This is a genomic window from Flammeovirga sp. EKP202 (genome assembly GCF_014534745.1).
GTDB lineage: Bacteria > Bacteroidota > Bacteroidia > Cytophagales > Flammeovirgaceae > Flammeovirga.
Genome location: NZ_JACVVP010000003.1, coordinates 173,014 through 230,684 on the forward strand (window position 1 = coordinate 173,014; position 57,671 = coordinate 230,684).

Consider the following 57,671-nt stretch of genomic DNA (forward strand, 5'->3'; position numbering starts at 1 on the left):
CTGATAAATGATCTTTTTCGAAGTCAGTACCAGAGTTGGCACTTGGCGTATAGCCTTCAGAACCTGTTGTGACCATATGATTTTGATCCAAAGACTTAATAAACTTAGCCGTAGCGTTGATCCATGTGACTAATTGAGTTCCTCTAAGGATATTTTCTGGTTCATTGGCAAGCTGCCAAGACATGATTGTAGGATCGTTTTTGTAGGCCTTTTGAGTGATTGAATTTGTTCTATTTACTACTTTTTGAATGGCGTTTTGAAAGAGTTTTTGTGCTTCTACGTTTTCATAAAAGTGGCTAGCATATTTGCCATACGTATGCCAATCACCGTTTTCAGCCGGAGGAGGGAATGGAATGCTACCACCCTTAGTCCATTTGATGTATTGAGAAAAACCACCAGACCAAGGCCAGAAATTATTCAAGCAAACCACAGCTTTCATTTCTCTTTTCTGCATTTCAACCAAAAGAAAATCAAGCCCTTTCAACAATTCTTCATTGAACTCTCCAGGAGCTGATTGTACAGTAGGTTGCATGCACCAAGGTGTATCTTTATCACCTTCAGAAAGAGCCATAATACGCAGGTTTTTTACACCAATTTTTTCCAATCGATCAAGCTCACGTATTAAACGAGGCTTATCAAAAGCACCTAAGTTCATGCCATACCAAAAGTTGGTGCCAATATAATGATAGGCTTTTTGGTTGATCACAAATTGACCGTTTTTCACCTTTACAAAATCATCTTGAGCATGAATTTGCAAAGCAAAAAATGACAGTAATAGCGTTAATATTTTCTTCATATAGTTTCGTAATTATAATAGAGGAATAGATCGTGTAGTGTTGTATGCACCATAGTTAAAACTATAGGCAGGTGATCAACTAACCTTTCCAATACTGAAGTCTTGAAGGTTAAAAGCGGAAACATCACTTTAGTGTTGTTGGAGTTGGTATCACTAGCCCAAGACTTTAGCCATGGTGCACGTTGTATCAGTATTTTTAAAAACTACTCAATACAATCACTGAGTGAGCAGGAAGCTGAACCACACCACCTTCTTTCAAATCAAAGTTGATGTCTTCCAATACAGGTCTGCCCATTTCTGTATTCAGTTTATATTGATCTGCAGTGTATTTTAATTGCTTTAAAACAGTAGATTTTTTGATTGGAGCATTCACAAATACCTCTTGAGGAGTTGCTGAGTTGTTGACCATCATAATGGTATAGTTATCTTTCATTTTACCCGTTGTCATACGCACTCCTTCCGGCAGGTTGCTATCCATGTTTAAGATATCCATGCCTTTTGGGAAGAACTTACACAACCACGACCAAGGGTAGAACCAAGGACGGATATTTTCATCTTCCGGTCTGTCGATTAACTCACTACCAAGAATATTCCAGCATCCCCAACGCTTCAGTTGATTGATCTTGCCTAGGTCATCTTTAGTATGCATTGCATCATCCAAATCCCAAGCAATCATCCCTTGAGCACCGGCGTTCATTAATTGAATAACTGCATCTGTCATATCAACGCCGTACTGATAAGTATATACGGCCATTTGAGAATCATAAATAGAAGCATAACCGTCTTTCTTTGCCGCTTCTACATTCAGTTCTTGTTGTTTTGTACCCCAATCGTCTTTCACACCGATTTCCCCCACAAAGAAACGTTTCCCTGTTTTTTGTACCTCAGGCATATCTTTGAGCATGTGCATAGATTCCGCCGCTTTGCCATTTCTTGTATTTTCAGTGCCTAAATAAGTGTGGATTTCATAAGCACCGATGATAGTATCAATGTCGGCAATGGTTTTTGTAACCCAATCTTCACCCGTATACTCAAATCCTTTCTTAGTGTATTGCGGTACAGTACCAGGGCCTGTTATCGTCAAATATTGATCTAAACCTCTTTTTTCAAATTCTTTCTGTAAATCAATCACACCTTGTTTCCATTCCGAATAGTTACCATCTGTAGAAGCCCAATCGCCATTAGGTTCGTTGATATGATTATAATACTTGATGCAAGTGTACCCTTTCTCTTTAATAAGGTGCTCTACATATTTCCCGATCATCTCAATCCACTGCGGATCATAAGCATTTTCAAGTTTATTGATTTTGGCATTTTTGGTTTCTAAATCATGTACATGAAACGGTGTGCCCCATTCTCCAAAAACAACATCTACATTTCTCGATTGACAATAATCCAATACCTTATATAAAGTTTTCATTTCAGGATTATCCACCTCAAAAATCGGATTCCCTTTTTTATCTCTTCCTTTATAATACCTCCAATTGGCTTGGTCCAATACCCTCATCGTTTGAGGTTGCATGTAGTCCAAACGTTGATAAAGTGTATCCCATTTTGCAGGAGTGATGATGTCTCCCCATTCAGCATTAGGACCGTCCGCATGAGGGTAAGCAGCCCACTGGATTCCGTTCCCTATAAAATTTTGGCTAATAAAATTGTCGGTTTCAACTTCTGCATAATACTGATGTTGCTCTTTGGGAGTACACCCCCAAAAGCTACTAGCTATTAATCCAGAAAAAATAAGTTGCGATAATAGTTTCATTTAGAATATAAGTCGGTTGCTATCAAAAAATTTCATTTCAAAAAGGTTTACAATGTTATTCATATTGTGTTGTAAAACTTTCACCTGTGCAATATCTTTAACCCGTAATTAAAGTTATAATTTACTTCAAAAAAGTATAATACATAAACAGAAATGTATTATAAAAATCTAGAGGTAAATTAATTTGAAAATGAAAAAAAGTGGAATGTTCACATGTGTTTGCAATGATTTTTGTTTATAAATCACTGTTTTTTAGATGTTTGAGTGTTTTTTAAGCGCTGTTTTTAATTTTTTAGGTTCATAATTGTCATTTAGCGATAAATAAAATTCTGATACTTTATTATCTATTAGTTGTACTATTATGAATGTGATTTTTTGAAAAGTGTATCGTCTACTATTATTGCTATTGTATTGACGACGACAACAGAATTTTTTATTAAATGTCTCAAGTGAAAGCTCTCACTTGTTGATAGAACACATTTATTACTATTCAATGAAATGAAAGGCATACTCTATTCAAGACAAAAACTACAAGTAGTTCTGTCGATCATTCTGACATTCACCTCGCTGACACTTTTTGCTCAGGAGAGGGTAGTAAAAGGTAATGTAACCTCAGAGGACCAACCGCTAATTGGTGCCAATGTATTGATCAAAGGTACGTCAATAGGAACTTTGACAGATTTTGATGGCAACTTTACATTGACAGTTCCTGATGATAATACCACACTAATCTTTTCTTATATCGGTTTTTTAACTGAAGAAGTTTACGTTGGAACAAAATCAACAATAAACATAGGTTTAAAAGAAGATGCTGAACAATTAGAAGAAATTGTGGTAGTGGGTTACGGTACCATGAAGAAAAGTGATTTAACAGGTGCAGTTAACAAGGTACAGATGGATGATATTCCTCAGCGACCAGCAGCCAATGTAGAACAATTATTACAAGGTCAAGCAGCAGGTTTACAAATCACAAATTCTTCAGGACAACCCGGAAGTGATGTATCTGTAAGATTAAGAGGTTTAAATTCTTTTAGTGTAGAAAGTAGTCCTCTTTTGGTTGTAGATGGTTTCCCTATTGGCAATGCAGGTAACCTAAAACAAATTAACCCTAATGATATTAAGTCGATTGAAGTGCTGAAAGATGCATCTGCGGCAGCGATCTATGGTTCAAGAGGTGCCAATGGTGTGATCATGATTACAACCAAAAAAGGTACTGGGGGAAAAATGAAGGTCGATGTAAATTCTAGAGTATCAGTAGCAACACCTCCAAGTAATTATAATGTGATTACAAATCCAGCACAATTTGCCCTGATTGAAAATGAGGGAAGAGTAAATGCGGGGTTACAACCGTTTTATGTAGGAGAAACATTCCAAGGAACTTATTACCCTTCGGTAGGTGAAATAGCAAGTGGTGCTTGGGGATCATCAACAGATTGGGCAGATTTAGTATACCGCAATGCGTTGGCACAAGACCATAACGTATCGGCGAGTGGTGGTAGTGAAAACACCAAATACTATTTCTCTTTAGGGTACTTGGCACAAGATGGTATCAATATCGGAGATGATTATAGAAGATATAATATGAGAGTATCTTTGGATCAAAAAATCTATAGAAATTTAACAGCTGGTGTGAATGTTATTTATAACTACACTAACCGTAATGCAAATTCAACAGCAGGAATTGGTAGATCACCAGTATTCCCAGCTTACAATGAGGACGGTTCTTACTTCTTTATCGGTGCTCAAGATTTCTATCACCCTATGGTGTGGGCCAACGAGGTATTGAACAACAGTCACGGACAAGATTTCATCACCAACATGTATTTGAATTTGAAAATCATGGAAGGTTTGGAATTAAAAACAACAATGAACGTGAAGTCAGGGAATAGCATTACAGACCAGTATGAACCAATAGGGAAAACATGGAATGGTGCTGAGTTTGTTGGATATGGATCACTTTCAAATTACAACGATCTTGATTTATTATCTGAAACGTATTTCAATTACTCTAAGAGTATCAACGATAAACATCGTATCAGTGCTATGGCAGGCTGGAGTGCTCAACGTTTTACAAGTAAAACAAGTGCATTGACTGGTAGAGGTTTTGTGAATGATAACTTAGCAAATCAGGATTTAAATTCGGCTGAAAGCAGTGCAGTCTCTAATGGTTACTCATCAAGTCTTTTATTATCAGGTATTGGTCGTTTGAATTATGTTTACGATGACCGCTTCTTGATTACTGCAACAATGCGTGCGGATGGTTCTTCAAAATTTGGAGCCAATAATAAATGGGGATACTTCCCGTCAGTAGCTGTAGGTTGGAATGTGCAGAATGAGGCTTTCTTGAAAAACTCAGAGGTTGTTTCTCAATTAAAGCTTAGAGCCTCATGGGGACAAGCCGGAAACCAAGGTTTACCAGCATATAGAGTCAATGAACGTTATGGAACAGGTCGTTACCCTACAGCAGCAGGCGATGGGACATTCTCTACAGGTTTTGGTCCGGGTCAGTATTCTTATTCGTCAGATGGTGTATACAAAACATGGCAAGGTATGGCGAATCAGGATTTGAAATGGGAAACAACGACTACAGCCAATGTAGGTGTAGATTTGGGATTATTCCAATCAAAAGTAATGTTGACAGCTGAAGTATACCATAAATTAACAAGTGATCTTTTAAGAACAGAATTTATTGCTCCAAGTGCAGGCTATGATTTAATATGGGTCAATAACGGTGAGATCAAAAACACGGGTGTTGAGTTGACTTTAGATTTAGCTGTAATAGAAAAGAAAGATTGGGATTGGAGTGTGAAAGGTATGATTTCGCATAACAAAAATGAAGTGGTAGATACTGGTGGAACGTCAGATTTTGAATGGTTGGGAGGTACTGTAGAACAATTCAGAACACCGATTACTACAATTCAAAAAGGACAACCTATCGGAGCGTTCTATGGCTACAAAACAGACGGTATTATTCAAACTTTTGAGGAAGGATTAGAAGCAGGTCTTACAGGTTCAAGAGCAAGGCCAGGTGAAATCAAATATGTAGATATTAACGGTGATGGTGTAGTAGATACTAAAGATAGAACGGTGATTGGAGATCCAAACCCTACATTTATCTATAGTTTCAGTACGAAGTTAAGATATAAAAATGTTGATTTTTCTGTATTGTTTACCGGTGTACAAGGCAACCAAGTATTCAATAATACGAAGTTTAGTGGAGCTGCTTATTTACAACGTTGGACACCTGACAACCCTAGTAATGAGTACCCAAGCATGAACAGTTCAAGAGCGTATGAGGCTTCAGATTATTGGATTGAAGATGGTTCTTATTTAAGAATACAAAACATCAATATCGGTTATAATTTCAATAGTGAAAATATTAAATGGATGGACAGATTAAGAGTCTATACATCTATTGATAATCCTATTGTATTCTCAGATTTCCAATATGGATATGATCCAGAAGTTGGCGCAGATGGTATTCACTGGGGTAACTACCCAATGCCAACTACTTACTCTTTAGGTTTGAACGTGTCATTTAAATAGTAGAGTGAAATGAAATTAACAATCAAAAATATAATACTATCGGCTGCTGCTACATTGGCATTTACAGGTTGTAGCCTTACCGAAGAACCAAAAGGGTTCTTATCCAATGAAAACTTTTATAAGTCAGCCGCTGATGGAGAGTCGGCACTTGCTTATGTTTATTCAGTTAATACAGATATTGAATATTACTCTCGACACTTCATTATTGCCACAGAAGTACCAACAGAAACACTCACCATCAAACCTGATGCAGGGGCCGATCAACATGCTTTGGATCGTTTAGAAGTGTTGAATAACAATCAGATTGTAGAAGATATGTGGCGTTATCCTTATTTGGGGATTAACAGAGCCAATGCCGTGATTCAGAACGTGCCAGATATACCGGATATGGATGAAACACGAAGAGCAGAAGTAATTGGTGAAGCCAAATTTTTAAGAGCATTACACTACTTTAACCTTGTACGTTTTTTTGGTGATGTTGTCATTAGAGAAGAGCAAGTGTCATCAAAAGACCAGGTAAATAAAGGTATTTCTTCGATGGAAGAAGTATATGATTTTCTTCTTAAAGATTTAACAGAAGCAGAAGCAGTACTTTCAACACAAAGAGCATACGGCCGAGCGAATAAAACAGCAGTTTGGGCGCTCTTATCTAAAGTGTATTTACAATTAGCCTCAGCTAAAAATACAGGCGTGACAGGGTACGAATGGGTAAGCAATGCAGATGAAAATTATACAATGGCTGCTGATTATGCCAAGAAAGTCCTTCAAGAACAATCAGAGTTTACGTTCGAAAATGACTTAATGGAAACATGGAATGTCAGCAATAGAACGACAGCTAAAGAGCAGATTTTCGTTGCAGCATCGGATAGAAATGGATTGATTGAGGGAGAATATACAAAACTTCCAATGCTATTTATGCCTTGGGCTGAAGGTGTACCTGAAATTATACTACCTAATGGTACTTCAATACCTGGTGGTGGTTGGGAACACCTTTGGATTGAAGATGATTTTGTGGCAAACTATGATGAAAATGATCGTAGAGGAAGCTTAGAAATGATTGTCAATAAAGTCACGCTTCCAGGAGCTGGAGATAATGGTGAAGATAGAGAATTGGTTTACCCAGGCGGAGGACTTCAATCCACTTTCCCTATGAAATTCTTAGACCCAGATATGGTTGGTCAGCAAGCTACTTGTGATACACCAATCCTAAGATATACAGATATCATGATGGTGTATTGTGAAGCCTTAGGACCTAATGCAGAAACGTATGCATTGATGGATCAAATCAGAGGAAGAGCAGGTTTATCTCCACTAGCAGGAGGAATGAGTCTTCAGGAATTCAGAGAGTATATCCTAGAAGAAAGAGGTAGAGAGTTGGCATTTGAAGGAAAACGTTTATTCGACCTAAGACGAACAAACAGTATGGAAAGAGTATTGGGAGGTGAATACGGAAAGCCAATGACTTCAGGTGTATATTATTTTGATATTCCATTGATTGAAGTGGATACAAACCCTGAGATCAACTAGATATACTGTTATTTAAGTGTCTTGCTGATCATTAAAAAATTAGTAATACACAAATGACGCAATCGCTTAACATTAGTGCCATTGGAATACTTCTCTCTTAGTTGAGTAGTATTCCCCTTGGCCTTGAAGGGAAAAGCGTTAAGAACTTCATGAAATGAGCCGTTAAAAATGATTTTGCTGTTTGAGCGCAGCGAGTTTAAAATCATTTAGGCGAGAGGAATGGAATTTAGCTTTTGACTTCTAAGCCTTGAATTTTTTGCTTCGTTTTTGTTTCAAGACAAAAATGAAGAGGAAAGATGCATGAAAGTAGTCCCTTTAAAAGTTGATGAGAAGCGTCATTTAATAGTTTACGATTGATTAAACACATAATCTATTCGACAAAATTTCAAGCTTTATGAAAAATATTAAAAACTTCATTCTATTCGCTTGCTTAATGGGGGTATTGAGTTGTCAACCCAACAACCCCAATGAGATTTTGACAAGTGAAAGAGCTATTATTTCTTACTTTATTGATGGTATTCAAATTGGTCCAGCAGAGATCAATAGAACACCCAATGAAAGTGACTTTACCATCTTTGTAATTGATGGAATGGATCTTACAAGTGTTACTCCAGTGATTGAAGTTTCTTATGGAGCCACTATTTATCCGGCTTCGGGTGAAGCAGTGGACTTATCATCTGGAACGTTTACTTATCAAGTCACTTCAGAAACAGGGTCCGTTAGAGATTGGGTATTGACTGTAGAGTCATTTGATAATAAACTACAAGGTAAGTGGAAAGTAGGTAAACCTATGGAATTCCATTACTTTATCGGTGAAGGCGAAAGCTGGGGCTGGGAAGGTGTAAAGGATGTAGAGTGGACACTACCAGGAGCAGGAGCTGCGACAGACAATGAGTTAGAGTTTATGACTGTTGGGGTAGATGAAGTAGGTAACCTTTATGGTACAGGTAGTTATACTTCAGGAACTGATGGCCAATTCGAAACATTTGTTTTAGAAGCAGCATGTTTAGGACCAGACCTTGATTATGCACCATATTATGGAAGAATGCCTCAAGGTGAATTTGATTGGGTATTGAATTTAGCGAACAATACAATCGTATTAACTCAAGATGGAGTGACAGACACAACACTTCCAATTGAATGGGAAGACACTGAAGATTACTCCATATTCCAATTGGCATTTGAACCTCAAGCTTACGAGTTAGGTTGGCAAGATTGTAATTACAATGAGTTAGAATTAAACTTCGGTAAAAAAGTTTGGTATACAATCGTACGTGAAGGTACAGAACTTCCTGATGAGGAAGAGGAAGAAGATAAAGATCCGGTGATTCCAGAGTACTCGCCAATTTCATTAAATGGTGATTGGGGAATTGAAGACATTGGTTTCTGGCCAGGTGGAGACGCTGGTATCTGCGATGATTATGATAATATTTTACGTTTCAGCAATGAATCATTCGATACCTCAACAGGTATTTTATCAGGTGATTTCCAATACTTGGCAGGGGCTGACGGCATCCTCACCAACGGAAACGGTACTGATTGGGTAGTTTTCCCTGAAAGCGGAACATTCGAATTGAAGATTCTTCAAAACCCAGATAATACAGATAGTAGAGAATTCTGGACAATGAAATTTATTGCTACTGACGGTACTGAACTTGAAGTGCCAAATGCTGTAGAGGGCAGTGGAGCGGATAACTTTACTTTAAAATTCAACGGCGGTTTTGCAGGAAGTGACCAAGAAGCACACTGGTACAAATTCGCAAGAAACTTTGTAGGAACTAAACCATGCGATGGTGAAACTCCTGTTGATCCAGAACCAGATCCAGACGGTATTTTCCCTGAGGGAACATGGACTGCACGAGAAGGTGTATTATTAAACAATTATTATTGGAACAGTGATGAAGATCAAGGGCACCAACGTTATGGTGATTCTCAAGCTGCCGATAATGATGTAATCACTTTCTCTGAAGTAGTACAAAATGATCAGGTATACACTGGTAAAATCACTGTAAACTACGGAGCAGATGGGACTTTTGATGTAGGTGAATATACCATCAAATCAGGTACTTTTACTTACACTGTAACAGGTGAAGAATGGGGTGCTCCTGTAGGAAATATGGTGATTAACACTGAAGAAGGTGGAACTATCACTTATTCTAAAACAAACCTTTGGAACTCTAAAGGAGACTTCGATTTCCAACTCAAATTCAATGTTGATGGAGTAGGAGAGGTTTACTATAGAATTACAGACAAGTAATTTCAATAAAGAGTTAAAGAGAGATTAGGGAAGTAAATCTAGTCTCTCTTAACTAAACATTTCATACTATCGGGCGCTATCCAATGTTTTGGGTAGTGCCTTTTTGTGTTTCAAAAAAGTATTGATTATCAATGAGATAGTATGTGATTAAAGCACTAAATTCTAAGATCTTGTGACTAGGAACATTGAACCGTATAAATGGTTCATCACTGAAATAAATTATTACTTAAGGATTTGGATGAATGCAGATAATGTAATTGGTACTTTTATGAAGAATGATATTGGTTATAAAAGTGGTCCGTGTAGTGGTTCGTGAGACGCAAAGCATTGCGTCTCTACAGGAGGATACTCCCACTTGATATGGATTGCTAAATTGAAAAGATATTGTTATGTAGAACCACAATGCCTTGTGGCTCACGAACCACCATAAAAACCACTTTAGGAACTCAATTCTTAAATACCTTATTTACACTGTCAACTAATTTACTTATACTTTTTGTTGTAGAAATCAGGAGATTTCTGATGATCTGTAGGACACGAATGACGCTTTCGCTTAACATTCGCGCCAGTGGGTTGGAAGTAGAACCTCGAAAGATGATGATAAATTAGTTTTCAAAAAAACCTTCACCAACTCCTTCTTAAATCAACTAGCACATGAAATGTATTACTACTAAGGTTCAATTTTTATTGATGACCTCTCTTCTTCTTGCACTTTGCAATATAGAAATCAACGCTCACCAAAGAGTATTTCTTTCCGATTGGGAACAAAGCACCTTAAACTTTCAAGCCAGTAACAATGCAAGTTACACCACCGTCAATAATCCCAGTCAAGATGCAGTCAACTCATCCTCACAAGTAGGAAAGTTTGTATCTACAGCTTACCAATGGGATTTTCTTTCATTAAATCTCTCAGAAAAAATTGATTTTGAAACCTATCCTGTTTACAAACTCAAAGTCAGAACATCGGCGGTTGGAACCATAATGATGAAGTTTGAAGATGGTCCTTCGGGAAGTTATGTAGCGAGGTATGCCACCCCATCAACCACTAATCAATGGGAAGAGCTGACGTTTGACTTCTCTGGAATAGCCAATGGAAACTATGGAAAAATGATCATTACTTTTGATTATACTTCCACTACGGCTGGAGTGGAATGGTATTTAGATGACTTTGTAAAAGCAAAACAGAACATTGATACCACTCGTCCAACACAACCACAAAGTTTATCCGTTACTAACATTTCCTCCAAAAGTGTTTCTCTACAGTGGAATGCTTCCTCTGATAATGTGGGAGTGATAGGTTATGTGATATATAAGGACAATATAGAAATTGGTCGTTCTAACACCACTTCCTTTGAGGCAGCACAACTCAATGCGAATAGCAATTATACTTTTACCGTTAGTGCTTATGATTTGGTGGGCAATGAATCAGGGAAAAGCAATACTGTCAATGCTACAACCCAAAACATGGGTAATGGGAACTTTATCTCCTCTGTCAGTTTGCAGAAAACAAGTATGAACCTCTATGATGATTTAGAAGTGGACATTCAATTGACTGCAAGATATTCAGACCCTTACAATCCCAACAACATCAAAACGGATATGGTTCTGATCACTCCTAGCGGAAAAGAGTTGGTAGTCCCTTGTTTTTATTACTCAGGTGTTTCTAGAAATTCTCTTTGGAAAGGAAGGTTTACACCTCAGGAAACAGGACAATATCAGTTGATGGTCGATGTGGAAAAAATACAAAATTCACAACGTTCAGGTGTTTATACTTTCACGGTCAACAATTCTTACAACGATGGTTTTTTACATACCAATCCTGCTTCTTGTTATAATCTTAAGTTTGATTCAGACCGAAAGTTTAGAGGAATAGGAGAGAATTTCGCATGGGAAGCCCGTTTGGATTTAGGAGATGACCAAACTTTCACCTACGATTATTTCTTTCAGCAGATGAAAAGCAAAAATGCCAATTTCATCAGAACATGGATGTGTCCTTGGAACCTTCCTTTGGAATGGAAAAAGACAGACTTTGGAAGGTATACCGATGGAAATGAAACTTACAATATATCTGCAATTGCTCGAATGGATTGGATGTTGGATCAAGCTTCTCAAAACGGAATTTACATCATGCTGACTTTGGATTATCACGGAGCACTATTAGAAGAGCCTGACTATTGGGGAGGAAATAATTATTGGGAGGATCATAATTATTACTCCGGAAATGGCGGTCCAATCTCTGATCATAAAGCATTTTTTACGAATGAAAGTGCCAAGCAACTTTATAAAAACAGATTAAGATACATTATAGCAAGATGGGGTTATCATACAAATATTGGAGCCATTGAATTATTCAATGAGGTAGACAATTTGATACGTGATGAAAACTTCAATGCCAATGACATCGAAGCTTGGCACAATGAAATGAGTACTTATTTAAAATCCATTGATCCTTACAATCATATTGTAACCACAAGTATCACAGGAGCGGAAATCAATAATATGTTTCATCAACCCAACTTGGACTTGATACAAAGCCATCCTTATGGGCCAGTAGAAGGAGTGATTTCAGCTATTCAAACCTTTACAGATCGTTACAATAAACCTTATGTAGCAGGAGAATTTGCAGAGGATTGGGTAGCACCGACATCTCAAACGATGGCTGACTACCAAAAGTCATTTCATAGAGGATTATGGACCGCATTATTTCAGCCAACACCCATTTTACCTATGACATGGTGGTGGGAAGATTTTACCTATGAAGGTTTTAATGATGAATTAACTTCTGTATCAGCTTATTCTGACATAATGCTTCAGGCCATGAATGATCAAGAGCAGACATTGATTCTCACAGGTAATGATAATATAGATAAAATGGGAGTGAAAGCAGGAGATAAATTATTCGCTTATTTTTACAATAAATCAACCACAACACGATCTCCAAACATGACTATAAGCGGGGTGGACAATGAACTTTATTACGTGACTTCTTTTAATACGACCACAGGAATAATGCAAAATGAAACCTCTGTATTGGGAAGTAACCGACAGCTTGTGATTGGCCTTCAAAGTTTACAAGCAGGTAAGGACATCGCTTACATTATTCAAAAAGGGAGCTATTATTTATCACAAAGCAACCAAAGAAAACAGTTTTTAGAACAGGCTGATCAGCTCAAAATATACCCCAATCCAAGTACAGGGATTATCAACCTAGAAAAGCCAGAAGATTACCATCATTTGACCATTTACACGGCATTAGGAAGAGAAATTTTATCGGTTGATTTAGATAGTGCTCGTGAAAAAATATCACTCAACGATCAAGAAAAAGGAGTGTATTTATTGAAGTTCTTTGATGTTAATGGCAATGCAACAGTGCGTAAAATACTACTCAATAAGTAAATAGATAGTAGATTAGTAAACTAAGCTTTCGAATATTTATGGCATTTAGAAATCGGGAGATTTCTGATGATCTGTAGGACACGAATGCCGCTAACGCTTAACATTCGCGCCAGTGAACTTTCTACCAAGTTTGTTTGGTAGTACTCCCCCGGCCTTGAAGGGAAAAGCGTTAAGAATTTCATGAATCGAGCCGTAAAAAATGATTTTCTTGTTCGAGCAAAGCGAGTTTAAAATCATTTAGGCGAGAGGAATGAAATTTAGCTTTTGACTTCTAAGCCTAGATTTTTTGCTTCGTTTTTCATCAATGGAAAAATGAAGAAGAAGGAAGCTTGAAAGTGGAACATAAAAGCTTGCAGAAATGTTGAATAAAATTTAATGAAAACTTAGTTTACAGATTAGTATAATAATATAAAAAAGCCTTCAAGTATGTACTTGAAGGCTTCATCTATTGCTCGTGTCTAGTATTAGTATGTGATATTGTTGGTTGTGCTTAGCGGCGAGACATTTTCAATACTTTCTTTTGTACTTTAGAAATATCTTCACCAGCAAGCATTCCAGCTAAAATAGCCTTATTGTAAATTTCGATAGCCATGTCCGTAGCACCGTTTAGTGCTAAATAATCTCCTTTGATCTCTAAGTTTTCAGCATTTTCGTTAATCGCAATTGATTTTTCAATCCAAACATAAGCTTCACTTAAGTTGGCTTTCAATTCGATACATCTGTCAGCTGCATCAGCATAAGCTTCCCAGTCAGTAGCTGTTGCATTTTCAACTGCAGCACGTAATTTGTCAATCTCGTTATCTTCGTTATCAGTAGGATTAGCGAAAGAAGGATTTACAGTGATGATTGCAAATAACGCTAGAACTAAAAGTTGTTTTAAAGATTTCATGACTATATATATTTTGTGTTTTCTTGTATCATTTAATTACATTTTACTTAATACTAAAGGCTTGCCAATTTAAGTTAAGTAGCTGATATTTAAGTTTTTGTATTGTATTTTTCATCTTTTAAGTGTAATTGTAACATAAATATTATTGCGTATTTGAACAATCTGTTCGCAACCGATCACTTTTTCATGTTTTGTTTGAAATATTATTCTGTTTTAGTCTTGTTGTTTACACTTATTTAAAATAATATTCTATTATTTATGTAATTAACCTTGTTTTTATTTTGTTTTAGGTTTTAATGTTTTTCCGTTTTATTGAAATGTATTGAAAGAGATGGATTGTTATTATTAAAATTGTAATTTATAAGGTGTATTTTTGTGAATAGTGAAAAAATATAATTTATATGAGCTGTATTTTATCAAATCATTTAATTATTATCTTTTTTGAGTTGTATTAATATAATGTGTACGCTTTTGAAATATGCTCATTAAAAGTATATGATAGATTAATTTTTTTGTGTCAAAAATCAAAATTGGAGGGATCATTCTTATAGAATAATTTGAGCATTTTTCCCTTTTTTTTACTATATTCTAAACAAGTAATACTACATACAGTTTTAGCTGTTATAGGAAACAAAATTATTACCCTACCACTAACTCGACACATAAAATGAAAACTACTATCTATACTCTATTATCATTTTTTTTGGCTTCTTGTAGTTTGATTAACTTCAATGTAGCTCCCGAAGATTTAAACATTGACTACACAACCTCTGAGGCTCTTTTATTGAAGCCCTACGTAGATAAATATTTGAAGGAAGCATCAAAGAGGGATGTACGGTTTAACCATAAATCAATTGAGTTATCCGTTGAAATAGGAGATGAGAAAGATGTTTTAGCCAAAGCATGTTTTTATTGTAGGCAATTGGTAGTTTATAATAACACCAAAGTCTGGAATGAAATGCAAAGCCGAGATTTTGACGTGAATTATGGTGTAGGATTAAAACTGATTGCTCATGAATTAACTCATACGTTGCTCAACACAGATCATAGAGGCTATAAAGGTGAAACGATGAGAGTATTCCTAGACGATGAACATGAGGAGGCTCTACTTAGCGTGATGACACAAGGAGACAACGATGTTCCTGATTTGAGTAATGCGGAGTTATCAAACTTATGGGAGCAATATTATTGGGATGAGTTATTTGAGATTATTCCCACAAATAAGGAATTTGAGTTGAATTGATTTTAATTCGCTAATAAACACGTCTACTTATCTTTGAAAAGAATAAGTTCGATTGAAAAAAATCAATCGAACTTATTTAAACCTTATTGCATTGTAAACTAAGTTTCATTTGCCTAAATGATTTAAAACTTGTTAAAGCTCAAGCGGAAAACCATTTTAAAATGGGCTCTTCCCATGAGATCCAAAACGCTTTTTAATTTAAGGCTATGGTAGCAAAACCAAGCGAATTAGGTAAAATGTCCATTGGTACGAATGTTAATTATTCGAAAGCTTAGTTTACAATAATGGATTTCGAAATATTTCCTTTATTGGTATTTATCCTTAAAAAGTACAATCCTTTACTATAACCCCTTACATCTATGATAGAGCTACTGACAGTTTTTATCTTTGCTCCTTGGTTTGTAATCACTTCAACAGATGAAATAACAGTTCCAGAAGGTACCATTATTTTTACAAAATCAGAGGTGGGATTAGGGTAAGCAATGATTTGAGATTCTAATACGATATCATCAATACCTAAAGCTTTCTCTATTATAAAGCTTATATTCAACTCACGTGCTGTATAAGGAGTGCCATCAGAGGTAACACCTTCAGGAGTAGATATTACTAAATCCATCACACCACTTTCTTTGTACTTTAGTTTTAATACATTTATTTCTGCTGATTCAACAGAGGTTGTAATGTTTAGGCCTGGTGCGGTAGTTACTATATCAAATGTATAAGTAGGGTCTACTTCATTAAATGGTATAGATTCTGGAATATTGAAATTAATAACTGGCGAATAGAAATCTGATTTCCTTTCGTGGAGTTCCCATTGAAGGCTGTTATTATTCCACTTTTCAGTAATGTTAGAATTTTTATTTGATCTAACGCCAAGCCAATTATTCAATTGCTCATTCCATGTGTAAGAGTAATTAGTATCCATCTTGTAGGAAGGGACATATTCTTTTTCTTTAGGGTCAAATTTGAAAAAAGACAAAGCGAATTCAACTGATGAGCTCCAACTTTCAACAATCTGAAATTCTTGCCAATTTTGATTTACCCAATATAGCACCTCTTCTTTTCTTAACAGCCCTTTTATATGTGGTTCGTTGAAGTATATATCTTTAATATAGATTATTTTCTTGTAATTATTCCATTCACCATTAATCCCAATTTCTTGTTCTACTTCAGTGAAACCCTCTTCATTTTGATATGTAGTAGTCTTACTTTTTTTGTGCCATTTATTTTCTGCTTTTATCCAACTAAAGTCCTCTTGTATTTCGTAATCAACTGTTGTAGTAGTTATTCGTTTACTGTCAGGTATCCATTCATTATTAAACCAGCGATCAATTTCATAAATACTTTGATTTTTTAAATCAGTATCTTTTGTACGGTAGGTGAAAACCCAACTTTTTGTTGATATATCCCATTCAGTATATTCGGTTTTATCTTCCTTACTAATTATTTTAGATTCTCCTATCCATTCATCATTTGTATCATTCCAAATGTAAGTACCACCATTTTCATATTTTACATCTCCAACCCATTTTTCGAGTTCATTATTCCAGTAATATGTTGAACGGAAGATAAAATAATTTTCTTGATTTAGCTGATGCTCGTATTTGGTGTTTTTTTCAAAAGCTCCGTTTTTGTATACATATTTATAAAAGGAGTGAACCTCAGTTTCTTCAGAATAGAAATGACTGTATTTTATAGTAGGGTCAAATGTCTCTCCATTATAAATATATTGAGTAATTCCTGATTGAACCCCGTTAGCATTTTCATATTCATACTTTTCAATAGGAACCCAACTAGGAGAATCATATGAGCCGTGATTTGAATAATAGGTTCTAGAAGAAAGTTTATTATTTACAGAATCTTCCATAATGAGTAAAGAATTATCTTGTGTAGCATACCCATTAAATCTGTTTTTCAGATTATAAGAGCTTCTAAATGTTTCAAACCAATCATGAATTTCATGAATATCAGTTGAATTATTTGAAATATCCTTATAATCTTTATATGTCTCTTTTAATCTTGAGTTTTGTCTTGAAGAAGAAAAATAGATTTTTCTTTCACTCACTTTTTCTACCTCTTCAGATTCTATAGAGTAGTTAATTTGATATGCAGTTTCTGTTGAGATGAAATTTTCTTTATCATATCTATACTCAGAATATCCCTTTTTATACCAAGAATTAAAGTCATAACCTGAGGAATTATATTTTATTATATCATAACTATTTTTATCGATATAATTATACTCTTTCTTGTAATTGTTTTTCCATTCTCCATTAGTATAGAATTGACTTATAGATTCAATTATATCATTACTTTCATTGTATTTATTGATGGTTTGATAACCACGGGTGTAATCTTCTTTATTCTCATCCCAATCGTATAAATAAGAATTGAATAGCTCATTTCCATTCTCATTGTATGCATATTCTCTTAGTGAAGAATTGAACCACTCTTTGTTTCTGTACTTTTGGTTTAGGTGGTATATTTTTTTACCATTACTGTCATATTTGTAGAGGTCTTGAGTACCTGTTATTGCATTTTCATCATCAAAATTTTGAAGGTATTTTGATGATGACTTTAGCCCTAGATCATCGTAAGAATATTCGTATTTATAATTACCTTTCCAGCTATTTTCAATCCATATGTAGTTATTTATAAAAATGGGTTTTAGAAAAGGCTTATAAGACTCTTGTTCAGTTTTGACACCTGAGGTATAATTGCCCGGGAGTCCATACAAATGTATCTCAAGTGTTTTGTAATAACCTGAAATTGGATATTTATATTCAAATTTATAACTGTTATCGGCATTTGATGGAATAACCCTTTCTTCTAAAATAATTTTTCCTTTATAATCATATTGAAAAATATCTGTTGAATAAGCCTCTGTTGACCAATCATTGCCAAATGGTTTAAACTCTTGTTTTTTTATTATACTACCAAACTCATCGTATTCAATTGATGTATAACCATTTTTTACCCAAGTATCTATTGCTCCTGTATATGTTTTTTTAGAGGTTTCATAACCATCATTATTATAAGTTATGTCAATCCTATTATTAAATTCCCATTGCTTCTCTTCATTATTCCAGTCACTCTCCATCCATATTGAAGCATTATTTTCAGTTACAGTAGTATAGTAGTATTGTTGATAATTAATCCACTCTTCTTGAACAAGATCCCATTTTTGAATAGTTTCTTTAGTCATATTGTCATCAGTGTACTCATAGCTGATTTTATTCTGATAACCTGTACCTTCACGGAAATCTATTTTAGAAATTAATCGTCCTTGGTCATCATAAGCACTAGAATCAATGCTTACTAGCCTCCATTCATTATTACTGCTTCCAGTATAATATTCCATTTTAGTATTATACCCATCGTCATTAAATATGTAAACATATTTATAATTTTTATCCCACTGCTCTTGTACATCATCGTAGCTTTCATTTTCGACTAAAGTTTGAACTCCTTTGTCATAGCCATATGTATTCTTGCTATTGGGGATAAATTTATTCTCTTTTGATGACCAAGTATGTGAAATCTCTGAAATGATTTGGTTATGCTCATTATAGGAGGAGACTGTTTTATATTGACCAACCCAATCCTGTAAAGTTTCATTCCATCTATAGTATTCGTCAAGGATTAGATTTCCATTGTCATCATATTCTTTACTTTTCTTAATATAATTTTGAAGGGAGCCATAATGACCTCTTTTCCAACTTTCTATTATTGAAATTTGACGATCGTAATTGTCTAGTTCGTAATCTTTAGTATTTACGAGAAGCCAATCCGTGATTTGATGATTCCATTGATAATATTTATAAGAGGTTTGAACATTATTTTCATTATGAGTGTACTCATATTTATCAGATCCGAAATATTTTTGAAAATCTTTATTGTATTTATACCTTTCTGTGTACTCATACAATATGTCACTGTCGGTTGGACTGAAAGCATCTGTATATTTGAATTCCCATTTAATATCTTTTTCTAATTGTTGAGTACTAACATCATAATTATAAACTTCTAATATACCTTCTAACTCATTTAACCAAGTATACTCGTATATTGAATAGGTGGAGAATTCACCTTTTCTAGTATCTTTATAGTTAATTGATATCAACTGTCCATCTTCATTATATTCAGACACAGATTCATAATCAATATACCAATTACCTTCTTCATTAATTTCATGTCTTTGATAAGAGATTTGATCATTGTTACTATTAAATGTTCTATATATCTTCTTAGTTGGGATTGAATCCGTTGGTGAAATAATTTGATACCAAATCGTTGAATCAAGTTGAAGTATAATCTCATCATCTACCAGTAACCTTGAACCACTTTTTCCAATCACTTCATCTTGACCTATATCTTCATTTTCTTCCTGCAAAAATTCAAAAGATTCCTGCTCGTCATTTGGAATAGTGATATTGTGTAAAATATGTGCTTTAACCCATTCTTCTCTGTCTGTTAAAAGTTCTTCCTTACCAATTTTTACTTGCTCAATAAATGAACGAGTAAGATGAATTGGTAGTTCAGTTTCAGAAAAAGTGAGTGTACTTTGATTATTAGAGTTTATATCCCCTCTCTGATTGTGAAGATTAATGGAATCAATTCCATATTCTAATTGAAAATGATGCAATTGTTCTTTAGGCAAAAAATCATTCTGATAAGAGGAGATAATTTGATCATGTTTTTCATTAATAATGACCGATTTAATTTTCTCTGCCTTTAAAGCAATTTCTGTTGAGTCTTTTTGAAACCGAATATGGAAATTGTTTTCTTCAAATCCTTTATTTTCTTCTAGAATTTGGTTTGTAGAAATACTTCGATCAGTTTTTAGTTTAGTGGTTTCTTGAGCATAAATGAATTGAGACATTATGAAAAATCCCAAGAATAAAAAGTATTTTAATCTCATAATTAATAAAATAGATTGATACAGCCCTAGTCAATTAGTTTTAAATAGAGTGCTTTTTACTTTAAGTCTGTTTTTGAACACACAAAGTTAATTATAGATTGATGTTTTACAAACGAAAAAATGTATAACAAAAATGATAGAATGTTTATTGTTTTCATTCATAGCTAATCGTAATATTTATACAAAAAAAATGCTGTCGGAAAACTCCAACAGCATTTAATACTAGCTCAATTCAATTAATTATTTTATATCTTTTACTTTACAAGTTTCAATAATTTCTTTTGAACATTTTGGACGTCAAAAGAATCATCGTTCATACCTTTTAAAATGGCTTGTCTGTAGGCTTCCACCGCCATATCTTTAGCACCATTTAGTTTTAGATAATCTCCTTTTAACTCAAAGTTTCTAGCGTTAGGAGACATCTGAATTGCTGTTTCTAACCATACGTAAGCTTCGCTAAGGTTAGTCTTCAACTCTATACATCTTTCAGCTGCATCAGCATACGTTGACCAATTGTCAGCGTTTTCTACTGAAGCTCTTAGTTTCGTAATCTCGTCTTCGTTGTCTGCAAATGTTGTATTTAAAGAAACAAGTGCTACGAAGATAAATGCGAAGAAGTATTTTAAAGTTTTCATAACAGCTATATATTTTAAAGTGCAATTATTTTTTTGTCTTATGCTTAGAATAATACTAATCATGTGCCAAAAGAAGTTAACTCACTGTTATAGAGTTTGTTTGCTGTGGTCTTAGGTGTTTTAAGTGTAAATTTCATACTTAAAATAGTGCTTTTAATGAACAATGTGTTCATAAACGTACGAATTACCCTTTTTGAGACAGAATAATATTCTGAATGTTGATCTAGGTCAATAAAAAAACAGAATAAATGATCATGATCACCATTGTTTTTTATATGATTATTTCGATAAAGTAATAGAGGTGTCTGTTGATTGGTGTTGTTTGTTAGCAGAACTGTAAAAAAAGATCTAATTTTTGAATGAAGTGTAAATTTTAAGCATTTTAATTATTGATATTTTAATTTAATCGATTTTTAGGATAGTTATTTTATGGATTTCGTAAAAGTGTCCGTTTTTGGATATAGCTTTTCAGAGTGGTGTTCATAAATGAAAAAAGAGATGCTTTCTTGATCGAAAACATCTCTTTTGAAAAACTGAAACTTAGAATAATACTACTAAACTTCTTGGTTTAGATCCCAGCCTTCTAATATGTCTGCAACTTTTCTTACCATCATACCTCCAAGAGCACCATCAACTACACGGTGATCATAAGAGTGAGAGAAGTAAGCAAATTGACGAATACCGATTGTATCACCTTGTGGCGTCTCGATAACAGCAGGTTTCTTTCTGATTGTACCTATAGCCATAATAGCCACTTGTGGTTGAAGAATGATAGGCGTGCCTATTGTGTTACCAAATGAACCGATGTTAGATACTGTGTAAGTACCACCTTGTAATTCGTCGGGCTTCAATCTGTTTTCTCTAGCACGGATTGATAAGTCCTGAATCTTAATGGCCAATCCGCTTAAACTATAGCGATCCGCATTTTTGATAACAGGAACAATAAGGTTACCATTTGGCATTGCTACGGCCATACCAATATTGATATCCTTTTTCACTACGATATTACTACCATCCACTTGTACGTTGATCATTGGGAATTCTTTGATCGCCTTGGCAATCGCAGAGATAATGATCGGCATAAAAGTAAGGTTGGCACCTTCTTTCTTCTTGAAGCTTTCCTTGTGTTTGTTTCTCCAAAGCACAACATTCGTTAAGTCAGCTTCCACACAAGAAGTCACGTGAGGAGCAGTGTGTTTAGAGCTTACCATTCTATCGGCAATCATCTTACGCACTCGGTCCATTTCGATCACTTCATCTCCGTTGTCTAATGCAACAGCTGGAGGAGGCGTAACAGCTTTTGGAGCTGGTGCCGGCGCAGAAGTTTGAGCTACAGGAGCCGGAGCCACTGTTTTAGCAGGAGCAGATTGAGGTACTCCATCTTTAATGAATGACAAGATATCATCTTTAGTCACTCTTCCATCTTTTCCAGTACCAGGAATTGAATCTAAAACTTCTTGTGAAATACCTTCCGTCTTCGCAATATTTCTAACTAATGGAGAATAAAATCTATTTCCACTTTTTGCACTAATTTCAGTTGGGAAAGAAGCTGCTTGATTGATATCAGACATAATTGTCTGTGCCACTTCCTCAACATCTTTTAGGGGTTCTTCAGCAGGAGCATCGTCTCCGCCTTCAGTCTCAACAATAGCTATAGGAGAACCAATCTGAACGACATCGTCTTTCTGAACTAAGATTGATTTGATTACACCTTCCACTGTAGCTGGAACTTCTGTATCTACCTTATCAGTAGCTACTTCCACTACAGACTCATCCAATGTAATTGTGTCTCCTTCTTGTTTTAGCCATTCTAAAACTGTGGCTTCCATAACGCCTTCTCCCATTGCAGGAAGAACCATTTCTACTTGTGCCATATATATTTAGTTGATCTTGTGTCTTTCTTGAAAACATTGATTTTGTGCAAAGGTAATAAAAGTGTAGTTAAAAAATTAGTGTTCAAATAACACTAAAAGAAATTTAATTAGGTCATTTTAAATTTCTATTGTTAAAAATTCTTAGAAAACCCTCAAAATTGTCGTTAAACCAAACATTCTGAAATTCATTTCATAGATTAAAATCATCAAATTATTTAAGATATTTAATCGTAAAGTAGAACAAAACTGCATAATTAATGCTTTATTGAAAGTCTACACCTAAATATATAGCAATGAATAAAGAACAGATCAAACATATATTCTTCGATTTAGATCACACCCTTTGGGATTTTGAAAAGAACTCTGAAGAGACCTTAATCGCATTATTTGAAAAATATGAAATAGGAAAACTGGGTACTTCCATAGAAGAGTATTTAGTGGCTTATAAAACCACCAATCACGAATTATGGGCCCTTTATAATTTTGATAAAGTGACGAAAGAAGATATCCGATTGAGAAGATTCCCTATGGTCTTTGAGAAATTAGGTATTGATGTAAAGCACTGCCCACCCAATATCGGAGATGAATATTTAGAAACCTGCCCTACAAAACCTCATCTGATGGAAGGAACGATACCTTTATTAGATGCATTAAAAGAGAAATATACGTTACATATTATCACTAATGGTTTTGATAAAACACAAGCCGTCAAATTATCCTCAACAGGTTTGGGAGAATATTTTGAGGTAATCGTGACTTCAGAATCTTGCGGAGCCAAAAAGCCTTTCCCTGCGATTTTCCAATATGCCTTGGATCAAGCAGGTGCTTCAAAAGAAGAATCAGTAATGATAGGGGATAATCCGGTTACGGATATAAAAGGAGCGAAAGATTTCGGTCTGAAAACGATTTATTTTGGGGAAGAGGAATCAGAGGCAGATGTGGAGGTCAGGAAATTAAATGAAATATTGAATCACCTGTAGGGGCAGACCTGCGTGTCTGCCCGTGTATCAATACGGTTTATCCTCGAGGTATTTATGATTTACCTTTGCATCGTTGGTTCTACCTGCATTTAAACTGTTGGTAAAACCAATGATGTTTTTTTGTGGTTCAGCGGGCAGACACATAGGTCTGCCCCTACGTGCCCACCAAAAAAACACGCGGTTATTTACGAATAATGCACATCAATCGCTTCCAAAATCGTATCACATGCCTTATGAATTTCTTCATCGGTGATGGTCAATGGAGGGGCAATTCTAAAGGCATACGGAGTTGAAAGGAACCAATACGTAATCACACCCTTTTCGATACAAGTAGTGACTACATTATTGACTAACTCAAAACTTTCCATATCGATGGCAAACATCAATCCCTTACGGCGAATTTCTTTTACCGCAGGATGTGACTTTAATCGATCTTCGATGATCTGCCCTTTTCGATCAACGTCTTCAATGATCTTTTCATCCTTTAATATATTAATAACAGCATTCGATGCTGCACAACATACTGGATGACCTCCGAAAGTAGTAATGTGACCTAAGATGGGGTCATGCGATAGTACTTTCATTTTTTCGGCAGAAGAAACAAAACAGCCCATGGCCATTCCGCCAGCCATTCCTTTGGCGATCGTTAAAATATCAGGAACAACACCAAAATGTTCGAAGGCAAAGAATTTACCCGTTCGACCAAAGCCCGTTTGAATCTCATCAAAAATCAGTTGAGCACCCACTTCCGTACATCGATCACGAAGTGCTTGCATGTATTCTATATCAGGAATACGCACGCCGGCATCACCTTGGATAGGTTCCACGATCACACCCGCCGTTTTCTCTGTGATATATTGTAGGTCTTCTTTTACATTAAAATTGATAAAGCGAACATCCGGTAATAGCGGACGGAATGCATTTTTCTTTACTTCATTTCCGGAAACACTCAATGAACCGTGTGTATTGCCATGGTAAGATCTATTGAAACTCACTAACTCCGTTCTACCTGTATATCTCTTGGCTAACTTCAATGCCGCTTCATTGGCCTCCGTTCCCGAATTGACAAAATAAGTGCTATTCAATTGATCCGGTAATACAGATAAAAGACTTTTGGTCAATTCGATCTGAGGTTTCTGCACCATCTCGCCGTACACCATCACAAATAAGTATTTATCTACTTGTTCCTTGATCGCTTCAATCAATTTTGGGTGACCATGCCCAAGATTGTTGACCGCAATCCCCGAAATCAAGTCCATATACGATTTCCCTTCTTTATCATATAAATAAACACCCTTGGCGTAATCTACTTCTATCCCTAATGGATAAGGTGACGTCTGTGCTTGATGTTCAAAGAATATATCTTTATTCGATTTATTTGAAATATCCATGTAATTCTATTTTTCACAAAGATACACAACAGTGTAAATGCTTGAAACTAAATAGTTCTAAACGATAAATATTTGATTTAACTGCGAAAAGTCGATTTTCAGCCACTTTGGTCTTTTTACGGAAGTGTTTGGTCTTTTGGAAGAAATCGGAGTAGGTGAAAAGGCGTTTTAATATACTGTAACTACTTTACAATTCACTTAAAAAGAGAAAGTTACTACAAATTATTATTGTCTACATTAAAACAAATTTACTATTATGAAAAAGTTTATTTTGCCTGCAGTTTTAGCGATATTTATGTTCTCATGTTCAGAAAGTAACGATATTGAGCCAATTCCTGAAAATCCCATTTATGAGGAAGTAGATCCAGGGTTTGATAATCCAAATGATGTTGACCCAGGTTTTGATAATCCAGGTGACGATGTTGATCCGGGTTTTGATAACTAGTATAAATATTAAATGTAATTCATAAGTACTAAGCCAAAAATAAATCATAGTTAATTCTAATTTATTTTTTGTGAGTACAACGCTAAAAAACGTATAAATAGTGGTTCTATTTAAAGTTTTTTGAAGGCAGTAATCGCAAAACAATAAATGGAATTAGTGGTATATAATTTTGTCTTGGTACTTATATAAAAATATATAGCTTAGAAGAGCAATGATAAAGAGGATTTATTGTTGCTCTTTTTTTATTCTTAAAAAATACATTATCAATTCTTAATGATAAATCAGGACCTAACTGTTAGAAAATAATCTACCTGCAACTTTGGTCTTTTTTGGGAACACTTTGGTTTTATAATGGAAATCGAAGTGTGTGAAAAGGCGTTTTAATATACTGTAACTACTTTATAATACACTTAAAAAGAGAAAGTTACTACAAATTATTATTGTCTACATTAAAACAAATATACTATTATGAAAAAGTTTATTCTATCTGCAGTTTTAGCAATGTTTATGTTCTCTTGTTCTGAAAGTAATGATCCAGAACCAATAACGCCAGAGCACCCAATTTATGAAGAGGTAGATCCAGGTTTTGGTGTTCCAGTTCCTGATAATCCAATTGAAGAGGATAACAATTAATCTGTAAAACAGATATCGGTTATATAATTTATAAGAGCAATGATAAAGAGATTTATTGTTGCTCTTTTTTGTATTTAATAATGGATGTACCTTAATGCTGTAATGGATTTTATTATAAGATATGGAACAACTATTAAAACAATTAGAAGCATATACTTCACTCACTGAATCAGAACAAAAAGTTTTAGAAGATGCACTTTTTAAAAGAAATTACTCTAAAAATGAAATGATCTTTACAGAGGGTAAGATCTCCGATGAGATTTATTTTGTGACAAAAGGATGTGTAAGGCTCTTTTATAATGTTGATGGTAATGATAAAACAGCCTTCTTCTATACCGAAGGACAGTTTATTTGTGCTGGAGAAAGCTATACTTATAATGTTCCTGCTATAGAAAACTATCAAGCATTAGAGGAAACTGAGATTTATGTTTTCACAAAAACAATGATTGAAAATTTAATAGGAGGTTTTCCTAAACTGGAAATTATTGCCAGGGTGGCCACTGAAAATGAATTGATCACTTATCAAAAAGTATTAGCTTCTTTTATTACAAAAACAGCAGAAGAAAGGTATCAAGATCTATTAAAAACAAAAGGTGATTTAGTACAAAGAGTACCTCAACAATACATCGCCTCTTTTTTGGGTGTTTCGCCGGAAACATTAAGTAGAATCAAAGCAAGAATTTACAAAAAAGAGCATTCTTGACGATCGTCAAGAGCATTCATTTATCCCATGATTACCTTTGAAATATCACAAAATCAAAGAGAATCATGAATGTATTAGTAGCAGGAGCGACTGGGTACTTAGGACAGTATTTGGTAAAAGAGCTTCAAAAAAGAGGATTTAATGTTAGAGTTTTAATCCGAAAGGAAAGTCAAAAGGAAATGTTCAATGGGGTTGAGGATTTTTTTATTGGTGAAGTGACAAAACCTGAAACCTTAAAGGGTATTACAGAGAATATTGATTGGGTATTTTCGGCTATTGGCATTACTCGTCAGAAAGATGGTATGACATATATGGATGTAGATTTCCAGGGAAATATGAACTTATTAGAAGAGGCAAAGCAATCTAAAGTGAAGTCTTTTTTATATGTTTCGGCAATCGGAGGGGATCAGTTGCGTCATTTAAAAATCTTTGAGGCAAAAGAAAAATTTGTGGATGCCTTAAAAGTTTCTGGATTAGATTACACAGTCATGCGACCCAATGGCTTCTTCTCTGATATGACGGATTTCTTAGATATGGCCAAAAATGGAACAGTGTATTTATTTGGAAATGGAGAGTACAAACTAAACCCAATTCATGGTGAAGATCTGGCAAAAGTTTGTGTTGATAAAATAAGTACCTCTGAGTCAGAAGTAGTAGTTGGAGGACCTGATATTTTTACTCAAAATGAACTATCTGCTTTAGCTTTGGAAGCTTGGGATAAGAAAGTAAAAATTGTTCATATTCCTGATTGGGTAAGGAAAGTGATCATTTCAAGCCTAAGAATATTGACTTCTTCTAAGGTTTATGGTCCCCTAGAGTTTTTCCTTACATTGATGGCTTTTGATAATATTGCGGATCAATATGGGAGACATCATTTAGAGGAATTTTTCAATCAAAAAGTCAAAGAAAACGTTTAAATTTCACTTCAAAAAAGAGCTCTTTTTATCCGTCTTTAAAACTATATTCTAAACTACTAAAAATACAATATTGCAACTTATTATATTGTATTACTTATTTAAATGTATTGTGATGTGAGCGGAATATTCTACTTTCAATGAAGTGTGTTTTATTTTATCAAAAATTTCAAAAGACCACTACTTATATGAACAGTCGGTTCGAAATGCCTATTTGGCAAATATAGAACCTACAGTAAAAGCCGATACGATCTATTCTAATATTAAAAATGGGAAAGGTATTTTTACATTTTTAGCAAATGATACTATTAATATAAACTATTCGGTGAAGGATCTAAAAAATCATACTGTGATACATAATTAGGTTTAATTGCATCCACAGCTGTCATTTCCATTTCCACAGCAACTTTTTGAAGATTTGCAGCCAACTTTCATTACTCCCATCACAATACTAAGAAAAGCTCCGATTACTATGCCTACAATATCATTATCCATTAATGATGGGATGAGAATGGCAATGCCCAATACTAACCATAGTATCCTTGTGATAGGCCAATTGTGTTTCAAAGATTCAATATTCATTTTTCCTTTTTAAAAAAATCAGTAATTAATACTCCCATCACACTTCCATATAATGTGCTGTTGATGGGCTGAGAAGTGATAGCGCAAGTACCGGTTATACATCCAATTTGACTATAATAAAGATAACCTAAAACTGCACCGACTACTAAGCCGATCAAGTGAAATTTGTATGCTTGAAGTAATTTCATGTTGTTTTATTTTCTGTAAAGTTACGTTTTTGAATGGCAAATTATGTAACATGTGTTACGTAAGTCTTAAGTTAAAAGTTTTTGTTGATAAGAAATGAGATCTAAACCTTGAATAAGTGGTACAAGGTTGTTAATAAATGCAAGTAATTATTATCTATCAGTTTTTAATCAGTTTTTGATAGGGTGATGTGATCAATGTTATTACCTTTGTAAAGTAGTCAAGATAGTAGTAAGCAAATGTCTTTAATCCATTAAATTAAAGCATTGCGTAGTTTATTTCTATTGAAGATAGATATAGATTACAAACAATTAAAAATGAGGAAATGCAGCCCGCAATTTGTGGGCTGTTTTTTTTATATAAAAAATTAGGAAAGCAAGACTAATCTTACTTTCCTAAAATAGAGTTATTGATTAATGAGTAATGTAAAACACATTATTCATAATCTAAGATATTTACCAAACTTTAGCTCTTTCAGCTGGGGCAACATACATAGAATCACCTTCTACAATGTTGAATGCCGTATAGAAAGGATCAAAGTCCGATAAAGGACCAACAGCTCTGTATTGACCTGGAGAGTGAGGGTCTGTTTGAATCTGCGTTCTTAGCGCCTCTTCTCTAGATTTTGTTCTCCAGATAGTAGCCCATGAAAGGAAGAAACGTTGTTCAGGAGTGAAACCATCAATGTTACCTGGCTTTTCAGGTAATAATGATAAATAACGTTGTAAACCGTCATACGCTACAGCAACACCACCAAGGTCAGCAATGTTTTCTCCCAATGTTAACTCACCGTTGATATGTAAACCTTCAATTGGCTCATAACCATTGTATTGTTGAATTACCATTTCCGCTTTTCCTTTGAAAGCAGTATCATCGTTTTCAGTCCACCAGTCTTTCATTTCACCATGTGCATCAAAACGACGTCCTGAATCATCAAAACCGTGAGAAATTTCGTGACCAATAACAGCTCCAATACCACCGTAGTTTACAGCTTCATCTGCTTGGTAGTTATAGAAAGGAGGCTGTAAGATAGCGGCAGGGAATACAATCTCATTGTATAATGGATGGTAGTAAGCATTTACTGTTTGAGGAGTCATACCCCATTTAGTTTTGTCAACTGGTTTACCGTATTCCTTCATGTTTTTCACAAATTCTAATTTGCTACTGTTCACGATATTTTGGAAGTAAGTATCTTTTGAAACTTCAAGATCCTCATACGTTTCCCACTTGTCAGGGTAGCCAATTTTCACATTGAACGCCTCTAATTTAACAAGTGCTTTTTCTTTTGTTTCTGGAGTCATCCAATCCACTCCCTTAATACGCTTTGCAAAAGCTTCTTTGATATTCGCTACCATTTTATCTGCTTTTTGCTTTGCTTCCTCAGGGAATACCTCTTGAACATAAAGTTTACCCACTGCAAAACCAACAAGACCGTTTGTTGTACCTAATACACGCTTCCAACGAGGACGGTTTTCTTCTAAACCTCTCATTTTCTTACCGTAGAAGTCGAAACTTTCATCAACAAATTGACTACTTAAATAAGGAGCAGCTTCGTGAACTAGATGCCATTTTAAATACAATTGGATAGTTTCCAATGATGTATTCTTAATCATATTATCCAACTCTTCAAAGTAAGGAGGGTGGGTAACAATCACATTTTCAGTAGCAACATCAATATCTTTTAAGTACTGCGTCCAGTCAATAGTCTTACAGATTTTTTGAAGATCCGCTACTGTATAAGGGTTATACATTCTTCGAGGATCTCTTGCTTCAACTGGTGTAAGGTTGAATTCCGCTAAAGTATTTTCGAACTCAAATACTTGTTGTGCTGCCTTTTCTGCATTAGGAATAGTCAATAAGTCAAACATGTTAGCAATATGTTGTACATATTGTTCTCTTGTTGCTTGTGATGCAGAATCTTGTTTTGTATAATAATCTTTGTTAGGAAGACCTAGACCACTATAACCAATATAGAAAGATTGGATTTCACTGTTTTTTAAGTCTTGGAATACGCTTGGTCCAAAAATAACACCTGTTTGTGATTTGTGTAATTCCGTCAAGACTGCTTGAAGTCCCTCTTTAGATTTCAATCCATCGACAAGTGCCATGTATGGAGCAAGAGGTTGAGCACCCAATTTCTCAATTGTAGTAGAGTCCATACCACTTTTGTAAACATAAACAGCTTTCATTTCGTCACTGCCTTCATTTAGTTTACCTGAAGCGATAGCATTGTTTAGTACATCAAGTGTTGCTTTTTCATTGCGCTCACGTAATTCATCAAAGCTACCCCATCTTCCTCTGTCAGCAGGAATAGTCGCTTTTTTCATCCAACCACCGTTGGCATAAGTGTAGAAGTTTTGACCTGGTTTGATAGAAGTGTCCATGTTCGAAAGGTCAAGTGCTTTTTCAGCTGTTACTTCGTCTTTAGCAGTTTGATTACCACAAGAAGTATACAACAAAGAACTCACACCTAGCGTGACACTAAGAGCTTTTGTTAATAGAGTTTTCATTCTAATGATTTATATTTCAATGTTTGTTTAGCAAATGTATAATAAAATTTTATACGAAAAAGCTTAAAAACTAATACTGATAAACTATTTGTTTAAACAAATACATGAAAAAGTCGTATTTTTTGATAATATTGTTAAACAACACATATGTTTCTTCAACCAATAAACATTTGTATATAAATTGATTAAGTACTAAGTCAGAAATATCTCATAGTTAATTCTTATTTATTTTTTGTCGCAGTGCTTAAGTAACAGGATAAAGATGATCGGTTGTTTTAGATTTTATTTTTGAGCCGAATCATGAGTATTGAGAAGCACAACTATTCACTATAACCAAATAAAAAGGTAGGTACGAAACTTTAAGACGAAATAGCACAACTTTCTCCTGTTAATATTAGGTAGGTAGGCAAAATACTCGCTAAAAACGACGGATATTTTTGATCTGCCTGTTTTCACAATCCTTATACTAACATTATGAATCAATCATCAAATTTTTTTTCAAACTTAAGGTATGACCTTCCTGCAAGTATAGTGGTGTTCCTAGTTGCTATGCCGTTGTGTTTAGGGATTGCCTTGGCTTCAGGAGCTCCTCTTTTTTCAGGAATTATTGCCGGTATTGTTGGAGGTATCATTGTTTCATTGATAAGTGGCTCCTCATTGGGTGTAAGTGGTCCAGCAGCTGGTTTAGCCGTGATTGTTCTCAATGCGATTCACGATCTAGGTACATTCGAGACTTTTTTGTTGGCAGTAGTTTTTGCTGGTGTTTTTCAAATCATTTTGGGCTTACTCAAAGCTGGCGTCATTGGTTATTATTTTCCTTCTTCAGTAATCAAAGGGATGTTGAGTGGTATTGGTTTGATTATTTTCTTAAAACAGATACCACACGCTTTGGGATATGATGAAGATCCCGAAGGAGATTTCTCTTTCTTCCAAGTTGATGGGCATAACACTTTCAGTGAATTGTTTTATATGTTTGAGGCCATCACTCCAGGAGCAGTGATTATATCCATTGTCTCTCTCACAATTTTAATACTATGGGAAAGACCGATCATCAAAAAAACAGTATTGGCTAGAGTACCCGGTCCACTGATTGCCGTTGGTTTAGGAGTGGTTTTGAATGTGCTTTTCGATGATATTCCAGTATTGGATATTGAAAAAGAACATTTAGTAGCATTACCTGTAGCTGAAAGTTTAACAGATTTCTTTGGGCAGTTTACCACACCAGATTTTTCTCAATTAGCCAATACCCAAGTTTATATTGTAGCACTGACCCTCGCCATCGTTGGAAGTTTAGAAACACTACTTTCCGTAGAAGCGACAGATAAGCTGGATCCACAAAAAAGAGTTACACCAACCAATCGTGAATTAATCGCTCAAGGAACAGGTAATATTGTTTCAGGATTAATAGGAGGACTTCCAATCACTCAAGTAATTGTTCGAAGTTCGGCAAATATTCAAACAGGTGGTAGAACTAAAGCATCCGCCTTTCTACACGGTATTTTCTTATTGATTTGTGTGATGGGCATTCCAAAGATTTTAAACCTTATTCCTTTGGCTTGTTTGGCTTCTATACTTTTGGTGATTGGTTATAAGTTGACCAATCCTAAGCAATTTATAGAGCTCTATAGAAAGGATTTTTCTCTCTTCTTACCTTTTGTAGTGACGGTAGTCGGTATTGTCTTTACAGATTTATTGAAGGGGATCGGGCTAGGTATGGTGGTCGGCATCATTCATATATTATGGAATAACTTTAAAATCCCGTATCACTTGAATCCAAATTATTTGAATAGTGAAGAACCTATTCATATACAATTAGCAGAAGATGTAAGCTTCTTGAATAAAGCCAGTATTCTTAGAACTTTAAAGAATATGCCTAATGATAGCACAGTGATTATTGATGCCACAAAGAACCATTCTATGCATCCCGATGTCATGGAAATCATTGAAGACTTTAAGAAAAATGCACTCACTAGGAGTATAAAAGTGAAATTAATCGGCTTCGAAGATCAAAATAACTCTCATGAGACTAGAGAAGAAATCCATTAATTCATTTTTACTTCACTAAACACTAAAAAAAAGTACTGTTTTTAAATGATAATCGATCTTTTTTTTAGATGATAAAAGTGTGTTTATTTATCAATAGGGGCTATTGGTAGTGTTTATTTATAAAGTGGCACCTGAATAAACGTAAGTAGAACGATTAAAGTAAATTTAATGCTTAAGATTGTAATGTCTTGTAAATATGAAAATGAATAAATCAAATTAAGATAACTATTAGTAGGTGTAAAACTACTTTAAATAGTTATATCAATTCATTTTATTATTCGGTTAATTAGACACATTGTATTAACCGAACTTCCCTGGAAATATGAAAATGAAAATGGTTATAGATTGCTTCTCATAATTATTGTTTTGAATAATTATCTAGAAGCAGAACAGAACAGATACTTGGTAAAAAGAATGTAGAACAATGAAAAATTGTTAGAGGAAAAAAAGAGATCTCATAGGTCTCTTTTTTTGTGGATAAGTATTTAATTTGAAGTAAATATTTTACTGGTTTAGTTATTTTACCTTGATAATTGGATTAACTTTAGTCAGGTCATTGAATAAATTTACAATATGCGTTTAGCACAACTCCTTTTTGGAATACTGATTTTGTGTTCGTCATTTTCTTTAAAAACAGATGACGATCAACTGTTAAATAGGTTGGATGAATTGTTGGAACAGAGAGAATCTTATTTTGAGAAAAGAAAAAGTGATATAAGAACTATAAATCAACTATTAGTAATAGAAAAAGATCCAGTCAGAGAATACGAGTTAATTAAAAGAATTACCCAAAAATACCTTCCTTATAATGCAGATTCGGCACTTCTTTACTCAAGAAGAGGAGTCAGATTGGCATCCACTTTTAAAAATGAAAATACAACGATTGAATCTAATTTATTATTAGCCCAAGCGTATATTTTGGTAGGTTTATACCATGAGTCGGTGGCCATTTTAGATCAATATGAAGGTGTAGAATTACCTCCTCAGTTTCAAGCATATTTTTATTCCATCAATGCCGTCTTGTACAATACATTATCTTCTTTAAGAATTACGTCTTCTATCAGGATGAAATACAGACATAAATGGGAAGGGTATGAGCGAAATTTGATGGATGCACTGCCAGAAAACGATTTGGGACATCATTTAGCAAAGGCGGAATTATACAAAGAAATTGGGCGTTTAGATGAAGCGATTACCATTTTAGAAAATATTTTAGAGGGAGTGAAAATAGAAGATAGAGTGTACGCTTCAACTGCATATACTTTAGCAGACGCCTATGGTCGAAAAGGTTTAATTGATAAAAAGATCGATTTTCTCACATTATCATCTCAATCTGATATTCTAAATGGTGTAAAAGAACATACTTCTTTAAGGGAATTAGCTTTGGAACTTTATAAAAACAATGAATTGAGCAGGGCTTATCATTATATTAAAGTGGCCTTGGATGATGCAGTGGAGAGTAATGCACAGTTAAGAAGGGCAGAAGTACTAGAGATTTTACCTTTGATAGATCATTCTTATCAAGAAAATAGAGAAAAAGTCAGAAAGTACATCATGATTTTTTCTACGATAGTCTGCGTTTTACTGATTATTTTAATCTTTGGGATGATTTTTATCCAAAAACAAAAGAAAGAATTAGAAGCATCTAATACTCAGGTAAAAGAGACGAATCAATTGTTGAGTCAGTTAAATGATGAGCTGAAAAATAGTAAACAAGAGGTTGAAAATGCGAACAAGCAGTTGATGAGTGTCAATAATATTCAAGAGGAATCGATCGCAAGATATTTAAAACTATGCTCTACTTATATTGGGAAGTTAGATGATTACAGAAAACAACTTTTACGAAAAGGAAATAAATCGAATAAAGAAGATCTTTTGACCATCTTAAAGTCAAAAGAAATCGTTGATCAAGAGTTGAAGATCTTTTATAAAGATTTTGACCAGTCTTTCTTGAAACTCTACCCAAATTTTGTAGAAAGCTATAATGATCTTATGATTGAAGGTGCGCAAATTACTTTGAAGAAGAATGAATTATTAAATACAGAATTGAGAGTTTTTGCGTTAGTAAGATTAGGAATAGAAGAAAGCACCCAAATTGCTGAATTTTTGAGGTACTCAATAACTACTATTTATAACTACAGAACAAAAGCACGTAATAACGCAAAGGCAGGAAGAGAAAACTTTGAAAAATTATTAATGAATATTCATTAAAACTCATGAGATCTTTGCTCTCTTAACATAAATCTTGAAAAAGTATCACTACTTTTTAAGTGTTTTTAATTGTGTTTAAAGTGTTGTTTTTTAGTTATTTAGTTGTTTTATTGAACTACTTTTTAACAACTTCTACTTCTCTGGGTGTAAAACATACACTAAGTTTGTGTCATCGAAATGAAAAAAATAATCACACAGTTATGAGAACATATTTATTAGCAATCTTAATTACAGTATTTGCCTTTCAGGTAAATGCACAATCTCTCCAATCGCCTAGCGGCAATTTCACATTGAAATTTGATGTGAATGGAGAAGGTACTCCTACTTATGCATTGGATCTAGACGGTGAAGCTATCATCAAAGAAAGTAAGTTAGGTCTTCAATTAAAAGATTCAGAAGATTTAATCAAAGGCTTTAAAGTAGTAGATACGAAAGAGTCTTCAGCTGATGAAACTTGGGAGCCAGTATGGGGCGAATCAAAAGAAATCAGAAACCACTTCAATGAATTATTAGTGACTTTAAACCAAAAATCAACAGACAGAACAATGATGATTCGTTTTCGTCTTTTTGATGATGGTTTAGGTTTCAGATATGAATTCCCTGCACAAAAGAACTTAGTGTACTTCGTTATTGAAGAAGAAAGAACACAGTTTGCAATGACAGGTGACCACAAAGCATGGTGGATTCCTGGTGACTACGACACACAAGAGTATGATTACATGACTTCTAAATTATCTGAAATTAGAGGTTTAATGGACAAAGCATATACAGGTAACGTTTCTCAGCAAGGTTTCTCGCAAACAGGTGTACAAACTGCTTTAATGATGAAATCAGACAACGGTACTTACATCAACCTTCACGAAGCTGCTTTAGTAGAGTACTCATGTATGCACTTGGATTTAGATGACAAAAACTTTGTATTTGAATCTCACTTAACACCAGATGCTCAAGGTGTAAAAGGTTACATGCAAGCACCTCGTCCTACGCCTTGGAGAACAGTTATCGCTTCAAAAAATGCAGGTGATATCTTATTATCAAAAATCACTTTGAACTTGAACGAGCCATGTGCTATCGAAGACGTATCATGGATCAAGCCAGTAAAATACATGGGTGTATGGTGGGAAATGATTACAGGTATGAGCTCATGGGCTTACACTGATGACGTACCTTCAGTACACTTAGGAGTAACAGACTACTCTAAAACAAAGCCTAACGGTAAGCACGCCGCAAATACTGAAAACGTAAAAAGATATATTGACTTCGCTTCAGAGCACGGATTTGATGCTTTATTAGTAGAAGGATGGAACGAAGGATGGGAAGACTGGTTCGGTAAGTCTAAAGACTATGTTTTCGATTTTGTAACTCCTTACCCTGACTTTGATGTGGATGAAGTTCGTGAATATGCGAAATCTAAGAACATCAAAATGATGATGCACCACGAAACTTCTGGTTCAGTAAGAAACTACGAGCGTCACATGGACAAAGCCTACCAATTTATGGCTGACAACGGTTACAATTCTGTAAAGTCAGGTTATGTAGGCCCAATCTTACCAAGAGGTGATCACCACTACTCACAGTGGATCAACAACCACTACTTATATGCAGTGAAGAAAGCGGCAGATTACAAAATCATGGTGAACGCTCATGAAGCAGTTCGTCCTACAGGTTTAAGCAGAACTTACCCTAACTTGATCGGTAACGAATCAGCAAGAGGTACTGAATACGAAGCATTTGTTGGTAACAACGTTGATCACACTACAATCCTTCCTTTCACAAGATTGATTGGTGGTCCAATGGATTACACTCCAGGTATCTTCGTAACAGACATCAGCGAGTACGATCCAAGCAGAACTTCTTATGTAAGAACTACAATTGCTCGTCAGTTAGCATTATACGTGACAATGTACTCTCCATTACAAATGGCGGCAGACTTGCCACAACACTACGAGAAGTTCATGGATGCATTCCAATTCATCAAAGATGTTGCTATTGATTGGGATGAGACATTGGTATTAGAAGCTGAGCCAGGTGACTATGTGACTTACGCTCGTAAGGAAAAAGGTGCTGACAACTGGTATGTTGGTAAAACAAACGACGAAACACCTCGTACTTCTACAATCAAATTCGATTTCTTAACAGAAGGTAAAAAATACATCGCAACAGTATACGCTGATGCTAAGGATGCTCACTATAAAGACAATCCTCAAGCATACGAAATCAAGAAATACGTTGTGACAAGCAAATCTAAATTAGCTCAATTTACTGCTCCAGGTGGTGGTTATGCAATCAGCATTGTTGAAGCAAAAGACAAATCAGAGTTAAAAGGATTAAAGAAATTATAATCTGAAAATTTGATTAATAGAAAAATCATCCTGCTCTTCCTTTTGGAATACCAAAGGTCGTGGCTGGAGATTTATTTCGAAACGTAAAGTAGAAATTTAACCTAGCTGCATTTTGTAGCTAGGTTATTTTTTTATCCCTATTTTCTTGAGACCTAGTCAGAAATTGATCGAGTTTTGAAAAAAACTTCAAGTAACCAAAGATATTTACCAAATAATCTACTGATGATGTAACATTTTATTTATGTAACATTACACTTTTCTAAAAATGAACAATAAAATGTGCCATTTCAGGAAATTACGTTCGTTAACGAACATTAGTAATTAGTGTGGTAGTAGGATTTTGATGTGTAAGTGTTTGAATTTAAGTGATTTGTGATTTTGTGGCACAAAGATGGAATCTTGTTAGAGTGTAAAACAAAACGTAATCATTACAAAAATTTAAAATTATACTCTTATGAAAAAGTTATTTATCTCTTTAGTTATCACATTATCTTCAGTAGTTTCATTTGCTTCAAACCTTGAAATCACAAATGAATCCAATACCTCTAAATTATCAGAAATGGTCGCTAAAGCAGAAGCAAACGATTGGGAAACTTATACTAAAGCAGCACTATTATCAATCAACTGGAATGCAGATTTAGCATTAGCGAAAGAGTGGATTGATACAGCGATCTCAATCGACGAGAATGCAAAGAACTTAGAAGTACTAGGTGACTATTATGTACGTTTAGGACAAACAGATAAAGCGTTAGCAACTTATATGAAGGCTCTTTCAACAGATACTGTTAATATTGAAAAAGCGAACAGAGACAGTCTTCAAAGAAAAATTATGCTTTACGGTAGAAAGTAATATTGAAACAACAGTGTTTTCACCATTAGTTAGGGAAAACACATTAAGATAAATGCTATTATAAATGAATAGCTTGTTGTAATAGCGTCAATAGGAAGTTTGTATATTAATAATTACTTGATCATTAGATGAAGTACATCCCTTCAGGAGAATTTATTCTTGAAGGGATTTTTTTATTCAAACTTTCTGACAAATTTATGGAGGTCAACGCCTTGTTCAAGGTTGAGTTTCTTCCTTAATCTATAGCGACTTGTGTCAAGACTTCTAGGGGTGATATGCATTAGGTCTGCAATTTCCTTGCTGCTTAAATTGATACGAATGAAGGATAATATTCGAATATCATTTGCTGTAAGAGACGGATATTTTTCAGTAATAGATTTGATAAAATCTTGTTGTATCTCAGAAAACAATTGATGGAAAAGGAGATCTTTTTTTTCTTTGTTGACTTCACTTTCAATTAATTGTGACCATTTTTTGGCCTCATTGCTTTTCATTTTATCAAGTCCAGCTTGTACCTTCATTAAGAACGTATCCTTATGGTTGATAATCTCCATGTATTTCAATAATTGCTCTTCCTTCAAGGATATAATTTCTTTCGCATTTTGCTGTTCTATATGTTTCTTTTCTGAAGTGAGTTTTTTGAAATAAATAGACTTCACTAATTTTCGTATCAGGTATACAAAAAGAACAATAATTAACAAAACAGGAAGATAAAAGAGAGGGGTTTCATACCAATATCTCTCAATACTGAAGTTCAAGTCCATTTCCCGTATTTCTCCATCATTGATCTTGCTTTGCAGTACAATCGTATAATCACCACCGTTAAGTTGCTGTTTAGTAAAAGAAGAAACTCCTGTTTGCCAAGCTGACCATTCCTTTTCTAGCGGTAATAATTTGTATCTAAATTGAGCAATATCAAAAGAGAGTTTATCAATTTGAAAATGAAATGTGATATCTTTTTCTCCTTTCTCTAATTCAATGCTGTTGAAATAGGGATAGGTATATTTTCTTCTTTTATTATTGATCTCTAAAGATGTAATAATTGGTTGAGGCTCTTTTGTAAAAGTAGATTGATATTTTACATCGAAAGTCATTACGCCCCTGTCTGTTGCTAATCTCAATTGATCTCCTTTGAAATTCAGGTATTCAAAGTCTTTATTAATGTCGGTATTGAACGGTTTCATTAACGAAGCGTAGGAGTGTATGCTACCATCAGAAAGTAGTTCTAGCAAATTCAATTGATGATTTTGTATAAAACTGACATAGTTTTCTTTTTCATTAAAAGCTAAGACTGCAACATCACCCTCTCGAATTGTTTTGAGTAATGGGTGATCCAATACCTTAAACTGTCCATTCTTATAGCTAAAGAACTGCTTGTTGTCCCCAAAAATCAATCGATTATTAGTGTCAAATACTCTTTTAAATCCCTTTACTGAGGTCACTGTTATGGTTGCATCTCTATTGAGTGTGATTTTAAGAAGATCTTTATTTTTGACCTCTCCCCATATACAATTGTTTTCTTGATCATAATACAATTTTGAAAATCCATAAACATCAGGTTTACTGACATACCATAACTTCCCCAAGTCTTTAGCATAGAGCATTAAGCCATCATAGGTCGAAACGACATAAAATGGCGTACCTTCAAAACGAGCGATATCAATAACCCCTTTGTTGATGGACATGTCTTCCAACCCCTTTTTAGTATATTTAGCAAGTCCAGAGTTATGACTAATGAACAGTTCATTGTCAATAATTTTAGTATTCCATATTTGTCCTTTTATCAGTTCTTCTAGCTCAAACTTATGGTACTGATTTGCTTTATAAAGTCCTTTGTTAGTCCCTAAAAAAGTTGACCCACCAAAATCTGTAATAGAGTAAGTAGCAGCACCATCAAATAATGTAGTAAAAGCACTTTGTATTTCGAGTTTGGCAATTCCATAATCAAGACCAAGCCAAATGTTTCCCATATCATCTCTAGCCATAGATAAAATCGTGTTATCTAGAAGTCCTTCTTGTTGTTTGGCCTGATGTGTTACCTTTCTTGATTGGTCCACTCTTATAAAGCCGTCAGTCACTGTTCCGATACCTATGGAGTTTTTGTCGTAGGAGATTCCCGTAAAGAAAGATTTTTGCTGAAGAGCGGATGATAATGGTACTTTGCTCGCTACTTTACCATCAAAACGATAGAGTTCTCCAGTATGAAGCGGTACATAAATTTGGTTCTGATGTACAAAAAGGTGACGAACTTGTTGATTGATGAATGCATCAATTGTTTGTTGAATTTGAAGTTTTCCATCTTTAATAAAACCGATTTTACCATTGCGTAGCAGTACCCAAGCTTTTTCTTGCCATTTCACTATGGCACTTATCCCCTCATAATAAGTAAGTATTTTGGTTACTTTTTCTAATTTATGATATAAAATAATTTTGTCTTCAGTTTGAAAAATAACGGTGTTGCCAACTACTTCAATATTCCATATCTGTTCATATTCCAAAATACCGATTGGCGTAAACTCAAACTCCCCTTCTTTGGTTCTTGAAAAATAGCCGTACTCTTTACCTCCTACCCATATTAGGTGTTCATCAATACATAATGCTCGAACTCCTGCTTTAGATGGTAATTGTGCTAACCCCCATTCTCCATGATTATGGTATAGCATTCCTTCTGAATTACCAAAATACACAATACCATATTGATCAATTTTTACATCCCAATTCTGGCGTCCTGCTTGATAATCCGTTTTGTTGTAATTGACAATATGTGGTGTTTTTACCCCTGCAAAAATAGGTTGATTTAAAAGAGGAAGAAGAGCCAAGAATATAAGTAATAAGCTCTTAGTATTGGGGTGCATCAGGCAAAATGGAGAATGTGATTTTTTAGTCTTATACTGATCAATAGGATATAGACAGTTGAAAAAAAACAATTCCAAAAAACTTGATATCATTAGATGCTGGATTAAATTTTAATAAAAAAGTCATTCATTTCATGATGGAAGTGGGGTATGCTTCCAATCAAATATATTAAAAATAAAAGTACCTTCATAGAAGTCTACGAAGGTACTTTATTCTATAATTATCTAACCTGAAGTATGAAAGATAGTTTAGCGATATTTGAACTTCATCGAGTCACTACACACTCTATTCGTTTGAAGTTTGTTTTAGTTATTATTATGAAAATGAAAATTATCAGAAAATCTTTTGATTCTTTTTGATAATACTGTTAAGTTCTATTGTAATTGATAGGCTCTGATGTAATCGATTTCAAACAGTACTTCTTCATCAAAAATACTATTGTCAATCCCTTTTACACCACCCCAAGAACCACCAATGGCCAAATTGACGATGAGGAAGAAAGGCTCATGGAAAGGCCAGTCACCGCTATCTCTTAGTTGAGCAGTTTCGGCAAACGTTTTGATTAGTTCTCCATCAACCGATACATGAATACGATCAAAACCGTTTAATTCATCCTCTACCCATTCCATCGTAATCACATGGAAGTCGTCGGATACGTTTGTTGAATAAGTTTTACTTCCTTTGGCATTTTGTCCGTTCATACCGTTCTTGTTTTTAGTATGAAGGGCGCAGTGGAAAGTATTAGGATCATATCCTACATATTCCATAATATCAATCTCACCTGCATGAGGCCATGAACCATATCCCAACATCCAAAGTGCTGGCCATGTACCTCTACCATCAGGTACTTTTAACCTCGCTTCAATTTTACCATATCTAAAATCTTTTTTGTCTTTTGAGACAATTCGAGCGGAGGTATATTCTTTTCCAAGATAGTCTTCTTTTCTAGCTTCAATGATCAAATGACCATTTTCAACTCGAAGGTTTTCTTGTCTGTCTGTATAATATTGCAACTCACCGTTTCCACCACCTGAACCATTTACTTCATACGTCCAGTTGTCCATATTCAATGCATCGCCATCAAATTCATCTGACCAAACTAAAGCATATTCTAGAGGATTCACTTTCACCGCTACTGTAGTTTGTTGATCACCTAAAGTTGCCGATATTGTTGCATTTCCACTTCCTACAGCTGTAATTACTCCATGGAATACAGTAGCAACATCTTCATTGCTAGATGCCCAAACTAGAGTGGCATCCGTGGTAGGGGCTTGTACAACTTTTACAGTAGCTGTTTCACCCACTTTTATTTCCATTGTGGAATGATCCAATTGTAAATCAATTCCGTCTTCTTGTGTAACGTCATTGCTATCGCAACTAGTGAGACTCATTAAACTGAGTAGGAGTATGCCTAAATATTTCATTTCTTAATTTTTTTGTTGATTGTCCTTTATAAATAAATCAACTGTTGATAACGTATTTATAAAATAAGGTTTTTTAAATGATGATGGAAGTGAAGCACCAGGATAATTCTATATTGATCACTAATGGAGAAAGGATCGTTTGAAGCAAATTTAATAATACACACTTCCTTCTTAGTTTTCACATTTCCTTATCCCAGTACTTGTACTTAAAAGCATCCTACCACGAGCTTGCTTTTAATCAATTATAATTGAATTCGTTATTCAGCTTTCTTGTAGAAGAAAGCAGCATCCATATCGAAAGTAGTACCCGTTGTTCCACCAGCTAACACTGCTAAAACATTTACATTTGAGATTGGGCTACTTAAGTTTAATCCGTTATCGATAAGATGGGACATCGGAATCTCAACAGATTGCCATTCTCCATCTCTAGTAAAGTCTGTATAAGGAGCAATACCTTCTTGAGCAGTTGGTCCAACAACTACTTTGATTTCTGAAGTACCGTCTGCAAACATCAATGTGTAAGATGTATTATCTTGAGAACTTTTGAGAGCAGCGTGAAATACATAATTATCAGGGTTTTGGTGAATAGCAGTCATATCGATGTCACCATAAGATGTACTAGCAAAGAAACCTGCTCCTGACCAACCTACTGAGCCTACGACTAAGCTGATCCAACCTTCTTCTAAACCGTAAAAGTTATTGCCTTGAGGTGTACCATTGTTGAATGTATTATCCCAGATATATAAAAACTTAGAACCTTCGTCTGGACGTAAATCAGCTGACACTCTATCTTCGATAGCTTCAAATGAAGTTTGATCCATTTGTACTACAAAGTATTCGCTTCCTTTTAATGAAGACGGTAAATTAGGATCTGGTTCGCTGACAGCAGGTTTTGTAACAGTTACATTACAAGATGCAGTAAATACTCCATGTGAAGCAACCACTGTCGCTGTACCTTCTGCTACGGCTGTAACAGTACCATTATCAACAGTAGCGATATTGGCATCAGAAGTACTCCATGTAATCTCCCCGTTGATATCAGCAGGTTCAAGACTTGCTGTTAATTCAGCAGTTTGTCCTTCTTCAAGTTCTACGCTAGTTTGGTCTAAAGCAATTCCAGTTGCTGATTCAATATCTTCAATGATTTCTTCTACTGTACTTTCTGTACATCCCATTAGCATGAAAGTAAGTGCATAGAAAGCTCCAATTAAAAAAGTTTTTAATTTCATAACGTAACAGATAATTAATAAGTATTACTAAAAATGATTATGTATTAAGTCGCTAATCGTTAGTATTTAAAATAGATCATACTTTGTCGGATATTCATTTCATCTATCGACTTTTATTCATAGAGAGGATTAGCGATTGTCTGTTACAATGTTAGGTGTTAATAATTGTGTATTGAAATTATAGGCGTCAACTTGATCATTACAATGGAAATGTAATCTTTACCAAATTATTACAACATTAATATGTAATTGATTGATATATAGTTGTTTGTGTTTGTTTTTGGGAGGAAATCACTTAAATAAAAAGATGTACTTTTAACACTTATTTTTCTGTAGTGATAATTTTATCCTTTTAAAAAATGAAGCCAATGGAATTTTTTTCGTGTGAATAAGTAGTTTTCATCTTGTTCATATTGGTATGCTTCTTTCTCAAAAGAGATATTTCTATAGGCTTTATCAACATTTTTGTGAATAACCAACCGAATTACAAACTCAACCACATACCAGCAATAGAAAAAAAGGAATAACATTTCTATTTGCTGCTTGAAATGAATTTTTTCATGTTGAATCATTCGATACCAATTGTTGGTATGTTGATAACTTTTAAATTCATAACGAACAAAAAGAAAAGGATAACAAGCTAATGCTGTAAAACCTTTAAAAGGAATGATATTGTTGAATATGATAATCATGTTCACAAAAATAAAGAAAGCGAGCCTACCGAAGTAAACTCGCTTAATATTTAATAACAAATTGCTTGAATTAATAATGTTTCATTGACGAAAACAACTAATTCTTACTCATTGTATAATTTTTCGTAGTACTGTAACGCCATACGGTTAGCGTCGAAGTAAGGAAGAACGTCACGCATAGAGTTTTTCACACGCTCAGTCCAAGTATCAGGCTCATCATAGTACATAGGAATGATTTCATTCTCTAAGATGTCTAATAAGCTGTTCAAATCTTGCTCGTCTTGCTCATGAACTGGAGCGTTCAAGTCTGCTAATGGAAGAACGAAAGAGTTCTCACCGTTAGCGAATTCAGGGATCCAACCATCATCAGTAGAAAGGTTGATACCACCGTTCATCGCTGAAGTCATACCTGAAGTACCAGATGCCTCGCGAGGTACACGAGGGTTGTTTAACCATACGTCAGAACCTTGCTTCAACTTACGAGAAAGTTTTAATTCATAACCTACTAATACAGCCATGTTGCTGTAAGATTTCGATAAGTGAACTAATTGGTTGAACGTAGAAACCGCACCGTAATCCATTGGGTAAGGCTTACCTGCCCAGATGATTTGGATTGGCTTGTCAGGGTTGTTCATGATACGGTCGAAACGCTCTTTGTTTCTTGTGATCAAGTCCGCACGTTTATAAGCTGCAAAACGACGAGCCCAAACGATAGTAAGTCTCTTAGGGTCCATTAATTTACCCGTTTGATCCGCTACTGTTTCGAATAATTTCGCTTTTAAGTAACGCTTACGTTTGATTAATTGCTCATCTTCTTCCTTGTGAAGAGCATTGTATAATTGCTCATCAGCCCAGTAAGTACGGTTTTGAGCGTTTGTGATAGAAGTAATACGGCAGATGTTACCATATTTGTTCCACATATCGTTAGATACTTCACCGTGTAATTTAGATACACCGTTGGCTACTCTAGCTAGACGTAGACAAGCTAGTGAGTGATCGAAAGTATCGTCTTGGATACCAGTGATCTTACGAACTTGGTCTAATGGAATACCATTGAAGTAACCTAATTTATTTAAGAAGTGGATATCGTGTTTCTCGTTACCAGCTTCTTCAGGAGTGTGAGTAGTGAATACTAATAATTCTTTCACTTTCTCCATATCACCGTCAAACTTGTTCGTTAAGTGGAACGCTGCCGGTAATGCGTGTGCTTCGTTGAAGTGGTAAACTTCCGCGTTGTATTCCAACTCGTCAAGAAGTTTAGCGCCACCTAAACCTAAAAGCATATATTGAGCTACTTTTGCAGAAGCATCAGCGTCATAAAGACGGTGAGAGATTGACTGCGATAAGTAGTCGTTTTCAGGAAGGTCAGTTGTTAAGAAGAACATCGGTACAGTATTGAACACACCTGGACGTAAGTACTTCGCAGTTACCCAAACTGGGTGACCATTTACCTGAATAGTAAATTTAATGTTTGTGTCTTCTAAGAAGTTGTTGATCTTCTCTTGGAATAAGGCATCCATCTCCTGGTTACCTTTACGTACTTGGTCATAGTAACCATATTTCCAAAGAATACCAATACCGATAAAGTTTTGGTTTAACTCATAAGCAGAACGCATGTGCGAACCCGCTAAGAAACCAAGACCACCAGAATAAATCTTGAATGGTTGGTCAATAGCGAACTCCATACAGAAGTAGGCTACACGTTTTTTATATTTTGGGTCGTAAGCATAAGGGTGCTTAAAATCTTGTTCGAAACGTGACATATTAATATTAAAATTTAATTGTTTTATTGTTTACATGCATTAAGTGACGTCGTTATGACGTTTCTTAATGCATGTGCAATTTTTATAAATTATTTATGGATTAGTATGATGTAGGTCATCAAAATAAGAAAGATTTTATGTAACCGGTTGCGAAACCGTTGTAATGTTAAAGATTAAACTAAAAATATAACTTTATTCACATTTTTAATTCAAAAAATTCTCTTTTTAAGAAATATTTCCAAATAAATTTTCGAGTATTTTACATAAATAAGATAATATTTAGATAATCCTCTTCCGACTTGTTAAAGAACAACATGCTTTGGGGGTAATGTTGTCATTTTCTTGAGGATAAGCGATTAAGCTTAACGTGGATTTTGTTGCAAATTAAAAACTAGTTATCAAATTAAGATGAACGTGATGTGAATTGCATGTAATAATAAAAATAAGGGTCAAATTACACTTAATCAAAAACAGTAAAGAATTGAATATAGTTCAATATCTATCTAAGCTATTTCTACAAAAAGGGTAAAATTTGTGGTGAAAATGTGCTTATTTCTTAACTAATGATGTAGCTATTCTAAGAAGGTTGATGGAGCGTATTTTTAGGGCTTTTTCTAGTCCATTTTCTCATTTGAAAGTAGGCACCAATCATTAACGCTAATGCTCCCATTCCAAACCAGGTGATAAAGGAGACTAATTGTATGCCTAGCCATGTAATCATTTTTAGGAAGGGGGTAAAGAGAAATAATAAACTTAAAAGAAAGAATCCGAATATTACTTTGAAGATATTCATAGTATGGAAGTAAAAGGGTTATTTGATGAGAGAATGAAATGCAATTGATTATTAAAATACAGCGAGATAACTGCGATTTAGTTTCGTGAACGTAAGATACAAAAAAATGTTGCCTTCATAAAAAATACATAGAAAGTATTAATCTTCTTTTGTGATCTATGATCTGTTTGTATTTTCGTTGCATTACTTTTAAAACCTTACAGATGTCACAAGATTACAATCTTCCATTTCTAAAATCAGTTGCTCAACGAATTTATGCTGAACACCAGCAACAACTCACCAAAATCATTGTGGTGCTTCCGTCTCGAAGAGCCGGTATGTATTTCAAACAATACTTTGGTGAAGTAATTCCACATACCACCATTGCACCTGCAGTATTATCAATGGAAGGTTTTGCAGAGCGTTTGTCTAATCTTGTGAAAGCAGATGGTGTGACGCTACTTTTTAAATTATTTTCTCTTTACAGAAAAAAAGATAAAACCATCACTATTGAAAAGTTTGGTGCTTTAGGGAAATCATTATTGAGAGAGTTCAATATGATTGATAACAACCTTTCAGAAGAACAAGCTGAAAAAATGTTTGAGCATCTGAAAGAAACAAAAGCCATTGAACATTGGGCAGAGTCATTAGGCGAGGAAGATGAAATGATCGAGAAGGTGAAGAAGGAGTTGTTTGCTAAGAAGGAAACAATGGCGGACTTTTTAGAGTTTTGGGAGAATCTTTCTTCTACTTATTTTGAGTTTAAAGACGAATTAAAGAAAGAAGGTTTTGCGTATGGTGGATTGGCTTTTAGAGAAGCTTATAACCACCTTGAGGATCGAATAGATTATCTAGGCATTAAAAAAGTAATATTTGCCGGCTTCTCACAAATGTCAGGAGTGGAACAGGCCATTGTACAGAAGTTAACAGACATCGGGAAAGCACAAACGTTCTTTGATGCAGACAAGCAGTATTTCAGTAAATATCACGAGGCAGGACATTATTTAAGACGCTACACGGAAGGGTTTGCGAAACAGCATATCGATTTTCAAAAAGATTGGTGGAGCACGCATCCAAAACAGGTGGAAATTAAAGCCATCAGTAATGTAGTGGGACAAGCGAAATATGCGGGTGAGTGGTTGAAAAGTTTATTGGATACTCCAGAGAAAAGAGCTGAATTCCAAAAGACACTTAACCATACTGCCATTTTACTTCCTGATGAGGCATTGTTGCCTGCACTTCTGCGATCTCTTCCTGAAATCGATTTTGGAGAAGACAAGAGTTTGGCTCAAATGACCAACATTACAATGGGTATGCCTTTCTTCAAAACACCTCTGTTTGATTTGTTGAGAACAATCTTCCAGTTACAGGAAAGAATGAAACCTTCGGAAGGGAGTGAGAGAAGTGCCTATTTCAAAGATGTTCAAAATGTATTAAGACATCCTTATTTTCAGTACACAAGTTCATTGAAAGAATTTGAAGAGATTTCAACTACCATTTTGGATGAAATAGTCAAACAGAAAATGGTTTGGGTGCCTTTAGAAAAAATAAATGATTGGGGAGATAAGCATCCTATTTATAAAGCTGTTTTCCAATATTGGGGTAATGATTATCGTAATGCTTTGAGTTCTTTTGTTGAACTGATCAAAGTATTGGCAGAAATTTTAAAAGCAAACCCTGATACTTTAGGTATCTCTTCTTCAGAATCATTGGAAGAATCTTTTGAAGGGGAATTACTCATACAGTTTTATAAAGTCATCCGTCGTCTTCAAGATACTTTACCTCAATTTGCACAAGAAAACGGTCAATTATCCATTTCAGTGTTCAAATCATTGCTTTTAGAATTGTTACGTTCTTCCAATGTTCCATTTACGGGTGTACCAATTGCACCATTACAGATTATGGGTATGTTAGAGAGTAGAGCGTTGGACTTTAAAAATATACTGATCCTTTCTTGTAATGAAGGGAACCTACCGATCAAGAAAGCAGTAGAAGCGATTATTCCTTTTGATACTAGGGTGCAGTATGGTATGCCAACTTATATGGATAATGAGGCTGCTTTTGCTTATACTTTTTATCGTTTGTTCCATAGAGCTGAAAACTTAGTTTTTGCTTATTTAGATGGAAATGCAGGAGGAGACATCGGTGAAATGAGCCGATTGGTGTTGCAAGTCAAAGAAGAACTGGCAGAGATCCCTTCCAATCAAATTACCTTGAAGTCAGATGTATGGTTATTGTCAAAAGCCGATAAAGCGATGGCATTGCCTGTTACGATTGAAAAAGAAGAAGTACTTCAAAAAAGAATCAAAGAACGATTAGCAGGAGGGGTCAGTCCTTCGGCCTTGAATTCATTTATAAGAAATCCACTCACTTTTATTGATGAAAAAGTACTCAAACTGAAGGAAGAGGAAGAGGTAGAAGAAGATTTGGATAACAGGACATTTGGTAATCTGATTCACTTGGCTTGTGAATGGGGCTTAAGAAGAATGGCAGGGCTAAGCGATACTGATACAGAAACTCCTTTTGTATTGAGAAAAGAGCATTTTGAACAAGCGATTGCTGATAAGACTTTTATTCTCAAATTGATTCAGGATACAGCAAAAGAAGAGGGGGCTGATTTAAGCAGAGGACAAAATTTATTGCTCAAAGCGGTGGCTCAAAATCTATTGGAACGCTTTTTCAAAAAACAGATTGAAGAAATAGAAAAATCGAATGATAAAGCGATCACAATTGTTGGATTGGAAAAATTTGTAGATCATACCTTTGAAGTGGAAGTAGAAGGTGAAAGAATTCCGGTGAAACTTTCAGGTATGGCGGATAGAATTGATGTCATTGATGGACAATTGAGAGTGGTGGATTATAAATCGGGAGGCTATAACCCGGCTGATTTAGGAGTGAAAAACTGGACTGAATTATTGGAAGACGAGCATAAAGGAAAGTTTTTACAATTAGTAGTTTATAGTTATCTATTGACGAAAGCAGGTTTGGATGCGTCAAATAAAAGATTTCAGGGAAAACTCAATAATGCAAGAAAAGTTATTCAAAAGGAAAACCTAACAGACATTGATTTGGGCAAAGGAGTAGCTTCTGGATTTTATTTCTTTAGAAAAATAAATGAAGGTTTAAAAACTTGTAAAGTGGATCAGCCTATAGGAGATGATCAAGATTTAGACTTTCTTGAAAAAACAGAAAAACTGATTGAAGAAATAGTAAAAATGATGCTTGACACTGAAAAACTATTGGAAGATGTAATCTGAATTATAAAAAAACTTAAATAATTTAAATTAAGGAGTCGATCTAGGAAGTAATTTGTTTCTTGATGATAACTTAGGATGTTCTAAGTACTAAGGCAAAATTAGTTGACCATTAATTCTTGAATCTTTTTTGTGAGTGCAACGCTAAAAATGCCTTTATGGTGATTCTATTCAAACTTTTTAGGAGGCAATTATCGCAAAGTAAAATAAGAAGCAAGCAGTAGTAGAAAGTAATTTTGATTTAGAGCTTATTGGGGACGATCTATTTATATGCTAATTATACCTAATACAAAACGTACGTTGCAAAGATACTTTTCACTCTTTGTAGCATTGATTACCTCTTCCTTTTTTGCGAATGGCGCAAGGGCCCAGACTACCTTGCCGTCTTTGGATGAAGTAGATATGCTGATGACAAATCTGACTGTACAGTTAGAAATCACATCAGGTATAGATGCTATGTATAATTTTGACTTCAAAGTCGCAGAAGGACAATTCAACTGGCTTAAAAGCCATTACCCTGAGCATCCCCTTCCTTACTTCTTATTGGGCCTTTCACAATGGTGGAAAATTGTACCCAATATTGAAAATACCTCTTACGATAAAGACTTTTTTGTTTACATGGATTCTGCCATTTATTTCGCAGATAAGATTTATAAGAAAGACAAAGAAAATCAAGAAGCACTTTTTATTCTAGCAGGAACTTGGGCCTTCGAAGGTCGTTTGAACGGTGAAAGACACAATTGGGCCAAAGCTACTTTTGCAGTAAGAAAGGCATTAAACTATTTTGATAAACTCAAAGGGATGCCGAAGACGCCTCTTACGCCGGAGTTATTGTACGGTGATGGTTTGTATAACTATTATGTAGAATGGATCAAGGAAAACTACAGAATGCTCAGAACGGTATTGTGGATGTTTGATGGAGGAGACAAGGCTTTAGGTATTGAACAGTTAGAAACATGTGGCAAGGAGGCTTTTTATACCCGTATTGAAGCCATGTACTATCTCATGAAAGTACATTCATCAAGTGGCGGTAAAATGATTCGTGCATTACAGATCTCTGAATATTTATACAAAAAATATCCAAACAACCCTTACTTCCAAAGGTACTATGCACGACTACTTTATTATAGTGGTCGTTACCCTCAGTTGTATACCGTGAGTAAATTACTTTTAGAAAGAGTAGACGAGGGCATGTTTGGTTACGAAGAAATGAGTGGAAGGTACGCCGCTTTTTACCTTGGAGCCTATTACAGAGATTACCTCAGTAATCCCGAAAAGGCCAATTACTACTATCAGAGAGCAGTCAAGTTTGTAGAAGATATTGGTGATTATGGCTCAGGTTACTATCATTATTCCTTAGCGGCTTTGGCTCGATACGCCAAACAAAAACAGGATTGGGATAACGCCGAACTTTATTATTCGAAAATCCTAACCTATGCAGCAGGGAGAAAGAAATTGCAAGACGAAGCCAAGAAATTCAAGAAAGAAAATAAGAAAAGGAAAAAGGCCGCTAAAAAAAAGAAATAGCCTTGTCATAAAGTGAAATGACAAGGCTATTTTTTATTGATCGATCCACATTTTAAACGAGTTGGCCTTTAGACGGCTGATCATTATTTCGGGGTGTTCATTGGTGGTTAAGAATACGACTAATTTTCCACCAAAGTGATTTTCAAAACTTTTAATACTTTGGATATTGACAATACAACTTCTGTTGACTCGGAAAAAGTACTTAGGATCTAGTTGTGATTCCAAGCTTTCTAAGGTGTGATTTAAAATATGCTCTTTTCCACTAAATAATACTGCTGAAGTAATGTTGGCTTCGCTTTTTAAGTAGGCAATTTCATTGACATCAAGTTTAAAAAAAGCCTGAGTACCATGAATCAAAAAACGCTTTCTATATTCTTTTTTCTCTCCTTGAATAGCGGAAAGAATCAATTGATAATCGATTTGCTCCGATTTATTAGGCGTCTTACTAGCTTCCAGTTTTTCAATCGATTTGATAAGTTTATTTTCGTCTACAGGTTTTAAAAGATAATCTACACTATTGACTTCAAAAGCTTGAATAGCATACTGATTAAAAGCCGTGGTGAAAATGATGGGTTGAGGGATATGAACTTGATCAAATATTGAAAATGAAATACCGTCTTTTAGTTGAATATCCATAAAAATGACATCGCAGTTTTCTGCTTTGGGTGATGAAAACCAATCTACCGCAGTACTGACCTTATCAATTTTATCCATTAAATTCCAATCGGGGCGAAGTGTTTGAACCATCAGTTCCAACATTTCTGCATTGTACATCTCATCTTCAATAATTAAGTAGTTCATTTATCTATGGTTTTATAATAAGGGTAATTTTACTTTAAAATGTGTGGTTGTTTTTTCAATAACCAAAGGTTGGTCGATCAATATGGCAAATCTCTTTTTAAGGTTCTCCAATCCTTTTTTGGTAGAGTAGGCAGAAGGTTTTTTATTTAATGAATTTTGAATCACAATATATCCCTCTTCTTCCAAAATTTCAATGTTCAAAGGTGAATGCGTATCGGCAATATTGTGTTTGATGGCATTCTCAATTAGCAATTGAAAAGTCATAGGAGGAATTTCCTTACTCATGCATTTTTCAGAAATATTGATGTCTAGAAAAATACTATTCTTTGCCCTTTCTTGATGTAGTGAAGTATATTGTTTTACAAATTCAATTTCTGCTTTGACTAAGATCGTCACCCAATCCGAATGTTGTAGGGCATATCGGCTGATACTTGAGAAATTTTGTATAAAATTCTTTGCTTCTTCTTCTTTTTTCAGAACAATCAGTGACTTTAAGATACTTAAGTTATTGAAGAAAAAATGGGGGTTCAACTGATCTTGAAGTGCCTTATAACTCATTTCTAATTTCTCTACTTTAAGGTTTTCTACTTCCATGACCATTTCCAATCCTTTTTTGACAATTCTGAACAGTAGGAAAATGAAACTAATGGATATAAAGACAATAATAGAAATTAGAAGAAAAAGTACTGTGGCAATGATAGTATCTCTTTCATAATTGGGAAACTGAATAAGGTACATCAAGCCAGCCATAACTACTACTGCAACAATAGAGGAATAGCCTAATTGACTCAGAATTCTTTTCTTGAAGTTTTTTGGGGTGATAGGGATTTTTTTCTCTAGTTTTTTATCAATCCAAATAATGGATTCTACTAATATGACGTAGAATAATGTTCCCCCAATAAAAGGTACAGTAATGCTCATACCTTCAGGTGCTCCTCCCATTAGTAGCAGTAATAAACTATTGGATAGAAAACCCAATAGAATAGTAAGAAATATCCTTTTGATAATGTACTTGGGGGCGTATATGGTATCTTCGTTGTGAATCATAAAGGCTTTAAAAATGCACTCTACCAAATGTAAAAAACTTTTGGTAGAGTGCGAACATGCAACTAACATTACATGCATTTTCATTGTTGGAAATAACGATTACTATTTAATCGGTGGGTTATGAATCTGTCCTGTTGCTCTTAGCCATTTTGTTTTTAATACCTCATTATTTTTTAAGGCTAAGATCAATTCAAACTGCATTCTTAGTAATTCAGACTGTGACTGTAAAACGTCTGTTGTTGTATTTAAACCTGATGAAAAACTGATTTTTGTTTCTTCCAAGCTTTCTTGTGCTTGTGTTATATTATCTTGAGCGATCCCAATGGATCTTCTATTTTCCTCTAATTGATATCCAATCTGTTTGATTTCAATGGAAATTATTTCAGAAGCATTATCACGTTCGTGTATCGCTTTTTGTGTTTGAAGTCGGGCAACAGTTCTTTTCTCCTGACTTTCGTTGAAGTGGAAAATTGGAATCCTTACCGTACCACCCACAACTGCAATCGGGTCAATATTGTCCAGTCCATTATTTCCGTAGATATACATACCACCGGCCATTACACCTACTTGAGGAAGGTAATCGGCTTGTGTTACTTTTTGCTCCAGCTCATTTATTCTGATATGATTATCTAATAGTTTAATTTCAGAACGTTGTGCTAATCCAATATTGACGCCTTCTTGGATATTGATGGAAGAAGATTGAAAGGCCAATTCGTCCATAAACTCATATTTCGTTTCATCTTCAATTCCAATAATCTGACTAAGAAAAAGAATAGCTAATGTGACTTGATTTTCGGCTTTCACTTGCTCTAAAACGGCTTGGTTTTTCTGAACACTCACCTTCAGTTTTTCACTCAATGGAAGTAGACCTTCATTGTACATCAATTCCATTTGAGATTCCAAACTATCCAACATCTCAACATACGTTTTGGTCAGTTTTACCCCTTCTTTAGCAGCGATCACATTCCAATAGGCCTCATCTGATTTTTCAATCAATTCCGCATAAGTCAAGTTGTAATTTTCCTGACTCATCACTTTACCTAATTTAGCTTGCTCGTTGACCGCTTTTATTTTTCCACCAGTATAAATAGGTTGTACAGCAAAAACACCAGCAGTTAGGATACCTGGATTTTCCACACCAATAGGAGGGATAGTAGGTCCTTCAGGAATAGCCATGCCGGGGAAAAGGTCAAGGTTCAAAGTCGGCATCATAATACCTGTAGCTGATCCCTCAATACTTGGTAGATACGCTTTCTTGGCTAATTTATAATTAGACTCGGCCTCTTGGATTTGTAGAGCGGCCGTTTTCAAATCACGGTTGTGTGATAAAGCCATTTCCCTACAACTTTCTAATGAAAGGACTTCTTGTGCTTGAAGGCTAGGAGTGATCATTAACCACCCCATTACCATCAAAACCAATTTATTCATTTTCATAATTTTCTTATTTTACTTCAATACGATACATAGAGGCATACAGCACCGGAATGACCATCAATGTGATCAATGTACCTCCTAAAAGACCAGCCATAATGGTCAGTGCCAATGCGCCAAACATAGGGTCAGAAAGTAATGGTATCATCCCGAGAATGGTGGTCATAGAAGCCATCATTACAGGGCGCATTCTTGACATAGCGGCATCAATTGTAGCCTCCAATCTGCTTTTTCCTTCATCCAGTCCAATGTTGATTTCATCCAGTAATACAATGGCATTTTTGATGATCATACCAATCAAGCCTAATGCTCCAATAATGGCCATGAAGTTGAAGAACATGCCTGTGATATTGAAGCCGATACTCACCCCAACAAAAGCAAAAGGAATCATCATAAATACAATCAGTGATTGCTTCAGGTTATTGAACAAGGCAATGGTGATGATCACAATCAAACCAATGGCTAACGGGAAGTATTTGAATAGGGCTTTATTGGCATCGTCTTGAACGCCTACCATTCCTCCGTAAGTGATAGAATAACCGTTGGGTAAATGAATAGCTTCAATGTCTTCTTTGATATCATTGAGAAGTTCCACACCCGTAGATCCCGCTTTCACATCACTTTCTACACTGATACATCTTGTACCGTCAATTCTTTTGACTGCAAAATCTTCTAGGTCCACCTTTATGGAATCGGTGATATGTGCCAATGGAACACTGAACTGAGAACGTTCGCCCCAAACGGGTACATTGCCAATATTTTCAATATTCTGATCCAATGAAGTTTTACTTTTTAGCACAATTGGAATCTGGTTTTTACCATCATAAAGGGCTCCGATCGGCATGCCATTAGATTGAATTTGTAAAGAACGTCCCATGTCCAATCGTGTGATTCCTAGTCGTTGCGCATGTTCTAAGGAGTATTGAGGCGTGATTCTCTTGGATTTATTGCCCCAATCATCCGTGACATTTTTGGACATTGGACTATTCAATAATATCAATTTGGCTTGGTTACTTAAGTCTCTTAAAACGGCAGGGTCTGGACCTCTAAACTCAACGGCCAACTCAGAACTTTCAAACGCCGCTCCGTATTCCAATAATCTATAATTGGCATGTGGGTAATTTTCATCCAAGAACTGTTGCACTTTTGGAATTACTTCAGCGACACTTTCAACAGTAGTCGTTTCAATGATAAATTCGCCATAGTTCATTCCTCCATTTGACATTGGTCGCATTAAAGTGAATCGGGCAGGAGGTCTACCTAATGAAAGTGTGATATTTTTGATGTTGTCAAATTGCTCGATTTCTCCTTCAATCTCTCTCATCTCTTTTTCCACTGCCTCTAGGTTACTTCCTTCAGGGAGTTTGTATTCGATGACGAACTGATCATAAGGAATCTTAGGCATGAAATCGACTCTCATAAATTGCATTGCATACAGTGACCCAACGAGAAGAACAGTAGTACCAATCAAAAATGAGTTTTTATATTTTAATGAAAACATTAACGAAGATTTGAATAACCTATAGATCGAATTATCATAAGGTGTTGGTTGATCTTCCTGTCTTTTGTTGCCTTCTTTTCTGTAAAAATATTTCGCCATAAAAGGCGTTTGAATCATAGCGAAAACCCAACTCAGTAATAATGAAATCACTAATACTGTAAATAATGAACTTAAGAATTCACCTGCTGAGTGAGGGGCCATAGCTAGTGGGAAGAAAGCAAGAATTGCAATCATAGTAGCCCCCAATAACGGCATAGCTGTTTTCTTAGCCGTATTGACAAAAGCCAATTTAGGATTCATACCTTTTTTGAGATCTACCAAAATACCATCAGCGACTACAATAGAGTTATCCACCAACATACCCATAGCCAAAATAATAGCGGCCAAAGTAACACGGTGTAATGGTAAATCGATCATCAACATCACGATTAATGTACCCAAAATGGTAAACAACAATCCACTAGAAATCAATAATCCAGAACGGTAGCCCATTGCTAATAGCAGGATCACAATTACGATGATAATGGAAACGACAAGGTTGAACACAAAATCATTTACGGCTAATTCTACTCTACTCGGTTGTGAGTAAATTTCTTTGATTTGGATACCGGCAGGAAGTTCATCTTGAATTTCAGCCATACGTACACTCAAGCGATCACCAAGTTCTACGACATTGATTCCTGATTCATTAGAAAAACCAAGAGCTAGAGCTTGTTTACCATTGAAATATAAACC

At 35.0% G+C, this 57,671-nt stretch carries 35 protein-coding genes (2 of these 35 only partly in view); 16 read left to right on the forward strand and 19 right to left on the reverse strand.

All coding sequences use genetic code 11. The features are described from left to right. Positions 1–796, reverse strand: the 5' portion of a protein-coding gene (locus tag IC221_RS02845; RefSeq protein WP_188167510.1) for a glycoside hydrolase family 2 TIM barrel-domain containing protein. The gene continues 485 nt to the left of window position 1, outside the view; only the first 796 of its 1,281 coding nucleotides appear in the window; the start codon lies at positions 794–796; its stop codon lies off the left edge, out of view. Positions 797–992: 196 nt separating this feature from the next. Continuing rightward, positions 993–2,558, reverse strand: a complete 1,566-nt coding sequence (locus tag IC221_RS02850) for a hypothetical protein (protein WP_188167511.1) — start codon at positions 2,556–2,558, stop codon at positions 993–995. A 498-nt stretch (positions 2,559–3,056) separates the two neighbouring features. On the opposite strand from IC221_RS02850, the gene IC221_RS02855 reads away from it, so the two are divergent. The 4 genes from IC221_RS02855 to IC221_RS02870 all read left to right on the forward strand — a co-directional run bounded on the left by IC221_RS02855 (position 3,057) and on the right by IC221_RS02870 (position 13,284). Then, the gene (locus IC221_RS02855) at positions 3,057–6,104 is read left to right on the forward strand and encodes a TonB-dependent receptor (RefSeq protein ID WP_188167512.1); all 3,048 of its coding nucleotides are present in this window, start codon (positions 3,057–3,059) and stop codon (positions 6,102–6,104) included. 9 nt (positions 6,105–6,113) lie between these two features. Continuing rightward, complete coding sequence (locus tag IC221_RS02860) at positions 6,114–7,631, forward strand: RagB/SusD family nutrient uptake outer membrane protein (RefSeq protein ID WP_188167513.1); 1,518 nt, start codon at positions 6,114–6,116, stop codon at positions 7,629–7,631. Positions 7,632–8,025: 394 nt separating this feature from the next. Then, the gene (locus IC221_RS02865) at positions 8,026–9,888 is read left to right on the forward strand and encodes a hypothetical protein (RefSeq protein WP_188167514.1); all 1,863 of its coding nucleotides are present in this window, start codon (positions 8,026–8,028) and stop codon (positions 9,886–9,888) included. A gap of 654 nt (positions 9,889–10,542) precedes the next feature. After that, a complete protein-coding gene (locus tag IC221_RS02870) occupies positions 10,543–13,284 on the forward strand; it encodes a T9SS type A sorting domain-containing protein (RefSeq protein ID WP_188167515.1) in 2,742 nt (913 codons plus the stop codon). A 490-nt stretch (positions 13,285–13,774) separates the two neighbouring features. On the opposite strand, the gene IC221_RS02875 is transcribed toward IC221_RS02870, so the two are convergent. Then, positions 13,775–14,173, reverse strand: coding sequence for a hypothetical protein (locus IC221_RS02875; RefSeq protein ID WP_188167516.1), 399 nt, complete (start codon positions 14,171–14,173; stop codon positions 13,775–13,777). A 667-nt stretch (positions 14,174–14,840) separates the two neighbouring features. On the opposite strand from IC221_RS02875, the gene IC221_RS02880 reads away from it, so the two are divergent. After that, the gene (locus tag IC221_RS02880) at positions 14,841–15,416 is read left to right on the forward strand and encodes a hypothetical protein (RefSeq protein ID WP_188167517.1); all 576 of its coding nucleotides are present in this window, start codon (positions 14,841–14,843) and stop codon (positions 15,414–15,416) included. A 271-nt stretch (positions 15,417–15,687) separates the two neighbouring features. Here the strand turns inward: IC221_RS02880 and IC221_RS02885 are convergent, their stop codons facing one another. The 3 genes from IC221_RS02885 to IC221_RS02895 all read right to left on the reverse strand — a co-directional run bounded on the left by IC221_RS02885 (position 15,688) and on the right by IC221_RS02895 (position 22,846). Beyond that, complete coding sequence (locus tag IC221_RS02885) at positions 15,688–20,298, reverse strand: T9SS type A sorting domain-containing protein (RefSeq protein WP_188167518.1); 4,611 nt, start codon at positions 20,296–20,298, stop codon at positions 15,688–15,690. A gap of 293 nt (positions 20,299–20,591) precedes the next feature. After that, entirely contained in the window at positions 20,592–20,972 is a 381-nt protein-coding gene (locus tag IC221_RS02890) for a hypothetical protein (protein WP_188167519.1), read from the reverse strand. A gap of 554 nt (positions 20,973–21,526) precedes the next feature. Continuing rightward, positions 21,527–22,846, reverse strand: coding sequence for a dihydrolipoamide acetyltransferase family protein (locus tag IC221_RS02895; RefSeq protein ID WP_188167520.1), 1,320 nt, complete (start codon positions 22,844–22,846; stop codon positions 21,527–21,529). A 293-nt stretch (positions 22,847–23,139) separates the two neighbouring features. Here IC221_RS02895 and IC221_RS02900 point away from each other — a divergent pair, with 293 nt between their 5' ends. After that, positions 23,140–23,826: a YjjG family noncanonical pyrimidine nucleotidase gene (locus tag IC221_RS02900; RefSeq protein WP_188167521.1), complete on the forward strand. Its 687-nt coding sequence runs from the start codon at positions 23,140–23,142 to the stop codon at positions 23,824–23,826. Between the two features lie 185 nt (positions 23,827–24,011). Here IC221_RS02900 and IC221_RS02905 read toward each other — a convergent pair whose 3' ends face one another. Further along, entirely contained in the window at positions 24,012–25,217 is a 1,206-nt protein-coding gene (locus tag IC221_RS02905; RefSeq protein WP_188167522.1) for an aspartate aminotransferase family protein, read from the reverse strand. Between the two features lie 256 nt (positions 25,218–25,473). Here IC221_RS02905 and IC221_RS02910 point away from each other — a divergent pair, with 256 nt between their 5' ends. The 4 genes from IC221_RS02910 to IC221_RS02925 all read left to right on the forward strand — a co-directional run bounded on the left by IC221_RS02910 (position 25,474) and on the right by IC221_RS02925 (position 27,915). Continuing rightward, positions 25,474–25,662, forward strand: a complete 189-nt coding sequence (locus IC221_RS02910) for a hypothetical protein (RefSeq protein WP_188167523.1) — start codon at positions 25,474–25,476, stop codon at positions 25,660–25,662. A 468-nt stretch (positions 25,663–26,130) separates the two neighbouring features. Further along, positions 26,131–26,295 carry a hypothetical protein gene (locus tag IC221_RS02915; RefSeq protein ID WP_188167524.1) on the forward strand — a complete coding sequence of 55 codons (165 nt, stop codon included), beginning with the start codon at positions 26,131–26,133 and terminating at the stop codon, positions 26,293–26,295. 121 nt (positions 26,296–26,416) lie between these two features. Continuing rightward, a complete protein-coding gene (locus tag IC221_RS02920) occupies positions 26,417–26,998 on the forward strand; it encodes a Crp/Fnr family transcriptional regulator (RefSeq protein WP_188167525.1) in 582 nt (193 codons plus the stop codon). A 65-nt stretch (positions 26,999–27,063) separates the two neighbouring features. Next, the gene (locus tag IC221_RS02925) at positions 27,064–27,915 is read left to right on the forward strand and encodes an SDR family oxidoreductase (RefSeq protein ID WP_188167526.1); all 852 of its coding nucleotides are present in this window, start codon (positions 27,064–27,066) and stop codon (positions 27,913–27,915) included. A 575-nt stretch (positions 27,916–28,490) separates the two neighbouring features. Here the strand turns inward: IC221_RS02925 and IC221_RS02930 are convergent. Both IC221_RS02930 and IC221_RS02935 read right to left on the reverse strand, forming a co-directional pair. Beyond that, positions 28,491–28,682, reverse strand: a complete 192-nt coding sequence (locus IC221_RS02930; RefSeq protein ID WP_044203275.1) for a DUF6132 family protein — start codon at positions 28,680–28,682, stop codon at positions 28,491–28,493. A gap of 453 nt (positions 28,683–29,135) precedes the next feature. After that, entirely contained in the window at positions 29,136–31,190 is a 2,055-nt protein-coding gene (locus IC221_RS02935) for a M13 family metallopeptidase (protein ID WP_188167527.1), read from the reverse strand. A gap of 474 nt (positions 31,191–31,664) precedes the next feature. On the opposite strand from IC221_RS02935, the gene IC221_RS02940 reads away from it, so the two are divergent. The 4 genes from IC221_RS02940 to IC221_RS02955 all read left to right on the forward strand — a co-directional run bounded on the left by IC221_RS02940 (position 31,665) and on the right by IC221_RS02955 (position 38,639). Then, positions 31,665–33,236 (forward strand): SulP family inorganic anion transporter, encoded by a 1,572-nt coding sequence (locus IC221_RS02940; RefSeq protein ID WP_188167528.1) that lies wholly within the window; start codon positions 31,665–31,667, stop codon positions 33,234–33,236. A 573-nt stretch (positions 33,237–33,809) separates the two neighbouring features. Continuing rightward, positions 33,810–35,447, forward strand: coding sequence for a DUF6377 domain-containing protein (locus IC221_RS02945; protein WP_188167529.1), 1,638 nt, complete (start codon positions 33,810–33,812; stop codon positions 35,445–35,447). A 200-nt stretch (positions 35,448–35,647) separates the two neighbouring features. Next, positions 35,648–37,789: a glycoside hydrolase family 97 protein gene (locus IC221_RS02950; protein ID WP_188167530.1), complete on the forward strand. Its 2,142-nt coding sequence runs from the start codon at positions 35,648–35,650 to the stop codon at positions 37,787–37,789. A gap of 454 nt (positions 37,790–38,243) precedes the next feature. Then, on the forward strand, positions 38,244–38,639 hold the full coding sequence (locus IC221_RS02955; RefSeq protein ID WP_188167531.1) for a hypothetical protein: 396 nt from the start codon (positions 38,244–38,246) through the stop codon (positions 38,637–38,639). Positions 38,640–38,812: 173 nt separating this feature from the next. On the opposite strand, the gene IC221_RS02960 is transcribed toward IC221_RS02955, so the two are convergent. The 6 genes from IC221_RS02960 to IC221_RS02985 all read right to left on the reverse strand — a co-directional run bounded on the left by IC221_RS02960 (position 38,813) and on the right by IC221_RS02985 (position 47,324). Continuing rightward, a complete protein-coding gene (locus IC221_RS02960) occupies positions 38,813–41,587 on the reverse strand; it encodes a hypothetical protein (RefSeq protein ID WP_188167532.1) in 2,775 nt (924 codons plus the stop codon). 282 nt (positions 41,588–41,869) lie between these two features. Next, positions 41,870–42,919, reverse strand: a complete 1,050-nt coding sequence (locus IC221_RS02965; protein WP_082026438.1) for a family 16 glycosylhydrolase — start codon at positions 42,917–42,919, stop codon at positions 41,870–41,872. Positions 42,920–43,176: 257 nt separating this feature from the next. Beyond that, positions 43,177–44,148, reverse strand: a complete 972-nt coding sequence (locus tag IC221_RS02970; RefSeq protein WP_188167533.1) for an Ig-like domain-containing protein — start codon at positions 44,146–44,148, stop codon at positions 43,177–43,179. A gap of 344 nt (positions 44,149–44,492) precedes the next feature. Beyond that, complete coding sequence (locus tag IC221_RS02975) at positions 44,493–44,840, reverse strand: hypothetical protein (protein ID WP_188167534.1); 348 nt, start codon at positions 44,838–44,840, stop codon at positions 44,493–44,495. A 104-nt stretch (positions 44,841–44,944) separates the two neighbouring features. Next, positions 44,945–46,603, reverse strand: coding sequence for an alpha-glucan family phosphorylase (gene glgP / locus IC221_RS02980; RefSeq protein ID WP_188167535.1), 1,659 nt, complete (start codon positions 46,601–46,603; stop codon positions 44,945–44,947). 577 nt (positions 46,604–47,180) lie between these two features. Beyond that, positions 47,181–47,324, reverse strand: coding sequence for a hypothetical protein (locus IC221_RS02985; RefSeq protein ID WP_156152282.1), 144 nt, complete (start codon positions 47,322–47,324; stop codon positions 47,181–47,183). 275 nt (positions 47,325–47,599) lie between these two features. Here IC221_RS02985 and IC221_RS02990 point away from each other — a divergent pair, with 275 nt between their 5' ends. Both IC221_RS02990 and IC221_RS02995 read left to right on the forward strand, forming a co-directional pair. Then, entirely contained in the window at positions 47,600–50,632 is a 3,033-nt protein-coding gene (locus IC221_RS02990) for a PD-(D/E)XK nuclease family protein (protein ID WP_188167536.1), read from the forward strand. A gap of 267 nt (positions 50,633–50,899) precedes the next feature. Then, a complete protein-coding gene (locus IC221_RS02995) occupies positions 50,900–52,156 on the forward strand; it encodes a tol-pal system protein YbgF (RefSeq protein WP_188167537.1) in 1,257 nt (418 codons plus the stop codon). 33 nt (positions 52,157–52,189) lie between these two features. Here the strand turns inward: IC221_RS02995 and IC221_RS03000 are convergent, their stop codons facing one another. The 4 genes from IC221_RS03000 to IC221_RS03015 form a co-directional block, all read right to left on the reverse strand. After that, entirely contained in the window at positions 52,190–52,957 is a 768-nt protein-coding gene (locus tag IC221_RS03000; protein ID WP_188167538.1) for a LytTR family DNA-binding domain-containing protein, read from the reverse strand. Positions 52,958–52,969: 12 nt separating this feature from the next. After that, positions 52,970–54,004: a sensor histidine kinase gene (locus IC221_RS03005; RefSeq protein ID WP_188167539.1), complete on the reverse strand. Its 1,035-nt coding sequence runs from the start codon at positions 54,002–54,004 to the stop codon at positions 52,970–52,972. A 102-nt stretch (positions 54,005–54,106) separates the two neighbouring features. Next, positions 54,107–55,438, reverse strand: a complete 1,332-nt coding sequence (locus IC221_RS03010) for a TolC family protein (RefSeq protein WP_188167540.1) — start codon at positions 55,436–55,438, stop codon at positions 54,107–54,109. Between the two features lie 7 nt (positions 55,439–55,445). Then, positions 55,446–57,671, reverse strand: the 3' portion of a protein-coding gene (locus tag IC221_RS03015) for an efflux RND transporter permease subunit (protein ID WP_188167541.1). It continues 810 nt past the right edge of the window; only the last 2,226 of its 3,036 coding nucleotides appear in the window; the start codon falls outside the window, past its right edge; the stop codon is at positions 55,446–55,448.

What these genes read in the sequence shown, in the direction of transcription:
- IC221_RS02850 (WP_188167511.1), bottom strand. Translation starts at nt 2,558, where the DNA reads ATGAAACTATTATCGCAACTTATTTTTTCTGGATTAATAGCTAGTAGC.
- IC221_RS02855 (WP_188167512.1), top strand. Translation starts at nt 3,057, where the DNA reads ATGAAAGGCATACTCTATTCAAGACAAAAACTACAAGTAGTTCTGTCG.
- IC221_RS02860 (WP_188167513.1), top strand. Translation starts at nt 6,114, where the DNA reads ATGAAATTAACAATCAAAAATATAATACTATCGGCTGCTGCTACATTG.
- IC221_RS02865 (WP_188167514.1), top strand. Translation starts at nt 8,026, where the DNA reads ATGAAAAATATTAAAAACTTCATTCTATTCGCTTGCTTAATGGGGGTA.
- IC221_RS02870 (WP_188167515.1), top strand. Translation starts at nt 10,543, where the DNA reads ATGAAATGTATTACTACTAAGGTTCAATTTTTATTGATGACCTCTCTT.
- IC221_RS02875 (WP_188167516.1), bottom strand. Translation starts at nt 14,173, where the DNA reads ATGAAATCTTTAAAACAACTTTTAGTTCTAGCGTTATTTGCAATCATC.
- IC221_RS02880 (WP_188167517.1), top strand. Translation starts at nt 14,841, where the DNA reads ATGAAAACTACTATCTATACTCTATTATCATTTTTTTTGGCTTCTTGT.
- IC221_RS02885 (WP_188167518.1), bottom strand. Translation starts at nt 20,298, where the DNA reads ATGTCTCAATTCATTTATGCTCAAGAAACCACTAAACTAAAAACTGAT.
- IC221_RS02890 (WP_188167519.1), bottom strand. Translation starts at nt 20,972, where the DNA reads ATGAAAACTTTAAAATACTTCTTCGCATTTATCTTCGTAGCACTTGTT.
- IC221_RS02895 (WP_188167520.1), bottom strand. Translation starts at nt 22,846, where the DNA reads ATGGCACAAGTAGAAATGGTTCTTCCTGCAATGGGAGAAGGCGTTATG.
- IC221_RS02900 (WP_188167521.1), top strand. Translation starts at nt 23,140, where the DNA reads ATGAATAAAGAACAGATCAAACATATATTCTTCGATTTAGATCACACC.
- IC221_RS02905 (WP_188167522.1), bottom strand. Translation starts at nt 25,217, where the DNA reads ATGGATATTTCAAATAAATCGAATAAAGATATATTCTTTGAACATCAA.
- IC221_RS02910 (WP_188167523.1), top strand. Translation starts at nt 25,474, where the DNA reads ATGAAAAAGTTTATTTTGCCTGCAGTTTTAGCGATATTTATGTTCTCA.
- IC221_RS02915 (WP_188167524.1), top strand. Translation starts at nt 26,131, where the DNA reads ATGAAAAAGTTTATTCTATCTGCAGTTTTAGCAATGTTTATGTTCTCT.
- IC221_RS02920 (WP_188167525.1), top strand. Translation starts at nt 26,417, where the DNA reads ATGGAACAACTATTAAAACAATTAGAAGCATATACTTCACTCACTGAA.
- IC221_RS02925 (WP_188167526.1), top strand. Translation starts at nt 27,064, where the DNA reads ATGAATGTATTAGTAGCAGGAGCGACTGGGTACTTAGGACAGTATTTG.
- IC221_RS02930 (WP_044203275.1), bottom strand. Translation starts at nt 28,682, where the DNA reads ATGAAATTACTTCAAGCATACAAATTTCACTTGATCGGCTTAGTAGTC.
- IC221_RS02935 (WP_188167527.1), bottom strand. Translation starts at nt 31,190, where the DNA reads ATGAAAACTCTATTAACAAAAGCTCTTAGTGTCACGCTAGGTGTGAGT.
- IC221_RS02940 (WP_188167528.1), top strand. Translation starts at nt 31,665, where the DNA reads ATGAATCAATCATCAAATTTTTTTTCAAACTTAAGGTATGACCTTCCT.
- IC221_RS02945 (WP_188167529.1), top strand. Translation starts at nt 33,810, where the DNA reads ATGCGTTTAGCACAACTCCTTTTTGGAATACTGATTTTGTGTTCGTCA.
- IC221_RS02950 (WP_188167530.1), top strand. Translation starts at nt 35,648, where the DNA reads ATGAGAACATATTTATTAGCAATCTTAATTACAGTATTTGCCTTTCAG.
- IC221_RS02955 (WP_188167531.1), top strand. Translation starts at nt 38,244, where the DNA reads ATGAAAAAGTTATTTATCTCTTTAGTTATCACATTATCTTCAGTAGTT.
- IC221_RS02960 (WP_188167532.1), bottom strand. Translation starts at nt 41,587, where the DNA reads ATGATATCAAGTTTTTTGGAATTGTTTTTTTTCAACTGTCTATATCCT.
- IC221_RS02965 (WP_082026438.1), bottom strand. Translation starts at nt 42,919, where the DNA reads ATGAAATATTTAGGCATACTCCTACTCAGTTTAATGAGTCTCACTAGT.
- IC221_RS02970 (WP_188167533.1), bottom strand. Translation starts at nt 44,148, where the DNA reads ATGAAATTAAAAACTTTTTTAATTGGAGCTTTCTATGCACTTACTTTC.
- IC221_RS02975 (WP_188167534.1), bottom strand. Translation starts at nt 44,840, where the DNA reads ATGATTATCATATTCAACAATATCATTCCTTTTAAAGGTTTTACAGCA.
- glgP (WP_188167535.1), bottom strand. Translation starts at nt 46,603, where the DNA reads ATGTCACGTTTCGAACAAGATTTTAAGCACCCTTATGCTTACGACCCA.
- IC221_RS02985 (WP_156152282.1), bottom strand. Translation starts at nt 47,324, where the DNA reads ATGATTACATGGCTAGGCATACAATTAGTCTCCTTTATCACCTGGTTT.
- IC221_RS02990 (WP_188167536.1), top strand. Translation starts at nt 47,600, where the DNA reads ATGTCACAAGATTACAATCTTCCATTTCTAAAATCAGTTGCTCAACGA.
- IC221_RS02995 (WP_188167537.1), top strand. Translation starts at nt 50,900, where the DNA reads ATGCTAATTATACCTAATACAAAACGTACGTTGCAAAGATACTTTTCA.
- IC221_RS03000 (WP_188167538.1), bottom strand. Translation starts at nt 52,957, where the DNA reads ATGAACTACTTAATTATTGAAGATGAGATGTACAATGCAGAAATGTTG.
- IC221_RS03005 (WP_188167539.1), bottom strand. Translation starts at nt 54,004, where the DNA reads ATGATTCACAACGAAGATACCATATACGCCCCCAAGTACATTATCAAA.
- IC221_RS03010 (WP_188167540.1), bottom strand. Translation starts at nt 55,438, where the DNA reads ATGAAAATGAATAAATTGGTTTTGATGGTAATGGGGTGGTTAATGATC.